The following is a 56,754-nucleotide window of genomic DNA, read 5'->3' on the forward strand; positions in this document are numbered from 1 at the left end:
CATGGGTCTTCCTCCTTCGTCCATTCAAAGGTGGAAAATTCCAGTTCGCAATGGCCCGGATACCGGGGGGAAGGTCAATGGCGATCATCACCCGCTGGCGCATGCCACCAGAAAGCTGGTGCGGGTAGTTGTCGAGCAGCCGCTTGGCATTGGGCAGACGGACCACGTCGAGAAACTCGAGCGCCTTGCGCCGCGCCGCCCCCCGAGACAGATCCTGGTGCAGGGCCAGCGTTTCGCCCATCTGCGACCCGATGGTATAGACCGGGTTGAGCGAGGTCATCGGCTCCTGAAAGATCATCGCGATCTCGTTGCCGCGCACCTTGCGCAACTCGCGCTCGGACAGATTGCCCAGATTGACCTGCCGCCCGAGAACGTCGCTCTGAAACAGCAACTCGCCCCCGGCAACGCGACCGCCCAGATGTTTCAGCAACCCGAGTATCGCCAACGAGGTGATGGACTTGCCGGACCCGGACTCGCCGACAATGGCAAGCGTGCGGTTGTGATCGAGATCGAAGGACACGCCGTCGACCACGCGGGTGGCCGAGGATACGTCGCCGAACTCGACACTCAGGTCGCGGACGGACAGCAGCGGCGCTTGTGTTGGGGTGGTCTCGGGCATGTCGGTCTCCTGCTCAAACGGTCTCGGTTTGTCGGGCTGTCAGTGCGGTCGCGAGCGTGTCGATGCAGATCGCGATGGCATCGGTTGTCATGGCAAGGCTCATGGAGGCTGTCTGCCGTTTGCGCCCCCCCATCTCGGCGACATTGCCGGGGGTCTGCGGCACATGGATGAACCCGGTGAGCGTCGGCAGGCCGCGCTTCTGGATCGCGTGAGCGGTGGTGTAGAGCATCTGGTTGCACAGATGCGTTCCGGCGTGGAACGACACCGCCGCCGGGATGCCCGCGGCGGTGACGGCAGCCATCATCTCGGCATGCGGCAGGGTGGCGCCATAGGCCACCGGCCCGCCGGGCACGATCGGCGACAGGTCGACCTGCGCACCGGAGCTATCAGGTACGTCGAAGTGCCGCCAGTTGATGCCGACCATTTCGGTCTGGATGATCGCCGCTTCCGACACGCCCATGCCGACCCAGGCATCCGGGCGGTGCGCGTCGAGCAGCGCGTCGATGCTCGCCGGAAGATCGTTGCTGTTGACCGGCATCACATGGCCGATCACTTCGCATCCGGTCCAGCTGCGCTTGCCCAGCTCTTCCACAACTTGTGCTGCCGGGTTGTTTTCCGCCTTCGCCCATGCGCCGTAACCGGCGACAAGAATCCTTGGTTGATGCACCCTGCGTCCTTCCTTGACGTAACATTGGGCACGTTTCTTGGTCACGGAACTGTTGCAGTAAAGTCATTTTGCGGCATAGCTCTATGCATAAACCTTATAGATCAGAGGTCAGGACATGAAGCACCGGCAGGTCGAGGCCTTTCGATACGTGATGCAGGCCGGGACCACTGCGCAGGCGGCAAAACTCATGTCCGTAACCCAGCCCGCCGTCAGCCGATTGATCACGGATCTGGAATATCATTTGGGTTTCAAGCTGTTCGAGCGGAGCAAGGGGCGGCTGCATCCGACGCCCGAGGCGACGCAATTCTATTCGGCGGTTGACAGGTTCTTTATCGGAATCGACGAGCTGGAGCATTCCGCCCAGCAACTTCGCGATCGTTCGCCGACCTCGCTGAAGGTCTATGCGACGCCCGCATTGTCGACGAGTATCGTACCAAAGGCGATTTCCCGCTTTCGCAAACTGCACGCAAATGTCGCATTTCAACTTGAATCTGCCTCATATACCCAGATCGCGCTCAGGTTGCAGACGCATCAGGCCAGCCTGGGAATCACCCACGCCTTCCCCGACCTGCCAGGGCTGACGCAAGAGACTTTCCTGCGGGTGCCTCATGTTTGCTCCATGCATGCCTCGCATCCTCTGTCGGGAAAGGACGTGATCGTGCCGCAGGACCTCGAGGGCGAAAATGTCCTGCGCATCCTGCCCGAGGGAGAGGTGGATTGGGATGCCACAACCGCGGTGCTGGAGAACTCGGGCGTCCGGTTCAGCAGCGATATCGCCACGCAGAGCTCGCACACCGGCTATGCGCTCATCGCGGAAAACCTTGCGGTCGGTTTGATAGAGCCCTTCGCCGCGCATCCTTGGCGCCAGAACGGCGTGGTGACCCGGCCCTTCGAGCCGCGACTGGATCATACCTACGTGGTCGCCCAGCCCGATATTCAGGCGGTCTCCAGCATGATCACCGCATTCATCGACATCCTGCGCGAAACCGCCGCGACATTTGACGCGAACTTGGGCGCGGCGGCGCCTTAAGATGGCTCATCCGCCCCCGTGTTCAAACCGGCGTGCGCTGAAATTGGGCCAGGGCGACGCCGCAATTCTGCAGTGCGCGGCCAACCCCGGCGAGCTTTGTAAGCATCAGACCGCAACTTGCGCTCGCGCCATGTGAGGCGCAGAACGAGGTCTGGGCCAAGAACCTTTGTTCTTCCGACTGGAAGGGTCTAAAGCAGCCAAGTGGTGCGCTTGGGCAACGCCCGTCCGGCTCCGGTTGTTCTGCCGAAGAATTTCAGGCCGCTTGGTATTGCCAGTTCTATTTGCAACGGCAGCGAGTGACCGAAATCCACCCACCTTCGATTAGAGCCCGAAACTTGCTGGCTGCTGGCCGAATGTCGGCTTCTACCTGGGGCACTTGGCGGGTTTGCTCTTGCCGCGAATGACCGGATTCCGCCCTCAGGGTCGATCATGGCAGCGCCGGCCGTGAAGGTCTGGCGGAGTGTCTGCTTCCGCGGTGGGTCAAGGGCGCGTTTCCGCCCACGGCGAACCTCAGCATTCCGCCCAGTCCTCAGTGTCGGTCGGAGACGCGGGGAATCGCGGCGATCTGGCTCCTAGGGTGTCACCTACCGTTTTATCGATACACCAAGCTGTTGTTAGGCACGCTCTATCTCGGAGTAGTGGCTCCCCAATCCTCTAGAACCTGCGCAATGATCAAGACGTCCGAGGGTGTTAAATCGTGGATGGCAACATTGGGTCCACGGAGATCCAATGACGGATTTATTCGGACCTGTAGGGCCTTCGAAATCTTGCGAAGCGATAAGTTTAGACCGTGCAGCGTCAAGTGCAAAGGCATGTTCCCGCCAACGCCCTGGCGCGTTTCGGACGCCACGGGCATCAATGCAGCACCGGTCTCTGCGCGAGTAGTTCAGCGCTCTCTAACATGCGGCTGACAGTCCGTAAGCTCGGCTTGCGACCGCCCGAAACCGTCAGTTGGATAGCGTCTGAAACAGCATCGATTGCCACTCGCGACAGACCCCGTTTCCCGCCCTGTGTTTCGACAAAGCCCCGCAACTGCCATGTTGTCAGCTCTGGCAGATCGAGCACGACGCAGCGACTGAGCAATGGTGCAGGCAATCCCTGGCGCCTGTTGGCCGTCATGACCCAGTTGACCCAAGACATGTCAAACCGGACTTGAAAGTAGGGACACTCCCAGGTTGCGGCCGTCATTCGCTCCAGGAGCGGCAGCAATGCATCGGTCAGAGTATGGCGCGATCCCTGAGCTGACTGAACATTTCCGGCCTTCTCCAGTTCATCAATGATCACGATTGGCCCGGCGTGCTGTTCCCGCAGCGCAGTCTGCATCAGCTTTCCCGGGTTCGCGGTGCTCCAGCCACGCTGCGACCCGACCAGGGAGAACGCCGCAGGCTCTCCGGTGGCATCGATGGACGTGGTAGGTACGTCGAGATGATGCGCGAGACGTCGTGCCCAGAAGCTCTTGCCAATACCGGGCGGCCCGACCAATACGAGCGGGTGAAACCTCAGGCCCGGCAAACCATCGCGGGCAGACGCCTTCAGGCCGTTCCAGACGACTTCCGTCGCTGGAGCCATCCAAGGCATCTCTTCGTGGAGTGCCGCCGCAATTTCGTCCGCTCCATGTTCGGTCATGATCCGTGCGACGGGCAATCCGTCTCGCAGCGGGGGAAGCATCACCTCATCACGTTGCGGCAGATGCCCCGCTCCGCTCTGACTGCGCAAACGCTCGCGATACCGCACAGCGCGACGCTTGATCTTTGCGGTATCGGCGGCAGTGATCACGGTACGAAAGTTCTCGGCGTTCAGCCCTTCTGATTTGCGGTGGTTCAGCTCCATACGGATTTCGCGCAGCTTCTGTGTAAACCGGTTCTGGAGTTCAGACAGAAGCAGGATGTCGTCGAGCGGCCGAGCTGCGCAGAAGGGGATCTTGGTTGTGGCACCGGTCATGGTGGAGTCCTTTCAAGACGCAGCGCTGGTGCTGCGGCAGTGCTTTCGGCCTGGTCAGGCCTGAAAGACGTGAGTTGAAAGGTTCCGGAACCATGGGAACATACAGCGAACAAAAATCGGTCAAGATCAAGTAGTCCATGGGTGCGAACCATCTCCAGGCCGCACCCAATCAACCAAGCTGAAGACGGAACGCAAGCCGTTGATTAAAAAGGAAATCTCCACAAACAGCGCGTCCGCTGGACATTTGATCTGCGTCGAGAGGTCAAAAAAACAGCGCGAATGGACATTATTTCATGTGTCCGACAACATGACTATAGACCACGCCCGTTACCCACTACACTTCGAGTGGCCGCAGCTGCCGCAGGTCATGCAGCCTTCGACCATCCTCAGGTCGAATTGACCGCAGGAAGGGCAGGCTTTGCCGCGGGGCAGGTCCAGGCCGACCACCTGGGCCTTGGGGTCGGATTTCAGCCCCATGCCTTCGCCTTCCAGAAACCCGGTGGCGATCATGTGTTGTTCGATCACGCCGCCGATGGCCGCGAGGATCGACGGAATGTACTTGCCCTTGACCCAGGCACCGCCGCGCGGGTCGAAGACGGCCTTCAACTCCTCGACCACAAAGGACACATCGCCGCCGCGGCGGAACACTGCCGAGATCATCCGGGTCAGCGCCACGGTCCAGGCAAAGTGCTCCATGTTCTTGGAGTTGATGAAGACCTCGAAGGGCCGCCTGCGGCCGCCGACGATGATGTCGTTGATCGTGAGGTAGATCGCATGTTCGCTGTCGGGCCAGCGCAGCTTGTAGGTGTTGCCCTCGAGCTGCTGCGGCCGGTCCAGCGGCTCGGACATGTAGATCACGTCGCCGTGGGGGGTCTGGGGTTCGGCGTCGGAGGTGGCGACGACTTCCGGGGCGTCGGATCCGCGAAGCATCCCTTCAACGTCAGTTCCGAAAACCTTGGCTAATGCAAGCGCGTTCTCGGCGCTCGTGGAACTTCCGTCTCGCGCCAGCAACTTATTGATGACATCGCGCGATACCCCAGATTGACTGGAAATTTCGGCGACTTTCATCCCGGTAGAGGCGATTCTTGCCCGAAGCGCCTCACCAAACGTCGAATGCTGCTTCCCCTTCGTTTCCTCCGACACCGACAACACCGACCCCGTCACGTCATTCGGCCGATAGGTGGTGCAGCCCTTGCATCCGGAATCCCAGGCCGAAAGATAGACCTCCTTGAAATCCTCGAACGAGATGTCCTCGGGGCAGTTGATCGTCTTGGAGATCGAGGAATCGACCCATTTCTGCGCGGCCGCCTGCATCCGCACATGATCCAGCGGCGCCAGCGTCTGGGCGTTCACAAAATACTCCGGCAGTTCCCGGTCGCCGAATTTTTCGCGCCACATCCGGACGGCGTAGTCGACAACCTCCTCCTCGGTCCGGGTGCCGTCCTTCTGCAGCACCTTGCGGGTGTAGGCATAGGCGAACACCGGCTCGATCCCCGAGGACACGTTGCCGGCGTAGAGCGAGATTGTGCCGGTGGGGGCGATCGAGGTCAGCAACGCGTTGCGGATGCCGTGGGTGCGGATGGCGTCGCGCACATCCGCGTCCATCGCCCGCATGGTGCCGGACTGAAGGTACTTGTCGGCGTCGAACAGCGGGAAGGCGCCCTTCTCCTTTGCCAATTGCACCGACGCGAGGTACGCGGCGCGGGCGATCCGGTGCAACCAGTCCTCGGTCCGGCGCGCCGCCTCCTCGGAGCCATAGCGCAGACCGACCATCAACAGCGCATCGGCAAGACCGGTGACGCCCAGGCCAATCCGGCGCTTGGCGGCGGCCTCGGCGGCCTGCTGCGGCAGCGGGAATTTCGACGCATCCACCACGTTGTCCATCATCCGCACCGCCAGAGCGACCAGATCGTCCAGCGCGGCCTCGTCAAGACCAGCCGCCTCGCCGAACGGGTCGGTCACGAGACGGGCCATGTTGATCGACCCCAGCAGGCAGGCGCCGTAGGGCGGCAGGGGCTGCTCGCCGCAGGGGTTGGTGGCGGCGATCTGTTCGACGTACGAGAGATTGTTGGCCTGATTGATCCGGTCAATGAAGATCACGCCGGGCTCGGCATAGTCATAGGTCGCGCGCATGATGCGGTTCCACAGGTCGCGCGCCTGCACGGTGCGGAACACCACGCCGTCGAACACCAGATCCCAGGCGCCGTCGGCCTTGACCGCCTCCATGAAGGGATCGGTGACCAGCACGCTGAGGTTGAACATGCGCAACCGGGCGCTGTCAGCCTTGGCGGCGATGAAATCCAGCACATCCGGGTGGTCGCAGCGCATCGTCGCCATCATCGCCCCCCGGCGCGACCCGGCGGACATGATCGTGCGGCACATGGCGTCCCAGACATCCATGAAGGACAGCGGGCCGGAGGCATCCGCCGCCACGCCCTTGACCCCTGCCCCCTTGGGCCGGATCGTGGAGAAGTCATAACCGATGCCACCCCCCTGCTGCATGGTCAGCGCCGCCTCACGCAGCATCTCGAAAATACCGCCCATGCTGTCGGGGATCGTGCCCATCACAAAGCAGTTGAACAGCGTCACCGCCCGCTCGGTCCCGGCGCCGGCAATGATCCGGCCGGCGGGCAGATATTTGAAGTCCTCCAGCGCGGTATAGAACTTTTCCTCCCAGACCGCGGGCTCGGCCTCGACGCGCGACAGCGCGCGGGCGATCCGGCGCCAGGTGTCTTCGACCGAGGCATCAATGGGGGTGTCGTCGGCCTCTTTCAGGCGGTATTTCATGTCCCAGATCTGTTCGGCGATGGGGGCGGCAAAGCGGGTCATGAGGCGATTCCCTAAAGGCTGATGTGGTTTGGCAGGCGGCTTAGATAGCGCAGAACGTTTCCGCTACACAACGGGGATAGGCGCAAAAATGCACAACAGCTTGAAGCTGCGGACCAGCAGTCTACAATATCTGCGTGGATCGGGAAAGAATCTGTGGAAAACGTAACACATATTTTGAAGCTCAGCGTCGGCACCGAGTCGGTCGAAGATCTGATGGCCTGGCAATCCTCTGCCCGGGCGCAGGGTCCGGACGGTCTGCCCAGGCATGTCACACGGATGTGGCCCAAGCGCGCCGCCGAGATTCTCAACGGCGGCTCGATCTACTGGGTGGTCAAGGGCCTCGTCCAGTGTCGCCAGCGCATCCTGCGGCTGGAGGACCATGCCGGCGCCGACGGCGTGCGCCGCTGTGCCATCGTGCTGGACCCGACTCTGATCCGCACCAGCCCGGCGCAGAAACGCCCGTTTCAGGGCTGGCGCTACCTTGCTCCCGAAGATGCGCCGGCGGACCTGTCGGGCCGCCGCGAATCCGAAGATGCCCTGCCGCCCGAACTGGCGGGGGCGCTCGCCGATATCGGCGTGCTCTGACGCCCGGGCTGTGCAGTGTCGCACACCGGTTGTGCACACCCTGGATACGTCGGGCAACCACACGGGACCGGTCGGCAGATACCGCCGCCGCAAACGCCCGCAAAAGCGCAGCGTTCCGCCGGATTTCAACGTGAATACAGGCTGTTCCCCGATTCTCCCCAAAGCCCGCCAACCCTCGGTCGCCGGGGTCGAGGCAGGGGCGGCGAGCAGGCCGGGCCGACCGCCGCCTCTGGCAATCCGGTCTCAAGCGCTTAACTGTAGGACCAGACATATTCCGCACTGATAGGACCAGCCGATGACCGACAGCTACACCCCACCGAAAGTCTGGACCCACGACGCCGAGTCGGGGGGCACCTTCGCCAACATCAACCGCCCGGTCTCCGGTCCGACCCATGACAAGGACATGCCGATCGGGCAGCATCCCTTCCAGCTGTATTCCATGGCCACGCCCAACGGCGTCAAGGTCACCGTGATGTTCGAGGAATTGCTGGCTGCCGGCCATACCGCCGCCGAATACGACGCCTGGCTGATCCGGATCGGCGACGGTGACCAGTTCGCGAGCGGTTTTGTGAGCGTCAATCCGAATTCCAAGATCCCTGCCTTGCTGGACCGCAGCGGCGACACGCCGGTCCGAATCTTTGAATCCGGTGCGATCCTGCTGCACCTCGCCGAAAAATTCGGGGCCTTCCTCGGCAAGCCGGAAAATCGCGCCGAAATGCTGTCCTGGCTGTTCTGGCAGATGGGCGGTGCCCCCTATCTCGGCGGCGGCTTCGGCCATTTCTACGCCTATGCGCCCGAGAAATGGGAATACCCGATCAACCGTTTCGCGATGGAGGCGAAGCGTCAGCTCGACGTGCTCGACAAACGCCTTGCCGAAGCGCCCTTCGTTGCGGGCGACGACTACACCATCGCCGACATGGCGATCTGGTCCTGGTACGGCCAGCTGGTGCTGGGCCGCCTCTATTCGGCAGCGGAATTTCTGGACGTGGAAAGCTATGGCAATGTCATGGCCTGGGCGAAAAAGATCGACGCCCGCCCGGCTGTGCAGCGCGGCCGCATGGTGAACCGCACTTTTGGCGAACCGGAAACCCAGCTGCACGAACGCCACGCCGCGTCTGACTTCGACAGCAGAACCCAGGACAAGATTGCGGCTGAATAACCCCGGATCGACTGTTGCGGGCCTGGACGGACGGCCGTCCGGGTCCGCCGTTTTTCCGGGATGCCACGCCGGTTCAGCAACGTGACAGGTTCGGTGGCTGGCGACGCCAGCGCAGCCAGCGTCTTCCGGTGTCGGATCCTGCGATACATGGCGTGTCTGGCACCGCTGCCAAGGCGCATTCAGAAGGGAGGCCCCGCCGCTGCACCGGGGCGCAAAATCTTCGCCAGAAGATTTTCCCCGACAATTTTCGCACGAAAATTGTCGGGCTACACGCTAAGCCTGTCGACAATACTTTGCGCTGTCACCACGCCTATGCGCTGACCCAGACTTTCCACCGAAAGGCGCGGCTGCTCGCGCAGACGAAGCATCACGTCGCGCACCGGCATCTCGGCATGGACGCCGCCGCCCTCGCCTTCCCCCGGCACCATAACGTCACGGGCGGTCAGCACTCCGAGCGGGTTCATGTTGGCAACAAAATCGGCAACGTAATCCGAGGCCGGGTTGCTGAAAATCTCGCGCGGCGTCCCACATTGCACGATCCGCCCGCCCTCCATGATCGCGATCCGCCCTCCCAGTTTGAAGGCCTCGTCCAGATCGTGACTGACAAAGATGATTGTGCGCTTCAGACGTGCCTGAAGCTCCAGCAACTCATCCTGAAGCCGGGTACGGATCAGCGGGTCGAGCGCCGAGAACGGCTCGTCCATCAGCAGGATCGGCGCCTCTGTGGCAAAGGCCCGCGCAAGCCCGACCCGCTGTTGCATCCCGCCCGACAGTTCCGCCACCTTGGCGTCCGCGCGTTCCGACAGGCCGACCAGCGCCAGCTGCGCCTCTACCCGGGTGGTGCGCTCTCCCTCGGGCACCCCGGCCAGTTCCAGGCCAAAGCCGACATTTTCCGCCACCGTGCGCCAGGGAAGCAGGCCGAATTGCTGGAAGACCATCGCCACGCGGCTTTGCCGGATATGACGCAGCGTCTTGGCGTTGCACTGGGCGACGTCCACCATTTCGCCACCGTCATTCACAGAAACCGAGCCCCGGACCACCGGGTTGAGCCCGTTCACCGACCGCAGAAGCGTCGACTTTCCCGACCCCGACAGCCCCATGAGGACAAGGATCTCGCCCTCGTCGACATCAAGCGAGCAGTTGTGCACGCCCAGCACCTGGTCGGTCTCGGCCTGGATTTCCGAGCGTGACTTGCCCTGATCCGCCAGCGGCAGCGCCTTTTGCGGCGCGCTGCCGAACATGATGCAGACCTTGTCGAAAATGACTGCCTTTTTCATTTGTCACCCACCCGCAGCATCCGGTCCAGCATGATGGCCACCACAACGATCACAAAGCCGCTTTCAAAGCCGAGCCCGGTATCCACCCGGTTCAGCGCCCGCACGACCGGCACCCCCAACCCGTCAGCGCCCACCAGCGCCGCGATCACCACCATCGACAGCGACAGCATGATGGTCTGGTTCAGACCCGCCATGATCTGCGGCAGTGCATAGGGCAGCTCGATCTGCCACAGCGTCTGGCTCGGCGTGGCGCCGAACGACTCTGCCGCCTCGAGCAGCGCAGTCGGCGTGCCCGAGATCCCGAGATGGGTCAGCCGGATCGGCGCCGGCACCACAAAGATCACCGTGGCGATCAGGCCCGGCACCATACCGATGCCGAAAAACACAATCGCCGGGATCAGATAAACAAAGGTCGGCAACGTCTGCATCAGATCCAGGACCGGCCGCATCCAGGCGTAGAGCCGCGGACGGTGCGCCGCCGCGATACCGATCGGGACCCCGATGCCCATGCAGACCACACAGGCGGACAACACCAGCGTCAGGCTCTCTGTGGTCTCTTCCCAATAGCCCTGATTGACGATGAACAGGAAACCCAGCCCGATGAACAGCGGCAACTTCCAGCCACGCTGGATCACCCAGGTCAGCGCCACGAAAGCGGCGATCACCAGCGATTCCGGCGGGGTCTGCAGGCACCAGAGAATGGCCTCGATCAGCGTCTCCATCGCCACGGCCATGCCGTCAAAGAACCAGCCGCCGTTGGTCTGAAGCCAGCCAAAGGCAGCTTCGGCCCAGTCCCCGATGGGGATCTTGTTGTCGCTCAGCCAAATCATGCCCGCGTCCTACCTTTCCTCTGTGTCCAGATCATTCAGAAACCGAGTCTCATCCCGTGCCCGCCCCGGGCAAACACGGCCGGGGCGCGGTTCCGTCCTGCAGGCGTGTGCGCGCCAATCCGGCCCGGAGCCGAGATACGCGACGACTGCCACAAAAGCCTCGCGCCAGCGATGCACTGGCGAAACCGATTGCACCGGCATCGCCGCCACCGGACGGCGAAAGCGCCGCGCTTCTGCCACCGCCGCCGCGCAGCGCTGAAACAGCGGGTCGCGCAGTGCTGAGTCAGCGGGTCGCACAGCGCCCCCTGGCGGCGGACGGCTCACGCCCGGCCAGCCGCAAAAGGGGTCGGGCCGGTCGCACAGGTTGTCCGCCGCATCCGCCAGCCACGTACCGACGGATGGAGCGAAAGGCTCGTACACCTTCGCCTCGACCGCCATTGCCGTGCCGGATCCGCCCGCCCGGTGCGTCCTTCAAATGTGCCTGGTATTGGTCGCAGGATCCGGGCCAAAGGCAGCGCTCCCTGAAGGGAAAGGGGCGGCACCGGTGCCGCCCCCGACGTCAAAGATCAGCTGCCGAACGCTTCCTGCGCGGCCGCCATCGCATCACCGCCATCCATGGTGGTGACACCATCCAGCCAGACCGGAATCACCGCGTCATAGTTGGCCTTGATCCAGGTCGTCGCCGCCACGTCGGGGTCGATCCCGTCATCAAGGATCGCGCCCATGATCTCGTTCTCCATCGCGAGCGTGAACGCCAGGTTGTTGAGCAGCGTCCCCACGTTGGGGCATTCGGTGGCATAGCCCGCGCGGGTGTTGGTGAACACCGTCGCGCCCCCAAGGTCGGGACCGAAATAATCATCGCCGCCGGTGAGATAGGTCAGGTCATAATTGGCATTCATCGGATGCGGTTCCCAGGCCAGGAACACGATCGGCTCGTCCTTGCCCGAAAGCCGCGATACCTGCGCCAGCATCCCCTGTTCAGAGCTTTCCTTGACGTCGAAACCCTTCAGCCCGAAGGCGTCGGCGTCGATCATGTCGAGAATCAGCCGGTTTCCGTCATTGCCGGGCTCGATCCCGTAGATGTCCCCGCCCAGCGCATCCTTGAATTCGGCGATCTTGGCGAAATCAGTGATGCCCAGCGCAGCACCTGCCGCGTTGGTCGCAAGCGTGTACTTGGCCCCCTCGAGATTGGCGCGCACGGTGTCCACGGTTCCCGCTTCGCGGTAGGGAGCGATGTCGGCCTCCATCGTCGGCATCCAGTTGCCGAGGAAGACATCAATATCGCCCGCCGCCATCGACGTGTAGGTGACAGGCACCGACAACAGTTTGGTATCGGTGGTGTAACCCAGAGCTTGCAGCAAAACCGACGTGGCCGCCGTGGTGGCGGTGATGTCGGTCCAGCCGACATCCGAAAACCGCACCTCTTCACAATTTGCGAAAGCCGCGCCTGCGGTCAGAGAAAGCGCGAGTGCACCTGTGACTGTTTTCATCATCATCATCTCCCAGTTCGTCTATTATGTTTCTGACCTGAATAGGCGCAGAATTCCACTGTATTGCAACCGTTGCCGCAGGGGCAGGACGGCATTCCCGGCCTTTCCGAAGCAGTTTCCGGGTGCCCCGACCGCGCGTTGCGGCCAACGAAAAACCTGCTAGGACCCAGGCCACGGCTGCGGGACGGGGCAGAGCAAAGGTAGCCAGCGCAGGTCCGTGACCGCCCCCGCCTTGAACACCGCGCGACCGACAGGGGCGCTATGCTTCGGCAACCCGATTGCGCACATCCAGCCCCAAAGCGTCGTAGAGGGCACTCATGATGCGCTGAGTTTCGGCATCCCGCGCGGCGGCCCGGCTGCGGAACAGCGTTGCCTGACTGCGCAGCACCGGTGCTTCGCTCAGGATCTTCAGGTGATTGGCACGCAGGGTTTCGCCACTTGATGTGATGTCGGCAATCGCCTCGGCGGTCAGGTTCTTCACGGTGCCCTCGGTTGCGCCCTGACTGTCCACAAGCTGATAATCCGCCACACCGCCAAAGCGCAGATAATCCCGGGTCAGCCGGTGGTATTTGGTCGCGATCCGCAGTCGAAAACCGTGTTCGGCCCGAAACGCCGCAGCCGCCGCGTCCAGATCGTCGAGTGTATCGACATCGACCCAGGCCTGCGGCACCGCGACGATCAGATCGGCATAGCCAAACCCCAGCGTCCGCACTTCCTCGACCTTCTGCTCCCATTGCACCAGCTTTTCGCGGACCAGATCCGTGCCGGTCACGCCCAGATGGATGCGGCCTGCCGCCAGTTCACGCGGGATCTCTCCGGCAGAGAGCAGCACGAGGTCGATGCCCTCGATCCCGGTCACGGCCCCGGCGTATTCGCGCTCGGAACCGGTGCGGCTCAGCGTGATGCCGTGCTGAGCGAACCACTCGAACGTCTTTTCCATCAGCCGCCCCTTGGACGGCACGCCCAGCTTGATGCTCATTGCTCTGTCTCCAGCGCCACCAGGATGTCGGGGCGGATCACACCCCCCACCGCCGGGATCGACGCACCACTGCCCAGCTGCCGGGTCAGGGCGTCATACCGCCCCCCGGTCGCCACGGCAGGAAGGTCCGGGCGCGCCTCGGGATAAAATCCAAAGACGAAACCGTCATAATATTCCATCGACGTGCGCCCGTAGGCCGCCTCGAAATCAAGGTTCGCGACATCGACCCCGCGCTGATACATCGCCTCGCAACGCTGCGCGAACTGTTCGACGGCGGCGCCGATGGTCGGCAGGTCCACGGCGATATCGCGCAGATGTTCCAGCGCAAAGACGCAGGTTTCGCGCACCGCCAGGATCGCATCAATCAGCGCGACCTGCGCCTCACTCAGCGGCGGCTCGGCGGCATCGGCGCGCAGCGCTTCGATGCGCGCCGCGATCTCGTCCTGACTGCGCAGTCCGATCATCGGCCCCGCCTCTGCCATCGGGTCGGCACTGGCCAGAAGCGCGGACCGTGTCGGCGGCACCGCCGCACGGCCAGAGAACCGGTCGATCAGGGCGCGAAACCGTTTGGGCCGCCAGATGTGCCGCAACAGCGCCGCGCGCCGCCGTTCGGATGTCTCAAGCCCCTGTACCGCCGCCAGAAGGATGCCCATGTCGCCGGTGGCGGCGCGCAGGCCGTAGGGGCGCAGCACCTCCGAGAACAATGCAAAGACCTCGGCATCCGCGGCCGCGGGATCGCTGCCGTCAAACACTTCGTAGCCAACCTGAAGGTACTCCGAGGCCCGCTCGGGGTGGTCTTCCTGACGTCGGAACACTTCGCCTGAATAGGTGTAACGGGCGGTGTCGGCGCCGTTGCGCATATGCATCTGCACCACCGGCAGGGTAAAGTCCGGGCGCAGCATCTGTTCGCCCCGGCCGGGGTCCTGGGTGACATAGGCACGGGCACGGATGTCCTCGCCGTAGAGGTCCAGAAAGACGCCGGCCGGCTGAAGAATGGAACATTCCACCGGCTGCCCGCCCGCCGCCTCGAATGCCGCGCGCAACCGCCCGGCCTCGGCACGCTGCTGCGCCACGTTCATGACGACACCAGCGTCGGCCGTGACACGGGACAAGGGTGCCCCGGGTCGATTGCGCACCTGCGATCTGCGCCACGACGGGCCGCCTGCTGGGGTGTCATCATGATCCGTTCCAATCCGGCATTGCTGCGCCGCCCATGTAACGGCTGCAACTGCAATGGGCAAGCCGACCCCGGCGCGCGGACCCGCTGCTGGCATTGCGGCCCGCAAGCGGACAGACTATGCCCGCAACAGCCCCGGAGAACCCCATGCCAGACACCCCCGACACCACCGCCCTGGAAGAACGCCTCGCGCATCTCATCCGCGCCGTTGACGATCTCAGCGACACTGTCGCCCGGCAGGACAGCGAGATAGCCCGCCTGACCCGTCAGGTGGCGATGCTGATGCAGCGCGAAGCGGGCCGCGAGGCGGAAATGACCGGCGGCATCATTCTTGGCGACGAAAAGCCGCCGCATTACTGACGGCGCCTTGCCTCGGCGACCGGAAACGCCCGGTGTCAGAATTCCTCGACCGCGAGGATACCGCCCAGTGACTTGATCGCGCCCTTGATCTCGGGGGTGACCGGGAAGTCCTGGTTGAGATCGATCTCGACTTCGCCGGGCAGGCCGGCATCCGACAGGCACAGCCGCACCGGCCCTCGCCCCGCCTTCGGCAATTGTTCGGCCGCGCGGTTCAGCACCGTCGCGATGCTGGCAAAGGCCGAAATGCTGTCGACATGGATCAGCATACCGGCCGAGCCGGCATCCGCCACCGCCACGTCGATTGGCGCCACGGACCTTCCCAGAAGCTTGAGTTGATCACTTTCCAGCGTGGCCTCGACCGTGACCACCACCTTGGCCCCGGTCTCGAGGAAGTCGCGCGTCTTCTCCAGCGTTTCGGAAAACAGCGTCACCTCGTAGGCGCCGGTGGTGTCGCTGAGCTGAGCAAAGGCAAAGCGGTTGCCGCGCGCCGACTTTCGCTCCTGCCGCCCGGCGACAACACCGGCCAGTTTGGCAATACAGGCACCGCCCTGAACCTTGTCCAGCAACTGGTCCAGCGTCAGCACACCCTTGCGTTTCAGCGGCGCCATGTAATCGTCCAGCGGATGCCCCGAGAGATAAAAGCCGATCGCCTTGAACTCTTCGGACAGCCGCTCGGCGGGCATCCAGTCATTCACCGGGCTCAGGCGCGGCTCGGGCAGGTCATCGCCGGCTTCGCCGAACAACGATACCTGGTTCGAGTTCTTCTGGTCGTGGATCGCCGCCGAATAGCCCACCAGTGCTTCGAGTGAATCGAAGACACGGCGCCGGTTCGGATCAAGCTGATCGAAGGCCCCGGCACGCGCCAGCATTTCCAGCGGTCGTTTGCCGACGCGTTTCAGATCGACCCGCCGCGCCACGTCGAACAGCGTCACAAACGGCTTGTCACCGCGCCCCTCGACCACCAGCCGCATCGCATCGGTCCCGACATTCTTCAGCGCGCCGAGCGCATAGACCAGGGCCCCGTCGGCGACGTCAAAGGTCGCCTGGCTCCGGTTCACGCAGGGCGGCACATAGGCCAGGCCCAGTCCCTTTTTCACCTCTTCGAAATACACCGCCAGCTTATCGGTCAGGTGTATGTCGCAGTTCATCACCCCGGCCATGAATTCGACCGGGTGGTTGGCCTTGAGCCAGGCAGTCTGATAGCTGACCACCGCATAGGCGGCCGCGTGCGACTTGTTGAAACCGTAGTTGGCGAACTTCTCAAGAAGGTCAAAGACTTCGCGCGCCTTTTTCGGCTCCACGCCGTTGGCCTTGGCGCCCGTTTCGAACTTGGGGCGTTCGGCGTCCATCGCCTCCTTGATCTTCTTGCCCATCGCACGGCGCAACAGGTCGGCGCCGCCAAGGCTGTAGCCCGCCATTTCCTGGGCGATCTGCATCACCTGTTCCTGGTAGACGATGATGCCCTGGGTTTCGGCCAGGATATGGTCGATCAGCGGATGGACCGATTCCAGTTCCCTGAGACCGTTCTTGACCTCGCAATAGGTCGGAATGTTTTCCATCGGGCCGGGGCGGTACAGCGCCACAAGGGCAACGATATCCTCGATGCAGGTCGGTTTCATCCGCTTCAGGGCATCCATCATGCCGCTGGATTCCACCTGGAACACCGCCACGGTCCTGGCTGCGGCGTAAAGTTTGTAGGACGCCTCATCGTCCAGCGGGATCGCACCGATATCATCCACCGCCAGCTCGGGTGGCTGATACAACTCGGTGCCATCCGCGGCGATGTGCAGGTGCCGCCCGGACTTCTTGATCAGGTCCACGGCGTTCTGGATCACTGTCAGGGTCTTGAGACCCAGAAAGTCGAACTTCACCAACCCGGCCTGTTCGACCCACTTCATGTTGAACTGGGTCGCAGGCATGTCGCTGCGCGGATCCTGGTACAGCGGCACCAGCGCATCCAGCGGCCGGTCGCCGATCACCACCCCGGCGGCGTGGGTCGAGGCATTGCGCAGCAGCCCCTCGACTTGCTGGCCATATTCCAGCAGACGGGCGACCACCTCTTCGGCGCGGGCCTCTTCGCGCAGCCGCGGCTCGTCTGCCAGCGCCTTTTCGATGCTGACCGGCTTGACGCCCTCAACCGGGATCATCTTCGACAGGCGGTCCACCTGGCCATAGGGCATCTGCAACACGCGCCCGATGTCACGCACCGCGGCCTTGGACAGCAGGGCCCCGAAGGTGATGATCTGACCCACCTTGTCGCGGCCATAACGGTCCTGCACGTAGCGGATCACCTCTTCGCGGCGGTCCATGCAAAAGTCGATGTCGAAATCCGGCATGCTGACACGCTCGGGATTGAGAAACCGCTCGAACAGCAGCGAATAGCGCAGGGGATCGAGATCGGTGATGGTCAACGCATAGGCCACGAGGCTGCCCGCGCCCGACCCCCTGCCCGGGCCGACCGGAATGTCATGGTCCTTGGCCCATTTGATGAAGTCGGCGACGATCAGGAAGTAGCCGGGAAACCCCATGCCCTCGATGATTCCAAGCTCGAATTCCAGCCGCTTGTCATAGTCTTCGACCGGCGCGGCGTGCGGGATCACCTTGAGCCGCTCGACCAGCCCCGCCTTGGCCTGACGCCGCAACTCGACCACCTCGTCGTCGGCGAATTTCGGCAGGATCGGGTCGCGCCGGTAGGCCATGAAGGCGCAGCGCCGCGCGATCTCGACCGTGTTTTCCAGCGCCTCGGGCAGATCGGCAAACAGCGTCGCCATTTCCTGCGGCGACTTGAAATAATGCTGCGGCGTCAGTCGGCGACGCGCCTCTTGCTGATCGACATAGGCGCCCTCGGCGATACAGATCAGCGCATCATGCGCCTCGTACATGGCCGATTTCGGAAAGTAGACGTCGTTGGTTGCCACCAGGGGCAGACCGATCGCATAGGCCATCTCGACAAAGCCGCGCTCCGAGGCACGCTCGCTCTCGGGCAGGCCATTCTCGCCCGGATGGCGTTGCAATTCGACATACAGCCGATCGCCGAAGATCCCGTGCAGTTGCCGCATCAGCGCTTCGGCCGCTCCGCGCTGGCCCTGTTGCAGCAGCTGTCCCACCGGCCCCTCTGGCCCGCCGCTGAGGCAGATCAGCCCCTCGCCATGGGTGTCGAGATCGCCCGGCGTCACATGTGCCACCTGCCCGTCACCGCGCAGATAGAGACACGAGTTCAGCTTCATCAGGTTCTCGTAGCCCCGTTCGTTCTGCGCCAGCAGAACCAGCCCGGCGGGATCGCGCGGCCGTTCGCCCGGGGCGGGCGTGACGTATTGCAGATCGACCTGGCAGCCGATGATCGGCTGCACCCCCGCACCGGCAGCCGTGACCGAAAATTCCAGCGCGGCAAACAGGTTGTTGGTGTCGGTGACCGCCACTGCCGGCATGCCCATCGACTCGCACAGGGCGGGCAGCTTTTTCAGCCGCACCGCCCCTTCCAGCAAGGAATATTCGGTATGGGTGCGCAGGTGGATGAATCGGGGAGTTTTGTTCATTCCGCCACTTTATGTGCCGTCGCGCAGAGGGGGAAGGGCGAAGATGCGGCACGGCTGGCAACCGGAACCCCGGACGCCGGTGGCGGGCCTCACCGCTTCCCACCGCGCGCAGAGCGGCGTCATCCGCCGGTTTCCATGCCCCCTGAAGGGCCTGTCGCGGCGGTGCCGCAGGGCAGTGACGAGGCGCTTGGCGCGGCGCATCACATCGCAGCGCGCTGGGGCCGGCGACATCCCGGCGCACTGGAAAACTCCGGCACCGCCTACCGCGCCCTGGTGCTGCACGCCTCGGCTGAAGCCAGAAAACAGCATGAAGACATGGGCTTCCATGAAGGATGGGGCACTGTCGCGGATCAGTTGGACACCCTTGCCCGCACCCTCTGAGCCCAGCCCGAAAATCGGGCGCCCGCCAGACCCCCGGCGGGGCGGACTGCACTTTTTCCTTGCCAAACAGGTTTTTCCCCGCCTAGCCTGATCCTCGTAACAACACGGACCCGCGCATCTTCTACGCCGCATCGGGGGCGCGCAGTCAGGGGTCAATTCAGGTAAGGCGGCAGGTTTTTCAAAATGGATATCACCTTTCTTCTGAACGGAGAGAGCGTGGAGTTGCGGGACGTCGCACCGACGGTCACCCTGCTCGACTGGCTGCGCGAAAGCCGTGGCCTCACCGGCACCAAGGAAGGCTGCAACGAAGGCGACTGCGGCGCCTGCACGGTGATGGTCACCGATGCGACCGGCGCGCGCGCGCTCAACGCCTGTATCCTATTGCTGCCGCAACTGCATGGCCGCGCCATCCGCACGGTCGAAGGCATTGCCGCACCGGATGGCAGCCTGCACCCCGTACAGCAGGCGATGATCGACCTGCATGGATCACAGTGCGGGTTCTGCACCCCGGGCTTTGTGGTCTCGATGGCCACCGCCCATGCCAACGGCGATACCGGTCACGACGACGCGCTGGCGGGCAATCTCTGCCGCTGCACCGGCTACGCGCCGATCATCCGCGCGGCCCGCGCCGCCGAAAGCGCGCCGGTGCCGGAATGGATCCGCGCCGACATGTTGGTGCCGACAGTCACCGCCTCTGCGGCGGATCCTGCCGACCCCTGCCAGGCGCCCGAGTCCGCTGACGCGCTGGCCGCGCTTTACGCCGCATCGCCGGATGCCACCCTTGTCGCCGGCGCCACGGATGTGGGGCTCTGGGTGACCAAAGGGCTGCGGGACCTGCCGAAAACAATCTTCCTGAATCGCTGCAGGGACCTGCAGCAGATGAGCGAAACCGATTCGGGACTGCGCATCGGTGCGGGGGTCACGATGGACCGGGTGCTGGCGGAAATGCGCCAGCGCCACCCGTCCTACGCCGAAATGATCCGGCGCTACGGTTCGGCCCAGGTCCGCGCCGCAGCCACCCTTGGCGGCAACATCGCCAACGGCTCGCCCATCGGCGACAATCCCCCGGCGCTGATCGCCCTGGGTGCAACCCTGCATCTGCGCCACGGCGACCAGTCCCGTGCCATGCCGATCGAAGCGTTTTTCCTGTCCTACGGCAAACAGGACCGCGCCCCGGGCGAATTCGTCGAGGCGGTGACGATCCCGCACCAGCCCGACCGCCTGCGGGTCTACAAGCTTTCCAAACGCTTCGATCAGGACATTTCCGCCGTCTGCGGCGCCTTCAGCCTGACGGTGGACGACGGCATCGTCACCGCCGCCCGCATCGCCTTTGGCGGCATGGCCGCGACGCCGAAGCGCGCGGCACATGTCGAGGCCGCCCTCACCGGACAACCCTGGAGCGATGACACCATCGCCGCCGCCTGGGATAGCTGGGAGCAGGACTTTCAGCCGCTGTCGGATATGCGTGCCAGTGCCGATTACCGGCTCACCGCCGCGCGCAACATGCTGACCCGCTACATGATCGAAGATCTTGGCGGCCAGGTCTCTGTGCTGGAGGTGGCGCCATGAGCCCTGAGAGACAGACCCCGGTGCCCCGCCCGCTGCCGCAGAGGCGGTTGCGAAATGTGCGCGGGCGGTTCCTCACGTCGCACCGTCTGCCACCGCTGCGCGCGGAGGCGGGGCTATGACCGTCGCCAAGCCGCTTGCCCACGATGCCGCCCGGCTGCACGTCACCGGCGCCGCACGATATGTCGACGACATCCCCACCCCGACGGGCACCCTGCACCTGGCCTTTGGCACGGCGGCCATCGCTGCGGGCCGCATCACCGAACTCGACCTTGCAGCGGTGCGGTCCGCCCCCGGGGTGGTGGCGGTGCTCGAAGCCCGCGACCTGCCCTTTGCCAACGATGTCTCCCCTTCGGTGCATGACGAACCGTTGCTGTCGGGCAGCACGATCCACTATCTCGGACAGCCCGTGTTTCTGGTCATCGCCACCAGCCATCTCGCGGCGCGCAAGGCGGCAAAGCTGGCGAAGATCACCTATCGGAAGCGCGACGCGATCCTCAGCTATCAGGACGCGATGGAGGCCGACAGCCGGTTCGAGGAGGCTCCGCGCATCTGGCAGAAGGGCGATGCCGGCGAGGCAATTGATGCCGCGCCGCATATGCTCGAAGGCACCATCGAAATGGGAGGGCAGGAGCATTTCTACCTCGAAGGCCAGGCCGCACTGGTCCTGCCGAGCGAGGATGGCGACATGCTGGTGCACAGCTCGACCCAGCATCCGACCGAGATCCAGCACAAGGTGGCCGAGGCGCTTGGCCTGCCGATGCATGGGGTGCGGGTGGAAACCCGGCGCATGGGTGGCGGATTTGGCGGCAAGGAAAGCCAGGGCAACGCACTGGCGGTGGCCTGCGCAGTGGCCGCCCGGCTGACCGGCAAACCCTGCAAGATGCGATATGACCGGGATGACGACATGATCATCACCGGAAAGCGCCATGATTTCCGCATCGACTATCGTGTGGGCTTTGACGACTCCGGGCGGCTGGCGGGGGTCGAGTTCGTGCAGATGACCCGCTGCGGTTGGGCGCAGGATCTGTCGATCCCGGTTGCCGACCGCGCCATGCTGCATGCCGACAACGCCTATCATCTGGAACACGCGCGGATCGAAAGCCACCGGCTGCGCACCAATACCCAGAGCGCCACCGCCTTTCGCGGCTTTGGCGGACCACAGGGCATGCTGGGGATCGAGCGGGTGATGGACCACGTCGCCCATCGGCTCGGGCTGGACCCGCTGGCGGTGCGGCGGGCGAATTATTATGCCGCCGCCGCCGCAGGGGGGCCGTCTGCCCCCCGCGCGGCAGAGCCGCGCCCCGCCCGCGAAGATATTGCGGCCCCGCAGACGCAGGCGGCCGGGACCGATCTCACCTCGCGCGGTGCGGTGGGGGCCACCCCCGAGGGTCGGCCCGTGCCTGCACCCTCCGGCGTGCAAACCACGCCCTATGGACAGCCGGTCGAGGATTTCATCCTGCACGAGATGACCGCCGCCCTCGAGGAGTCCTGCGATTACGCGGCCCGCCGCGCGGCGCTGGCAGAGTGGAATGCCGCCAACCCCGTGCTCAAGCGGGGTCTGGCGCTGACGCCGGTGAAATTCGGCATATCCTTCACCCTGACCCATCTCAATCAGGCCGGCGCGCTGGTGCATGTTTATCAGGACGGGTCGATCCAGATGAACCACGGCGGCACCGAGATGGGACAGGGCCTGTTCCAGAAGGTCGCCCAGGTTGCCGCCGCCCGGTTTGGCGTCGACATGCAGGCGGTGAAGATCACCGCCACCGACACCGCCAAGGTGCCCAACACCTCGGCCACCGCCGCCTCGTCCGGATCCGATCTCAACGGCATGGCGGTGCAGGCCGCCTGTGACACCATCCGCGACCGCATGGCCGCGCATCTGGCGCACCTGCATCAGGACGAGCCCCGGGACGTGCGGTTTGCCGATGGCTGCGTGCATGTCGGCGGCAATCGCATCCCCTTTGCCGAGGCCGCAAAGCTTTGTTACGAGGGACGGGTCAGCCTGTCGGCCACCGGGTTCTACAAGACACCCAAGCTCGAGTGGGACCGGATCCGCGGCCAGGGGCGGCCGTTTTTCTATTTTGCTTATGGCGCCGCCTGCTCGGAGGTGGTTGTCGACACCCTGACCGGCGAGTATCGCATCCTGCGCACGGACATCCTGCATGATGCGGGCACGTCTCTGAATCCGGCGCTGGACATCGGTCAGGTCGAGGGCGGTTTCGTCCAGGGCGCCGGCTGGCTGACAACCGAAGAGCTGGTCTGGGACGAGGATGGCGCCCTGCGCACACATGCGCCATCGACCTACAAGATTCCCGCCTGTTCAGACCGCCCCGTGGTGTTCAATGTCGCCCTTTGGGACGGGCGCAACCGGGAAGACACGGTGTATCGCTCAAAAGCCGTCGGCGAGCCGCCGTTCATGCTGGGCATTTCCGTGCTGATGGCGCTGTCGAACGCAATTGCAAGCTGTGGCAGCAGCTATCCGGCACTCGACGCCCCGGCGACGCCCGAACGGGTGCTGGCGGCCATTCAGGGGGTTCGCAATGGTGAGTGAGAGCCAACAACGGATTGCGATGTGGTCCACTCGGGCAGCCCAGGGTGGTCGCCATGAGCTTTGACCTCGCCGCCCTTCAACGCGCCGTGGCGCAGCATGGTCGCGTCGCGCGGGTGGTCATCGCGGCGGTCGCCGGTTCGTCCCCCCGCGAGGTCGGCGCCGCGATGCTGGTCTGGGAGGGGGGCCAGTCCGGCACCATTGGTGGCGGCGCGCTGGAATACCGTGCGGCAGCAGAGGCCCTGATCCGACCCGGGCTGAGCAAACATGCCCTCGGTCCGGATCTGGGGCAATGTTGCGGCGGCTCAGTCACCTTGCTGACCGAGCATTTTGACAGCGACAGCGTGGCTGCGCTCGGTGGCCAGCCGGTGATCGCGCGCGGCCCGGGCCTGCGGCCGTTGGCCGTGCAGCGCCTGCTGGACCGTGCCCGGGCACGGGGCGATGTCCCGCGCCCGCAACTGCTGCAGAACTGGATGATCGAGCCGCTGACGACCCGGGACCAGCCGCTCTGGATCTGGGGCGCCGGGCATGTGGGCCGTGCGCTGGTCGATGTGCTCTCTCCGCTGCCCGATCTGTCCATCACCTGGGTCGATACCGCCCCCGAGCGATTTCCGGAGGCGCCGCCCGAAAATGTCCGCATCCTGCCCACCGCGGACCCCGCCCGGGCCGTCGCAATTGCGCCGCGCGAGGCCCGGCACCTGATACTGACCTACAGCCATGAGATCGACCTGAGCCTGTGCCATGCGCTTCTCGGGCACGGCTTCGGGTTTGCCGGGCTCATCGGATCGGATACCAAATGGGCAAGGTTCCGGACCCGGCTGCGCAGCCTCGGCCATTCGGACGCCGAAATCGCGCGCATATGCTGTCCGATCGGGCGCAAATCGCTTGGCAAACATCCACACGCCATTGCCGTCGGCGTGGCGGCCCAGATACTCAGCCTTGAAACAGACAGGATTGGTGCAACGTGGCAGACACACTCCTCAGCCTCCGGGGCCTGACCAAGGCCTATCCGGGTGTCGTCGCCAATGACGACGTGTCCTTTGACATCCGGGTGGGCGAGATCCATGCGCTTCTGGGCGAAAACGGCGCCGGGAAATCGACGCTGGTCAAGATGATCTATGGCCTGGTCAAACCGGATCGCGGCGCGATGACACTGGCGGGCGCGCCCTATGATCCGGCGGAACCCAAGGCGGCACGGGCGTCCGGCGTGTCGATGGTGTTCCAGCATTTCTCGCTGTTCGAGGCGCTGTCGGTGGCCGAGAATGTCGCGCTCGGCATGGAAAACCCGCCGAAAACCCGCGATCTGGCGCAGCAGATCCGTGACGTGTCCGAAGCCTACGGCTTGCCGCTCGACCCGTTCCGCGTGGTCGGCACCTTGTCGGCGGGCGAACGCCAGAGGGTCGAGATCATCCGTTGCCTGCTGCAGAAGCCCCGGCTGTTCATCATGGACGAGCCGACCTCGGTGCTGACGCCGCAGGAGGTCGAGATCCTGTTTGCCACCCTGCGCAAACTGACGTCCGAAGGCACGGCAATCCTCTATATTTCCCACAAACTGGAAGAGATCCGGGCGCTGTGTGACCATGCGACGATCCTGCGGCTGGGCAAAAAGGTGGCAACCTGCACCCCGGCCGAATCCACCGCCAGGGAACTCGGAGAGCTCATGGTCGGCACATCCTTTGCCGCCCCCGTGCCGCGCGCGCACAGCGTCGGCGCCGTCCTGCTGGATGTGAATGATCTTTCGCTGCCCGCTCCGGGCGCTTTTGGCACACCGCTGCGGGGCATTTCGTTCAGCGTCAAGGCCGGCGAGATTCTGGGACTTGGCGGGGTGGCGGGCAACGGTCAGGACGAACTGCTGGCGGCGCTTTCGGGCGAACGTCTTTCGGCACCCGGGTCCGTTGTCCTGAAAGACGAGGACGTCAGCCGAAGCGGCCCGATGGCGCGCCGCGATGCAGGCCTGCTCTCAGCGCCCGAGGAACGGTTGGGCCATGCTGCAGCGCCGGCGATGAGCCTGATCGAGAACGGGGTTCTGACAGCAGCCCGGCGCGAAGATCTGGTGACCGGAGGGTTTGTGAACTGGGGCAAGGCCCGCAGCTTTGCCGAGACCGTGATCTCGCGGTTCGACGTGCGCACACCGTCGCCGGGAACCGCAGCAGGTGCGCTGTCAGGCGGCAACCTGCAGAAATTCGTCATCGGACGCGAGATCCTCCAGCGCCCCGATGTGCTCGTGGTGAACCAGCCGACCTGGGGAGTCGATGCCGCCGCGGCCGCAGCAATCCGCCAGGCGCTGCTGGATCTGGCCGCGCAAGGCGCAGCAATCATCGTGATCAGCCAGGACCTGGACGAACTGATGGAAGTTTCGGAACGGTTCGGCGCGCTGAACGAGGGGCGCCTGTCGCCGATCCGGCCGGTGGGAGAACTGGACATCGAGCAGATCGGGCTGATGTTGGGTGGAGCACATGACATGGAGGTGGCACATGTCGCCTGACACATTGCCGGGCCGCCGGCAGCCAAGGGCGCAAGAATTTTCAGAAAATTCTTGGAAAAACTTTTTCGAAAAGTTTTTGGCGCAGGGCCCGGAGGGTGGCGCATGATCCGTATGGAACGCCGAGCGCAACCGTCGCGGGTCTGGACCGCCCTGACCCCGGTACTCGCCGTGATGCTGACGATGGTTGTTGGCGGCATCATGTTCGCGTTATTGGGCAAGCCGCCACTCGACGCCATCCGCACCATCTTCTGGGATCCGTTGTTCCATCCGCAATTCGCCGCCTATTCCCGCCCGCAGTTGCTGGTGAAGGCCGGCCCGCTGATCCTTATCGCCATCGGGTTATCCCTCGGGTTCCGTGCTGGTATCTGGAACATCGGAGCCGAAGGCCAGTACATCGTCGGGGCGATCTGCGGCGCCGGCATGGGGCTTGCCGTCTATCCGACAACCTCGCCGCTGATCTTTCCGGCCATGGTCCTTGCCGGTGCCTTCGGCGGGTGGCTCTGGGCGATGATACCGGCGTTCCTGAAGGTCCGTTTCGGAACCAACGAAATCCTGGTGTCGCTGATGCTGGTCTACGTCGCCGAGGCCCTTCTGGCCTCTGCCTCGCAAAAGCTTCTGCGCAACCCCGATGGCATGGGGTTTCCCGGCTCGCGCAATTTCCAGCAATATCCGGCGGCGCACAACGGCGAAATCCTTGCCAACAGCGGTCTGCACTGGGGGGTGCTTGCCGCATTCGTAGCCGTGATCTTTGCCTATGTGCTGCTGACCCGGCATATCCAGGGGTTCAACATCCGACTGACCGGAGAAGCGCCGCGCGCGGCGCGTTTCTCGGGTGTGTCACCTGCGCGGATCATCTTTCTGTGTCTCGGCTTCGGCGGCGCGCTGGCCGGAGCGGCCGGCTTGTTCGAAGTCTCCGGACCGGCCGGGCAGATCAGCATCGACTTCAACTCGGGATACGGTTTTACCGCAATCATCGTCGCCTTTCTTGGCCGCCTGCACCCGGTCGGAATCCTGCTGGCGGGTCTGCTCATGGCACTGACCTACATTGGCGGTGAACTGGCGCAGCTGATGCTGGGCGTGCCAGGCGCCTCGATCCAGCTTTTCCAGGGGATGCTGCTGTTCTTTCTGCTGGCGACAGATGTTTTCACCAACTTCCGCGTGCGTTTTGGCAAGACGGAGATCGCCTGATGGACCTTACTTCGATCAACCCGATCCTGCTGGTCGCCTCGATCATGATCTCGGCCACGCCGATCCTGCTGGCCGCCATCGGCGAGATGGTGGTGGAAAAGGCCGGTGTGCTGAACCTCGGTGTCGAGGGCATGATGATCACCGGCGCCGTGGTCGGTTTTGCCACCGCGGTCAGCACCGGCAGCCCGGCGCTGGGCTTTGCGGCGGCCGCGCTGGCGTCGGCGGTGCTGTCGCTCAGTTTCGGCGTGCTCACGCAGATCCTGATGTCGAACCAGGTGGCGACAGGGTTGGGCCTGACGCTCGTGGGGCTGGGTCTTTCGGCCCTGATCGGCAAGCCCTACGAGGGAATGAAATCCCCCACATTGCCAAAGCTGGACATTCCGGTCCTGGGCGACATCCCGCTGCTGGGGCGGATGCTGTTCAGCCATGACGCCATGGTCTACCTGTCGCTGCTGCTGGTCCTCGCCGTCTGGGCCACTCTGAAATACACCCGCGCCGGACTGATCCTGCGTGCCGTCGGGGAATCCCACGACGCGGCCCATGCGCTGGGCTACAAGGTCATCCGCATCCGCATGACGGCAATCTTCTTTGGCGGCGCCTGTGCCGGACTTGGCGGCGCGTACCTGTCGCTGGTGCGTGTGCCGCAATGGACCGAGGGCATGACGGCCGGCGCGGGCTGGATTGCGCTTGCCATTGTGGTCTTTGCGTCCTGGCGCGCCGAGCGGGTGCTGATCGGCGCCTATCTGTTCGGTGGAGTCACCGTTCTGCAGCTGAACTTGCAGGCGGCGGGTGCCAAAGTCCCGGTCGAGATCTTGTCGATGTCGCCCTATCTGATAACCATTCTTGTGCTGGTTGTCATATCGGCCCGAGGCGCCCATGGCGCTCCGGCCTCATTGGGCCGCCCGTTCCACGCCTCGAGCTGAGGCCAAAACCAAACACCATGAAAACACTCAGGGAGATACCATGAACCGCAGAACCCTTCTCAGCACAGCCGCCGCGACCCTTGTCGGCACAACCCTGGCCACCGGAGCCTTTGCCGCCGCCCATGGCGACAAGGTCAAGGTCGGCTTTATCTTTGTCGGCCCGATCGGCGACGGTGGCTGGACATATGAACACAACAAGGGCCGACTCGCCGTCGAAGAGGCATTCGGGGACAAGGTCGAAACCGTCTATCAGGAATCCGTGCCCGAGGGTGCAGACGCCGAACGGGCGATCACCCAGATGGCGCTGTCGGGCGCGAATCTGATCTTCACCACCTCGTTCGGCTACATGGACCCGACCATCAATGTCGCGGCCAAGTTTCCGGACGTGAAATTCGAACATGCCACCGGTTTCAAGCGCTCCGACAACGTCGGCGTCTATTCGGCCCGCTTCTACGAAGGCCGCGCCATTCAGGGCCACATCGCCGGCAAGATGACCAAGTCCAACAAGATCGGCTATATCGCCTCTTTCCCGATCCCAGAGGTCATCCGTGGCATCAACTCGGCCTATATCCACGCTAAGAAGGCAAATCCCGATGTCGAATTCTCGGTGATCTGGGCCTACACCTGGTTTGATCCGGCCAAGGAATCCGACGCCGCCCGCGCGCTGATCGAAAACGGTGCCGACGTCATCCTGCAGCACACCGATTCCACCGCTCCGCAGGCAGCAGCGCAGGAAAAGGGCAATGTCATCACGTTCGGTCAGGCCTCGGACATGGCGGAATATGCGCCGATGCCGCGGGTGTCGTCGATCATCGACAACTGGTCACCCTATTACATCGAACGGGTGCAGGCGGTGATGGATGGCACCTGGGAATCCGATGACACCTGGGACGGCATCGGGTCCGGCATGGTCGGTATCGGCGAAATTTCCGACGCCGTCCCGGCGGATGTGAAGGCCGAGGCGCTGGAATTGAAGGACAGGATCGCGGCTGGCGACTATCACCCCTTCACCGGTCCGCTGAACAAGCAGGACGGTTCGGTCTGGCTGGCCGAGGGCGAGACCGCTCCGGACGGCGATTTGCTGGGCATGAATTTCTACGTCGAAGGACTGACGGGAGATATCCCGAACTGATCTCGCAGCCCGGCAGTTCCCTGTGTCCTGCCTGGCACCTGTCGCAAGTCCGCCGATGGGTTCCATCGGCCTCCCCTGTCGCGCTTGGCGCGGCAGGGTATTTTTTCGACCGGGTACAACCGCAAGCGCGGGCGGCACGCCGTGCCCTGGCAGTCTTGCCCCACAGGGGCAGCCGCTTTCCAAGCCGATCCGGCGCGACCGCATCCGCCTGGGCCAGGACAGCGGTCTCCTGCGGCACTCCTGTGTCAGCGCGATGAGTATACCGGCCCGATCAGTTCCCGCCTGAGCTTGCGCACCATCGCGGCCTCAAAGTCCCGATATCCCAGCGCCATCTCGACAAAGGCATCCGGGCCCGAGATCACATAGGCCCGAAAATACGCGCCAAGATCCCCCGCCCCGGCGTCGGACTGTCCGGCGGGCGGCGGCGCGCCAACCACCAGCCCATTCACCGTGACCGCACCAACCCGGCCGCGGACATCGCGGGGATGCGGCCCGGTGTTGGATTCGCCATCCCCGACAGATCCAGTGTCCGCTTCCAGCAGGTGCCTTGCTCTTGCAGCAACGCCGCGCCGAACTGCATTGCCGCGCCTATGGCTGTTGACGGATCGCCGGCGCTCCGCGGACTGGCCGGCAACTGCGCGATGATCCTGTCCAGCACATCCGCGCCGGTGATTTCGGTCCAGCCGAGCAGCAGCCGCTGGTCACGGGGTCCGCTCCAGTCATATACGGCAAGCCGCACCGGAGCATCGGGCAGTGCCAGCAACGCCGCACGCACCTCGGGATGCGCGAGCGCGGCGGCCAGCCCGTCCAGCTGCAACCGGTATTCCACCGCATCCACGGAACCGGACACATCCAGCCCCAGCGCCAGCGCCTGACGGCATGCGGCCTGCGCCGGGCCGCCCATCAGGCCCATCAGGCCCAGCGCAATGCCCAGCGCGGTGGCGCGCAGCCTGACAGCTCTCATCCGCGGCGTTCCGGATGCGGCAGCGACCGCGTGCCGATCACCATGTCGCTGATCTCGCGGAACAGCTTGCGCGTCATGGCGCGGCGGAAGCCGTCGTAGCCATCCGAGACCTCGACAAAGGCCCCGGAACCATGCCGCACCACATCCTCGTAATAGTCCTGCACCTGCGGATCGGCCCCCAGCACGGCAAGCCCGTTGACCGTCACCCCTTCGAACGGAAAATGCCGATAGGCCAGTTCCGGGCCGAACCCGTCGTTGGTGATGCCGTCGCCGGACAGGTCAATCACACGACGGGTGCAGACCGGGGCCCGTTCCATCAGCGTCGCGCCATACCCCAGCGCAAAGCCCATGGCCGTGGGAAACCGCGTCTCGCTTCGGCGCGCAAGGCGCAGTGTTTTGACCGCCGCGTCGACGGCGGCTTCGCTGTCCAGCACCGACCAGTCCAGAACGAGCGCCGACTGTTGCCGCCCGCTCCATTCATAGATCGCCAGCGCCACGGTGCCGGGGGCGCCGCGCAGGATCGCCTGGCGGATATCGGGATCGTCAAGGGCCGCCGCCAGACCCTGCTGCTGCAATGCGTGTTCGCGGGCGTCCACCGAGGAGGAGACGTCTAGCGCCAGGATCAGCGCCAGCCGACATCCGCCGCCCGCCTGGGCCAGAACCGGCCCCGACCAGAGCAGGAGCAACAGGCAGAGCGGGCGCAACATCCTGTGCCTACCAGTGACCGGTGTTTTCCATGCTCGCCCAGGGCTCTGCCGGCGGCAGCGACTCGCCCTGCTGCAGCAGTTCGATCGAGATATTGTCGGGCGATCGGACAAAGGCCATATGCCCGTCGCGGGGCGGACGGTTGATGGTGATGCCGTGGTGTTGCAGGGTCTGGCACATCTCGTAGATGTTTTCGACCGTATAGGCGAGGTGACCAAAGTGACGGCTGTCCGACGGCAGGCCGTCATCCCCGTCCCAGTTGTATGTCAGCTCTACATCGGCGGTGCCGTCATCCTGATCGGGCGGGCACAGAAACACCAGTGTAAAGCGGCCACCTGCACTTTCCTTTCGGGCCCGCTCCTTGAGGCCGAGCAGTTTGAAGAAGGCAATCGTCGCGTCGAGGTCTTTGACACGGACCATTGTGTGCAGGTAGCGGATGGGCATGGGGGTGCTCCTTGATCTGAGAATTTCGCTTTGAGGACAGACTAGAGTCTGGCTGCGAAAAGTCGAGCGATCAGAAGCGGGACCGGATCCCGGCCTGAAGGCCGAATTCCTCGGAATCGTAGATGCCGACGTTTGAATCGGTTCGCCGGGCGCGCAGCGTCAGACTGGGCACGAAGCCGTAATAATCCAGCTTGTTGAACACCAGCGTCACGTCCCCCTGGACCGTATCGTCATTGCGCTCGCCGCCAGTGACCGCATTGCGGGCATGATGTTTGTGCCCGGCGGTCAGCCCCAGTTCAATGGCGGTGCTGAGGACTGGTTTGGCCAGTTCCAGCCGCAGGTCGATTTCGTGGTCGGCGTAATCCAGGTAGTCCGCCGAAGACGATCCTTCGGCATAGTTGAACGAGGTGCTCAGCCGGTGGCCCTGAGGCAAAACGGTCGTCAGCCCGACCGACCCGCGCCAGGCATGGGCGTCCGGGCGGGTGCCATAACCTTTCTGCGCCTCGCGGGCGGCCCGGAACTGGCCCAGCAGTCCTGGGGTGAAGGCATAGCGCAGCGAGCCGCCCAGGTTGAGGTTGGCATAGAGCGGATCGCCGCTGTAAAACACCTTGCCCAGTGTCGCCTCGGCGCCCAGGACAAGCCGGCCATTCTGGCGGATCCAGCTCTGGTCGAGGCCGGTGGTAAGACTGGTCAGAGCAAAGTCGCTGCCCTTTGCTCCGGGTGCCTTGCGCTTGGCCTCGTCCGAGAGGATGAAATCGCGGTGATAGACCGAAAGTCGCAGCGACGTGCGCCGGGTCTTGCTTTCGGCCAGCTTGTACGTGGTCGAGATGCCGCCGGAAATCTCGGTTCCGGACAGCGCCTGCGCCGCGCCCTGCAACTGAAAGACAAACGGCAGGCCGGGCAGCGTGGTTGTTTCGCTCGACGAGCCGTTGTTGATGTTGGAACTGGGGGCGATGTTGAACGACAGCTGCGTCGACCACGGGTTCTGGCTGCGCACATAGGCATAATCCCGCGCCGCCATCCCCTTGTGAAAATCGCTGGGCGCTGTCTGCACCGCACGCCGCAACCACAGCTGCGCCGATGTACGCTTGCCCATCGACGACAGCACCTGGGCGTTGGCAACGGCAGCCGCATATCGCTGCTCATCCCCCGAGGCCACGTTCCACGCCTGTTGTGCCGAGGCGCGCGCGGCATCGAACTGCCCCAGATCCCGCGCCGCGCGGGCATGCACCATCAGGGCGTCGAAATCGTTCGGATCCCGGTCCAGAAGCGCGCCCGAGAGCGCCAGCGCCTCGGATGCGTATCCCTTGTTGACTGCCTGCGCCGCAAGCCCGCGCATCTGCGCGGGCGTGAGTTGCATGTCGGGGGTCTGGGCGGCGGCCGCCGAAGCCAGTGACAGGCAGAGGACAATGGTCTTCCACAGCATGACGGTCGTCCTGTTCGCCACTCTCGGGCGGTTTTTAGCGTGTAACGATGAAGCCGCCGGTCTCGCGGACCGTGACACTGTCCTTGGTCGGGTCGTCGCCTTCGACAATGATCACGCCGACAATTTCGCCGCCGGTACCGCTGGTGTGATTGCCCGACATCACCGCATAGTAATTGCCGGAGTCCAGGGTTTCGCCCGCAACGCTCGAAAACGCCTCGCCCACCAGTTCGCCGTTCACGTCAGAAACGCCCGGTCCCACCTTGAAGCGAATGATCGGCAGTTCGGTCAGCGTGGTCGAATACTCGGTTTCAAGCGCATCGATATAGGTTTGCGTCAGGTCCGTGCCGTCGCTGGAGTAGATGCGCCGGTCGATCACGTAGCCGCGCACCGCGTCGGCACAGGAGATGCCGGTACAGTTGCCGCTGAAGCCGTTGAAGTCGATATCGACCCGCATGCTGCCCGACGCATACTGCAGCCCGCCGTCACCGTCAAAATCCCGGATCGCGCCATAGTCGCCGGAATAGGTCGCCTGACCCTGGGTCGGAATCGTCACACCGTTGTTGCGCTGATAGACAAAGCCGCCAAAGCCGTAGGGGATGTAGTTTCCGGTCCGCACGATGGCAAACTCGGTGTTGCCGGTCGCGCTCACGCCGTACAGCGCGCGGTGCTGGAACTGCCCGATCGGTGTTGCCGTCAGGAAATCAGGATGTGTGACCGGTGCTTCGTACAGCGCAAAGGTGCCCTGCGCCCCCAGCGATCCGGGGCTGGAGCGGCTGAACGCCACGCCGTCCGGCTGGCTGCCGTCAAAGGCCAGACCATCGACAAAAAAGGTGTCCGTTGCAGAGTTCCGCGTGATCGAATGCGCAAAACCGTTGCCATCCTCGGTAAACACCTCGGTTCGGAAAATACCCCGGTTCGGCGTCGGGGTGGCGGTGCCCGGCGGCAGCGTGCGATCGCTTTCGATCGGCGTGCCGGTATCGGTTCCGGTATCGGGTTCTTCTTCTGGTTCCTGAAGCGGGTTGCTGCCGCTGCCCCCGCCGTTGCAGGCAGAAACCAGCGATAAGGCCAGTATGAGTGTGACAATGCGTTTCATGGTACTGCTGCCCCGGATTTTTTTAGGTTTTGCAGGAAAGTCCGGCAGGCCCGGTTGAAAGTCAATTCAAGTTTGCCGGGCAGGGACTTGAAATTCCGCGACTGAGGCGCTTTTGCCCACACCTGATGTGGTACAATTCCGTCGCTTACTGTCATGATATAGCCAGTATAGACTCATCTTGTGGGCAAGCCACCGCGCGGCGCAGCCCTGCCGGCGCGCTCGGCGGGGCAATGCAGGCCCTGGACCGCCTCGCCTGCAGCAGCGGGATCAACCCCGTCTGAGGTATTCGCGCAGCTGACATTCCGGGCTTGCGGAGCGCAGGGGTATGGCAATGTGAGCGGCCCAGTCCGTCAGATCGACATTCGGGAAAAACGTGTCCGCATCTGGAACTTCGAGGTCCACCTCGGTGATCAGCAGCCTGTGCGCCAGGGGAAGCATCTCTTTGTAGATGCCCGCGCCGCCGATGCCGTAGATGCGTGTGTACCCCCGCTCCAGCGCCATTTCCACGGCTGCCTTTACCGAAGGCACGACATTTTCGCTCGCATCCGGGTTGGAGGAAACCACGATATTCAGGCGTTTCGACAGCGGCTTGACGGGAAGGCTCTCCCAGGTGTTCCGTCCCATGATCAAGGCTCCTCCCAGCGTCTCACGCTGAAAGAACTTCAGATCCTCGGGCACATGCCAGGGGATCGTGCCATCCCGGCCAATGGCGCCGTTTCTGGCGCGTGCGACAATCAGCGAGATCATCTCTCAGACCGCCACGGGCGCGCGGATCGCCGGATCGGGGTCATACCCGGTGATTTCGAAATCCTCATAGCGGAAGTCGAAGATGGAAGTCACATCACGCGTTATTCGCAGCGCGGGAAGCGGCTTGGGCGTGCGGGACAACTGCAATTTCACCTGTTCCATGTGGTTGGAGTAGATATGGGCATCGCCAAGTGAGTGTATGAAATCGCCGGGCTCGTGGCCAGTGACATGCGCGAGCATCACCTGCAGCAATGCGTAGGAGGCAATGTTGAAGGGCACCCCCAGGAACATGTCCGCAGAACGCTGGTACAGCTGAAGATGCAACCGGCCATTGAGAACCCGCACCTGCCAAAGCGCGTGACAGGGCGGCAACGCCATGCGCGACAGCTCGCCCGGATTCCAGGCCGAAACCATCAGGCGGCGGCTTTCGGGGCTGGTTCTGATCGTGTCGATCAACTGTGTGATCTGGTCCACACCCCTTTTGCGGTAAAGCGGTGCGCCGTCCCGGGTTTCGCCCGTCGGGTCGAGCGCCGGAAACGCACGCCACTGCTGGCCGTACACCGGGCCGAGATCGCCGTTCTCGTCAGCCCATTCGTCCCAGATGGTCACGCCGTTGTCCTGCAGGTAGCGAATGTTCGTGTCACCGGACAGGAACCACAGGAGTTCGTGGATGATCGAACGCAGGTGCAGTCTTTTTGTGGTCACCAGCGGAAAACCATCCGTCAGGCGATATCGCGACTGCAGCCCGAAATACGAAGTCGTTCCGGTGCCGGTGCGATCGCTGGATTCCTCACCAAGCTCGAGTACGGTGCGGAGCGCATCATGATACTGCTGCAATCTGGCCTCCCAGGGGTCTCTGTATGCTCGAAGCCAACCTTGTCGAGGCTTCAGGCGCTCTTAATCGCAAGGGCCGCGATGATGTCAAAGAAGCCCGCAGGCATTCCGGATCAGGCAGAAACGCCGTCAACCAGAGGCAGTCTGTCTCTGGCCGAATAGCGCGCTTTGCCGCGCCGTTCAACATGCACTGTGACATGGTCGCAGCGTATTTGTGTCGACCTTTGTGCAGACGCCAGGGCGGAAACCGGCGCCGCCTGCTGCGTCGACGCGCAGGATTGAGGCGGGTCGGCGCTCTGCGGCTCGAGCTCGGGCGGCTGCCTGTCAGAAACCACTGGATTTTCGTGGGGCACATGGGCGCTCTTTTCCGATGATCAAAGTCGCTGTGCGCGATGTTCTTGACCACCTTCCCGGCGGCTGCATTGAATGTTTGTGGCTTCTTCGTCATCTCGGTTCCCAATCGACATGATGAACCAGAAATCCTCCGTTATTCAAATCTGTCCCAAAGGCGCTGACGTCAGACGGTGGCCTTAATTTCGCTCTCTCATTCTAGCCGCAACGAGTTTCGAGCCACCGTCCGCGGCTCGGGCGGCCCAGGGGACGCGGGGGCGGCTACGTCCCGCCCCGATCCTGCTGGCGTTTTTCTGCGCTGGATCCCGTCAGTCGCAGCGTCCGGCTTTCTCGCGCGCCGTCATCCCGGCGACTGGCAGCGGCGCCAATGTGGTCCGATGCCGGTGCGACCGCAGCGGTGCAGGTTGCGCCCATGCCCGTTCCGTGTGGACGTCCCGTCGGCCCGCGGGGTATGCGCCAGCCCACTGACTGCGGGTCGTGTTTGTGCTACCCGGCCAGACAAGGATTCGCGGCATCGCCGCTGCTTTGACGTCCCCGCGGCTTCGGTTGGTTCGCTCTGCAATCCCGCTGTGACATTGCTGGACGGCCGCCTTGCAGTTCGAGCGTAGCGCGCATGAACTGGTGCCCGATCACTCGCATCCAACGCCCACGGAAGCGCACATGGCGGAGACGCGGGAGCGGCAGACAGCCCGGCGCCAAAGCGCCGTCAGGAAAGCCGGTTGGAACCCAGCCCGCGACCGACCGCCGGAAGGTCCGGTCTGATCAATAGATATAACGAATCTGGTCGGTCCAGTACCGTTCCATCCGCCGCAGGGAAGAGGTAATTTCCTCGACCCCCTCGGGCCCCAAAACGCCCTTGGTCTCCAGGCCGACAGCGTGACGGGCGAAAAGACCTGAGACGACATCGCGAATTTCGCGCCCCCTCGCAGTCAGTCGGACCCTGACCGAGCGGCGGTCAATCTCGCACCGCTGGTGGTGCATGAACCCGGTCTCGACCAGTTTCTTGAGATTGTAGCTGACATTGCTGCCCTGATAATAGCCGCGTGTCTTCAGCTCGCCGGCCGTCACCTCGTTGTCGCCGATGTTGAACAGGAGCAGCGCCTGCACGGCGTTGATTTCAAGCACTCCGACCCGTTCGAATTCGTCCTTTATCACGTCGAGCAGCAGACGGTGCAACCGTTCCACCAGTGCCAGCGCCTCAAGGTAGCTGACCATGAAACCATGGTCGGCGCCTTTTCCCAGTGAGGAATGTATGCTCATCGTCTTCTCCGCCTGATCCGCTCTGACGGAGATTTGGCGAAAAATGACAAAATAGCGTAAAGATCCGCGGCATCCGCTAAAAAGCGACCTATCCCGTCGCGATCAACCGGATATCTGCCATCAGCGGGCCAAACCGCTCCGGAGGCATCGCCTGCCCCGTGACCCACTGGTAGAGATCCTGATCGTTTTCCGACAGCAGACCATCGTAGAGTTCCAGCATCCCGGCATCCATCGCCGCAAGCCGGGCTTCGGCATACCGCGTCAGGATCAGGTCCATTTCCTTGATGCCCCGCCGCATGGACCGCATGTGCAGCCGCTTCACCATCGTCTCACGCGGCTCGGCTTCCGGCTTGATCATAGCGTGCCTTTCAGGTTGAGGCGCAGCGCCTTTTCCAGGCGGGCAAGTCGTTCGGCCTGTTCCCTCATGTGGGTCTGAATATCTCTGATCTCGAGCAGGATATGCTGCACATCTGCCGAGACCTGCGTCTCGTCCGGTGCTCCCAGCCCCTCGCCCTCGCCGGTCAGCAGCCAGACCATCGAGACATTCAGCAGCCCGGCCAGCATCGACAGACGGTTGGCGCGCGGTTCCGCCGCATCAGCTTCCCAGTGCTGGAGGGTCTTCAGCTTGACGCCAAGCCGTTTTGCCAGTTGATCCTGCGTCATGCCGCTTGCATCCCGCGCCGCAGCCACCCTGTCGCCAAAGGTTGCCGCGTCCGGGCCGTACCAGTTGTCGTCGTCCATCACCCTCTCCCTTTCGGCCGAAGCCGCTTGATCGCTCTTTGGGCGCACCCTATGACGAGTCACGCCCCATATCAAACCGGTGACCGCTGATGACTTTCCTGTCCACGACCCTTGCCCGCGTGAAACCGTCGCCCACCGTGGCGATCACCCAACTGGCGCGGGAACTGACCGATGCCGGGCGCGACGTGATTGCGCTGGCCGCCGGCGAGCCCGATTTTGACACGCCGGACAACATCAAGGCGGCGGCGGTTGCGGCCATTGCCGCGGGCAAGACGAAATACACCGCCCCGGATGGCATTGCCGAACTGAAGGCGGCGATCTGTGCCAAGTTCGCCCGCGAAAACGGACTGAGCTATCAGCCAACGCAGGTCTCGGTGTCCACCGGCGGCAAACAGGTGCTTTACAACGCGCTCATCGCCACCTTGAACCCCGGTGACGAGGTGGTGATCCCGGCGCCCTACTGGGTCAGTTACCCGGACATGGTGCTGATGGGCGGCGGCACACCGGTGATCGTGGAGACCTCGGTGGACACCGGTTTCAAGATCACCGCCGAGGCGCTCGAAGCGGCGATCACGCCGCAGACCAAGTGGTTCCTGTTCAACTCGCCCTCCAATCCGACCGGGGCGGGCTATGACCGGGACGAGCTCAGGGCGCTGACCGATGTGCTTTTGCGCCATCCGCATGTCTGGGTGATGACCGACGACATGTACGAACACCTCGCCTATGACGGGTTCAGGTTCTGCACACCGGCGCAGGTCGAGCCCCGCCTCTATGACCGCACGCTGACCTGCAACGGCGTGTCCAAGGCCTATGCGATGACGGGCTGGCGGATCGGCTATGCTGCCGGACCCGAGCATCTGATCGCTGCGATGCGCAAGGTGCAGACACAGTCGACCACCAACCCCTGCTCGATCAGTCAGTGGGCCGCCGTCGAGGCCCTGAACGGACCACAGGATTTCCTGGCGAGTCGCGGCGAGGCCTTTCGCATCCGCCGCAACCTGGTGGTCACGATGCTGAATGCCGCCGACGGCATCACCTGCCCGATGCCCGAGGGGGCATTTTATGTCTATCCGTCGATCAAGGGCTGTCTTGGCAAGACCAGCGCCGCGGGCACGCTGATCACGGACGACGAGACTTTTGTGAAAGCACTTCTCGAAGAGTCGGGTGTGGCCGTCGTGCATGGTGCCGCCTTCGGCCTGTCTCCGCATTTCCGGGTCAGCTATGCCACATCCGAGGCCGTGCTCAGCGACGCCTGCGCCCGGATCCAAACCTTTTGCGCCGGCTTGCGGTGACGATGTCGGGAGAGATGTGAATGTCGGGCGATCTGCCAGAGTACTACTTCCGTGTACGCGAAAATGGCGCGCTGGTGTTTCGCATCGACACCGAAAACCGCCAGCGCAGGATCGAGATGATCCAGATCGCCATGGTCAACATCCGCAATGGCGAGATCAAGCCGCAGGGTGACCGGGAGCTGACCGAGGCCGACAGGGCCGCCATCGGCGACTGGATGCACGACCGCAGCGCCCTGCTGGCCCTGCGCGACATGGATGACATCCATCGCAGCATCGACCACCTCAACCTCACGGCGCAATGGGTGCAGTCCAAGGCCACAGATGCGCAACTCGACGAGGTGACCGACAAACTGCTGCTGGCCATGCACGATCTGCGCACTGTTCTGGTCCGCAAGAAGGCCGATCGCATCACCAGGGACTGACCCGCCTGTCAATCGCCACATGGCTGCGCGCCCGTCCCCCGCCGCTGCAGAGGCGAACAGGGACTTCCACCACCCCGCCCCCTCTGCCATACTGCCGCGCAACCAAGACCAACAAAAGAGCAGCACAATGGCCGAAGACCTTCTCTCCGGACAGCCGTCCAGCGAATATGATGCCTCCTCGATCCAGGTTCTCGAGGATATGGAGCATGTCCGCCTGCGCCCCGGCATGTACATCGGTGGCAAGGACGACCGCGCGCTGCACCACATGGTTGCCGAAATCATCGACAACTCGATGGACGAAGCGGTTGCCGGCCATGCCTCCTGGATCGAGGTCGAACTGCACGAGAACGGTCACGTCAGCGTGCGCGACAACGGCCGCGGCATTCCCACCGGCCCGCACCCCAAGGATCCGTCGAAATCGGCGCTGGAAATCATCTTCTGCACCCTGAACGCCGGCGGCAAGTTTTCGGGTGACAGCTACGAAACCTCCGGCGGCCTGCACGGCGTCGGCTCTTCGGTGGTCAATGCGCTCTCCGATCACCTGCGCGTCGAGGTCGCCCGCAACAAGGAACTCTATGCGATGGAGTTCTCGCGCGGCCTGCCGCAGGGCAAGCTGGAAAGGATCGGCGCCGCCCCGAACCGGCGTGGCACCGCCGTCACCTTTCACCCCGACCCGCAGATCTTCGGCGCGCTGAAACTGAAACCCGCGCGCCTGTTCGCGATGGCCCGCTCCAAGGCCTACCTGTTCTCGGGCGTCAAGATCCGCTGGAAGACCTCCCTCCCCGACGGCGACACACCGATGGAGGCGGAATTCCATTTTCCCGGCGGCCTCTCGGATTACCTCGGCGACACCATGAACGGCGCCACCACCTATGCCGACAAGCCATTCGCCGGCCGCGTCGAGTTTCGGGAAAAGTTCGGCCAGCCGGGCAAGGTCGAGTGGGCGATCAACTGGACGCCCTCGCGCGACGGCTTTATCCAGTCCTACTGCAACACCGTCCCCACCCCCGAGGGTGGCACCCACGAGGCCGGCTTCTGGGCCGCGATCCTCAAGGGCATCCGCGCCTACGGCGAGCTGGTGAGCAACCGCAAGGCCAGCAACATCACCCGTGAGGACCTGATGACAGGCGCCGGCGCACTCGTGTCCTGTTTCATCCGTGAACCGGAATTTGTCGGCCAGACCAAGGACCGCCTGGCCACGACCGAAGCCGCGCGGATGGTCGAATCGGCGGTGCGGGACCATTTCGACAACTGGCTGGCGGCGGACACCAAATCCGCCGGGGCGATTCTCGACTTCCTCGTCCTGCGGGCCGAGGAACGCCTGCGCCGCCGTCAGGAAAAGGAAACCGCCCGCAAATCCGCCACCAAGAAGCTGCGCCTGCCGGGCAAGCTGACCGATTGCACCGCCAAGAACCGGGAAGGCACCGAACTGTTCATCGTCGAGGGCGATTCGGCCGGCGGTTCAGCCAAGGGCGCGCGCTCGCGGGAAAATCAGGCGCTGCTGCCGCTCAAGGGCAAGATCCTGAACGTGCTTGGCGCGGCCTCATCCAAGCTGGGCACCAACGCCGAAATCTCGGACCTCTGCGAGGCGCTGGGCGTCGGCATGGGCAGCAAATTCAACCTCGATGACCTGCGTTATGACAAGATCATCATCATGACCGACGCCGACGTCGACGGCGCGCATATCGCATCGCTGCTGATGACCTTTTTCTTCACCCAGATGCGCCCGCTGATCGACACCGGGCACCTGTATCTGGCCTGCCCGCCCCTCTATCGTCTCACGCAGGGGGCCAAACGGCTCTATGTGGCAGATGACGCCGAAAAGGATCACTGGATGCACAAGGGGTTGGGCGGCAAGGGCAAGATTGATGTCCAGCGCTTCAAGGGTCTGGGCGAGATGGACGCGAAGGACCTCAAAGAGACGACAATGGACCCCAAGTCCCGCAAGCTGATCCGGGTGACCATCGACGAGGACGAACCCGGCGAAACCGGTGATCTGGTCGAACGCCTGATGGGCAAGAAACCCGAGCTGCGCTATCAGTACATCCAGGAAAACGCGCGGTTTGTTGAAGAACTCGATGTCTGATCCCGCGGGTTGACGGCAGATCGCGGTGGCCGGGCAGCCGACCCGCTGCAACCGGGAAGCGCCAGATCATTCGGCCAGATAAATCGGTCCGCACAATTCGGGCCTGTGCAACGATGACATCCCTCGGCGGACTTTACGCCGGGCAGACGCTTCCCCGCAGAGGGTCAGATAAAGCCGGCGCCGCGGGCAATCATCGCGGCGTCCGTGCGGTTGCGGGCATCCAGTTTGCGGCACAACGTCTTGACGTGCAATTTGATCGTGACCTCCTGTAACTCAAGGTCGCGGGCGATCTCCTTGTTGGATTTTGCCCCCATCAGGCCCCTGAGTACCTGCCTCTCCCGCTCAGAGAGGTCCTTTTCGAAATCGGTTTCCTCCGGATCGTCCTTGCCCGACATGAAATTGACCGGAGCGTAGATTTCCCCCGCAGCCATGAACCGGACGGCGTTGACCAGTGACTTGGCCGGCAGAGTCTTGGGCAGAAATCCGATCGCCCCCATGCTCAATGCCTGTTCCGCGATAAGCCGCGTCGCCGTGCCCGATATCAGGCCGACCGGTTTTCCGTCATTGGCATCCAGCACTGTCTTCAATCCGTCCAGCCCCTTCATTCCGGGCATCGTATAGTCGAGAAGCACCAGATCGAACGGCCCGCCAGATGCGATTTTCGCCAAAGCTTCCTGCAGATTGCATGCTGCGACGGTTTCGGTCTCACCATCCGCGTCCAGAAACATAGCGATGGTTTCTCGCACCATGTCGTGATCGTCCGCTATCAAAATTCGCAAGGTCATCAAGAGTCCTTTCCTGCCACCGTTTACCAATGTGGCATTACAGGTAGCGCGGACTCCCTTTTTTGAACACCGTATATTGCCCGCACACGGCCCGCGTATGCGGCATTTCCCGCTCCTATCCCTTGGTATAGGTGTCCTAACCTTATCCTCACTCGTTCGGTGACAGGCTGTGCCTTATGGATAGTTTGTGGGTGAAGGAAAAGGAAACGCCAATATGTTCAAACAACAGATGTTCAAAATGCTTTCTGCGCTGATCTGCGGCGCAACGTTCGCCACCGCCGCACTTGCTCAGGACACTGTCCTCGAGGTGTCAGTGGGGGACACCCGCCATGAATACAGTCTTGAGCAGCTAAAGGCGCTGCCGGTCACATCGTTCGAAACCACAACGATCTGGACAACCGGCTCACAAACCTTCGAGGGCGTTTCGTTGCTGGCCTTGATGAACGCAATCGAAGTGGCCGAAGGCACGATCCAAGCGACCGCGATCAACGACTATTCGGTCACGATCCCGATGTCCGACGCCACCGCCGACGGGCCGATCATCGCCTATCTGACCAATGGCGAAACGATGTCGCGCCGGGACAAGGGCCCGCTCTGGATTGTCTATCCATATGACAGCGATATTAAGTACCAGAATGAAATCATCTATAGCCGGTCCATCTGGCAACTGGACAGGATATCGATTGAATAAGCTCCGCATTCAGGATCATCCATGACATATCCCGCGCTTTCAGCCCGGCGGACCAAATGGGGCAGGCACATGCTTGTTCTGGCGCTGTTCGCCGGAATCCTCGTTGGAAGCTACATTGCCTTTACCGTCTGGAACAGGATCGGCTCGCTTGACAGTTCGCAGCAGGACCACGCGGAATGGGCGTATTCTCAGCTTGAGATCGAATTCCTCAAACTCGACCGCGCTCTTGAACAGGCGCGGTCGGGAAACAGTGCAGAGCTCGAGAATCTGCGCAAGCGGTTCGACATCTTCTACAGCCGGATCGACATCGTGGACCGGCTTCAGGAAGCCGGAGATTTCATCCCTGAAGTCAGCAAATTGCGCAGCGTTGTCGATACCCAGATTCCGCTGATCGACAGTGACGACACCACGCTGTTCAACGGTTTGGATGGCCTGCAACGCGCCCTGGATGATATCAAGGGATCCCCCCGAGAGATCGCCCTTGCGTCGATCGCGATTTCCGCCAACTCCGCACAGTCGGAGCGTCATCAGATCGTCCATCTGATGGAAAACCTGTTTGTGATTGTCCTTCTGGTCACGGCTGCTTTGATTGGCGCGACGATCCGGCTGTCGCGTCAAGCCATCACTTTGAACCGGGCGACCCGAGAGGCCGAAGAAAACCACCTGCGACTCGAGACCACGCTGCGTGCCTCGCTGGATGCCGTGGTTGTCATCGACGACAGGGGCGCGATACGCGACTTCAACGGGTCGGCCGAAACCATATTTGCCATTCCGCGCGATGCGGCGCTGGGCCAGGACTTCATCACGCTCTTGCTGCCCGAACACCTGCGGGAAAAATATAACGGCATGCTTGCCAAGTTCCGGTCAACCGGCATCACGCAGGTGGCGGACGCAGGGCGACAGGAACTTGAAATGGTCGATCACAACGGCCGCATCTTTCCCGTCGAGCTTTCGGTTTCGCTGGCCCGCTCTGAGGAAGGTCCGATTTTTGTCACGTATATCCGCGACATCACGGACAAGCGCCAGAAAGAACAGGAAATTGTTCAGGCGCGTGACGCCGCCCTGGCCGCCTACGGTGAAAAATCCCGTTTCTTCGCGATGATGAGCCACGAAATGCGCACACCGCTGAACGGCGTGTTGTCCGCCATCCACCTGCTGGATGACGGTCGCCTTGATGCAGAGCAGCAACAATACCTGGGCGCGGCGCTGACGTCCGGGGATATTCTTCTGAGCCACATCAACGATGTCCTTGCCATCGAGCGCAGCGAGGCGGGAATGGACAGCCAGCAGTTGCAACCCTGTGATGTCGCTTCCCTGACCTCCGGGCTGATTGACACGATGGAACCCCTCGCGAAGTCGGCCAGCGTCCGGCTGCAACTGGACCAGGGCGGGCTGCACGATCGCCCGATCCTGACCGATCCGCGCGCGATACAACAAATTCTGGTGAACTTGCTGAGCAATGCCATCAAGTTCAGTCCGGATGGCGAGGTCACCCTGCGCACCTATTACCAGCAGTCAAAGGGCAAGACAGCTGTCCTGCACCTGGAGGTCATCGACGACGGCCCCGGCATTTTCGAAGAGGATATCGACCGTATCTTCGAGGATTTTGTGTCGCTTGACAGCCGGTATGAGCGTCGCACCGGGGGGACCGGGCTGGGGCTCGGCATCGTCCGGCGTGTGGTTCAGAGCCTGAGCGGCGAAATCCGCTGCGAGTCCGTGCCAGGAGAGGGCGCGCGTTTCACGGTCTCCCTGCCGGTCACTCTGGCGACCCCGAGCAACATGCCTGCCCGGACATCCACCCGTACCGCGTACCCCAACCAGACTCCGCTGCGGCTTCTGGTTGTGGATGACAATGAAATCAACCGCGACCTGCTCAAGGCAATGCTTCGGCGGCTGGGCCACGACGTCACGCTTGCAGCCGGTGGGCAAGAGGCGGTCGATCTCGCAATGGAGACATCCTTCGATGCCATTCTCATGGACATCTCCATGCCCGGGATGAACGGGATTCAGGCGACTCAGGCGATTCTTGCTGGCGCCGGGCCGAACAGTTCCACGCCGGTCATCGCAGTCACCGCTCATGCGCTGCCCGACGAGCAGGCAGAATTCAAAGCCGTGGGCATGTCGGGATTCCTGCAGAAACCACTGGATTCAAAAGCCCTTGGTGCGACGCTCGCAGGCTTTGCCCCGCGGCTCCACGCGGCGACGCAACCATCGGCCGATGTTCTGGCGATCGACGACACATATCGGCAAAGCATCCTGAACGAAGCCCAGGTTGCGGAACTGCTGGACCTGTTGGGCCGCGACAAGATTGCCGAGCGGATCGCGACTTTGTCGCTGCGGGTCGAACAGGATCTTCCCGCGCTTGTCGCCGCACAAACGGCACAGGATCTGCAATCCCGCTCGCACGAGCTGGCGGGGATGTGCGGCATGTTCGGTGCGCACCGCCTGCACGTGTTGCTCAAGGACATCGAAACGGCCTGCAAAGAAGACGATGTGAAGACGGCGCATGACCTCGCCAAACGGGTTCCTGCAGCCTGGCACTCAACGCACGCCGCCCTCTCCAGACGCGTCCTGCAATAACCCCTGTCATGGCTGGGGCAGGACGGTGGTTCCGACCGGCGCGTGGCTGGTCAGGGAAAAACATGCCGCGGTATTCTTCGGAACAAGTCCGCCATACATCTGCGCCCGCGCCGACCCCGTAAATTTGGTTTAGTGTGCAACACAGTTCGTGAAATCGAATGTCAGACCCGGCAGTTGCGGAACGGTCCACAAAGGGACGCTGGTATAACAGCGGCGGACGGCCGAAAAACAGTCGCCCGTTTCTCCATCACTCACGGCCAACTGCGTTCTGACGTGCCGCCCCCCACTTCCACCACGGGGGGCGGCTGCATGTCCGGGGCGGTCCGACGCGGTGACCGGCTGCCTGGTCTCGACGTCTATTTGCCGTCTCCCGGTCAGAGGCCGCATGTCGCACTCCGGTCCCGGGCACTCTTGATCGTGCCGGGCCCTGCGCGCAGTCCGGGGAACGCCACTTCATCTAAAAATCGCGTGACCGGGGTCGATTGCGTTTGAACAATTCTCGGGTTTGGCGGTTCTATGAACACGAGGCCACGCTTCGGGCTCTGCCAAGGGGCAGTTCCGGACACGGGCCGGTAAATTCGAAAGGGATCGCATGTTCACAAGACGGCACATGATGGCTGCTCTCACCGCGCTGGCCGCGCCGGCGTTTGTCCGGCCCGCCTTTGCTGCCCCCAACGACTGGGACACCTGGGATGCGCAGGTCACTCCTGCGCAGTTTGATCTGGGAACCAGCAATCCATGGGGGTTGCATCCGCGTTTTCTGCCGGTGCGGGTGAGCGCCAATTCAGACCTGACACCAGGCGATGTTCATGTGGATGCGGTCGCGCGCTACCTCTATCACATCCAGGACGACGGATCGGCCATGCGCTACGGCGTGGCAATCGGGCGTGACGGGCTGTACGAACCCGGCGTCTACACGATCAAGCGCAAGACAAAGTGGCCGCGATGGACCCCCACAGATGCAATGATCGAGCGGGAACCCGGGAAATACGCCCGATGGGAAGAGGGCATGCCCCCCGGTCCGGAGAATGCACTGGGATCGCGGGCTCTGTATCTGTACGTCGGCAACCGCGACACCTATCTTCGCATCCACGGCACGCCCGCCCCGCGCTCTATCGGGACGCGGGCCAGTTCGGGATGTGTGCGCATGGTGATGCCGCATATCAACGCGCTGTACGATCAGGTCGACACCGGCGTCACCGCTTACCTGTATCCGCCCGATGGCGGAACGCTGTAACGCCGTCTTCGCTCAGCTGGCCGGCGCGGTGCAGATCGGGCTACCGTTGTCGGTGCGCAGCGGCAGTTCGGTGGTCTCGACCGGCCCGCGATGGGTGTACCAGTAACAGCCGTCTTCGGCCCGGACCCGCGCCGTGGAGAGATCCTGATAGGGCGCGGCGATGGACGAGACCGACTCTGGCACAGAGGAGAGGCGCACAGACAGCGGGGCGGGTCGAGCAGGCGCTTGGTCGGGGCCGGCTGGCGATGGGGTGGGGCTGAGAGGAGTTGCTCCACCCGTGGCAGGCAGTGGTTCACATCCGGCAAGCACCAGGAGGAGCAGCGGCGCTGCGAGTAAAGCCTTGGGTCTGATCATATCGCGCGTACTCCGGTTTTTCGTTATTTGTGACACGGTTGCATTCCACGGCCACCGCCGCAAGTCGGCATGCGCGGTTGGATGCCAGACGGAGGTGCAACCGCCGTATGGCCTGATCGGTTCCCCGGCAACACCCTGCTCGGGTCTTGCAGGGCCAAGTTCGGTCCCCCGCCACAGCACCTGCACCCTGGCAGAACTTTGCGCACGCGGACCCGCCTGTCCCGGCGACCTCATGGTTTTGTGACTGCCACCGCAGGCGAAGCCAATCGACAGAAGCGTGTGTTTGACCTATCTGCGATGGATGCTCGGGTTTTTTCGCCTTGTCTCGGTCTGCTGCGCGCTTGCTCTTCTGGGCGGCATACTGCTGCATGATCTGGCGGCTGCGAAAATGTCCGCAGAGATGGCGGAGGCACGGCTTTCGATTGCCTCTGGCGACAGTGATGCATGTCCTGCCTGCGCACCGGACGGGCCCGAGGTGGTCTGCGACATCGACTGCACCGCGCCGGTTCTCTCGACGGCAGTGGCCGCAGAAATCGTCGCGGCCGTCACCCTGCGCAGCCTGCGTCTGACCCTTCCGGGAGATATGGGGCGAACGGGACTCGATCCCGGCTCGGAGCCGCACCCGCCGCGAGGCACGGTCCTGATCTGACCGGCCGCACCGAAAGGTGACGGCCCGGTCCCGCAGTATCTGCCACCCGGTGGCCGGACTGCGTTCAACGGACCCCGTCACCTTAGGAAAACTCATAGATGTCACACCACCCTCCGCGCAATCTCTCGCGCCGGCGCCTTCTGACCAGCGCATCCGCTGCGCTTGGAACCGCGCTGGTCCTTCCCCATGCCTCGGTCGCCGCATCTGCCGTGGACCGTATCCTCGCCCTCACCTTTGACAGCGACGCGATTGTCGTCTCGACACAGGATGCGCTCTGGCACATCTCCGCAACCGGCGCCGAGCGGCAGCCACAGACCGAAGCCATCACCGCGCTTGCCAGTCACCCGGCACGTCCCGGCACGCTGCATGCCGCCCTGCAACGCGGCGGCCTGCGCCGCAGCCTCGATGGCGGCCAAAGCTGGGAGGACGCCGGTGACGGCCATGGGTCCGCCCGGATCCTCGCGCTGAGCGTTGCGGCGGGGAACCCCGACACGCTCTATGCCGCCGCCGCAGGCGACGGCCTCTACCGCAGCGAGGACGCAGGAAAAAGCTGGGCGTTCGTCATGGACCGGCCCTATCTCGACGGTGCCGAACACGATGTGCTGAGCATGGTCTCGGTTGCGACCCCCAGCGGTATGGGCGGCATATGGCTCTATGCCGGCACGGCCGCGGGGCTGACCCGGGTGCCCGATTGCTTCTGCCGCTGGCAGGATGTCACCGCGGGGGACGCCATGGAGGCGCTCGCCTCCGGGCAGGTGCCCGCGCCCGCCAACGGCTTGCCGAAAGGGCAGGCGATCACCGCGCTGGCCCTGGCGCCAGAGGCACCGGACCAGCTTTATGCCGGACTCGCCAGCGGCCTTTGGGTCTCATCCGATGCGGGCGTCAACTGGTCGCGCGCCTCCGGGGGCGCCGCCGAACCTCTCGCCGTCGATCCCGCCGATCCCCGGCACCTCGTTGCCGCCCGAGCGGACGGTCTGTCCGTCAGCCGCGATGGTGGCGCGACCTGGACCATTCCGAACTTTTTCAAGGAGACATGACATGACCAAGACACTGACCTTCCGGTCGATGACCGCTCTCGCCGCGGCGGGCCTGATCGGCTTTGCCACCCTCGGCATGGCCGCCGGCGAACCCGACGCGCCAGTCGGCGACGCGGTCTTTCCCGCTGACCGCCAGATGACCATCTGGCGTGATCCATCCTGCGGCTGCTGCGACGCCTATGCCGAGTACATGGAAAAAGAAGGCTACCATGTCACCCGAATAGACGACCGCGACTTCGACAAGCGCTCCATTGAAGTGGGCGTTCCGGAGCAAGGGCTTGGCTGCCATCTCGCCGAAATCGACGGCTACTATGTCAGCGGCCTCGTGCCGGCGGACATCATCCAGCGCCTGACCACCGAGCGGCCAAAGATCACCGGCATCACCCTGCCCGGTATGCCGCAAAACGCGCCGGGCATGGCGGGCAAGAGCGGCACGCTCAAAACCTATGCCTTCGGGGAGGACGGGATTTCCGTTTATGCCGATGAGTGACTGTCCGATGATGGAGATGATGGGCGGGCCGATGATGGCCGGGATGATGGGTCTCGGCGGCTTGCTGCTGCTCCTGGTCCTCTCGGTACTGGTTCTGAGCGCGCTGTCTTTGGTCAAGTATCTGCGGAGGCCGGCATGAGGACGGTATTGCCTGCAACCCTCGTCGCCGCCGTGACGGTCACGGCATTGACGGCCTGGGCCGCCGGTGGCAACGCGCAGTCTGCGGAGATCACATTCCTCGGCGCCCCGGTCGACGTCGAGACGATCGCGCGGGGCAACGCACTTTACGCGGAAAGCTGTGCCTCCTGCCACGGCATCGAGCTCGAGGGCCAACCCGACTGGCGGCGACGGCTGGACAATGGCCGCATGCCGGCTCCGCCCCATGACGCAGACGGGCACACCTGGCACCACGCCGACCGTCAGCTCTTTACCATCACCAAGCATGGGCTGGGCGCGATCCTGCCCGGCTATGACAGCGACATGCCCGCTTTCGGTGAACTGCTCTCGGACGAAGAGATCGCCGCGGTGCTTGCGTATATCAAGAGCACCTGGCCAGAGCGCGAGCGCGGCTTTCAGGCCGAGGTGACGGCGGGCGACACGGGCGGCACATAGGCGGCCCGGATCCCCCTGCCCTGTCCTGACGCATATGGTGCGGGTCCGGTATCGGACAGGGCTGTTTCTGGCGGGGCCGGATCATACCGTGATTCGGGCGCGACGGTCGTCAGCCGGTTGCGCCCAACACGACCGGCCGCCGGGCTCAGCGGTTCCACGGTCTGCCCTCTCGCGGGCACAGCTGCGCCTGAGGCTATTGGCCGGGGCCGCAGAACCGGAGGCGATTGCAGCCGGACGCTGTCACATCCGCGATTTTCCAGGGCCCCCGAAACGGTGTCGGACAGGCTGCCAGTCCCGCCGCACACCAGACACCACTTGGTGAAAGACGGGATACCGGCCTGCCCGAAACTCCGCTAAGGTGCAGAGATGCAAACTGAATTGACCCAAATCTTTGTTCTACTGGGCGCGGTGTTTGCGCTGCTTGTCTGGGGTCGGATCCGCTATGACCTTGTCGCTTTCGGCGCTTTGATCATTGCGGCCACGCTTGGCCTGGTGCCGACCGAGAAGGTCTTTTCCGGGTTCGGACACTCTGCCGTCGCCATCATTGCGCTGGTCCTGATCGTCAGCCGGGGGCTGTCTTCCTCCGGTGCGGTCGAGCTTATTGCCGCCCGGTTGATTGACCCGAACCGACCTCTGCCCCTGCATATCGCCGTTGTCGCAGCTTTGGCGGCCGGCCTGTCCGCGATCATCAATAACGTCGCCGCCCTGGCGCTTTTGATGCCGCTTGACCTCGAGGCCGCGAAAAAGGCCAGCCGCGGGGCCGGACAGACTCTGATGCCGCTGTCCTTTGCGACAATTCTTGGCGGCATGATCACGCTGATCGGAACACCGCCCAACATCGTGATCTCGGAATACCGCCAGGACGTGCTGGGCGCACCCTTCGGGATGTTCGACTTTGCGCCCGTCGGCATTGCCGTTGCCGTCGCGGGGATAGCCTTTGTTTCGCTTCTGGGCTGGCGATTGCTGCCGTCCCGGGCCTCGCTGCTGGAAACGGAAAAACAGGTCATCCAGGGCCGATATGTGGCCGAACTCCGCATCGGCGAGCAGACTCTGCAAGAGGGAATGGTGGTTGCGGACCTGTATCCCGGCGCGAATGATGTCGATGTCCACATCCTGGGCCTGATCCGCCGGGGCAAGCGCATCCGCGGTCTGGCGCCCCGGGAAGAGTTGCGCGCCGGCGACTTTCTCGTCGTCGAAGGAGAACCGAAATCCATCGAATCCTTCATGGGGCTGACAGGTCTCGATTTCGCGGGCTCGGAAAAACACGAAGGCGGCGTCGTCGCACCGGGCCTGACCCTGTCAGAGGCCATCGTGCCGGAGGGCGCGCGCATAGAGGGGCGGACCGCCCGCAGCCTGAACCTCTTGCAACGCCATTCGGTAACGCTCTTGGGAGTCGCGCGCGGGGGCAGGAGCTTTCAGGACCGTGTGCGCCTGCTCCCGGTCCGGGCCGGTGATGTCCTGCTGCTTCTTGGCACGCCGGACCGCGTCGCTGCGGCCACCGAGTGGCTGGGTGTGCTGCCGATCGAGGGACGGCAGACCGAAGTTGTCCAGCGCAGCAAAGCCGGCCTGTCCATAGCGGTGTTCATGCTTGCGGTCACCCTGGCCGTGTTTGGGCTGGTTGCCCTGTCCGTGGCGCTCGGCGCTGCCGTTATCGCCTATGTCGTGCTGGGCCTGGTCAGCGCACGCGAGGTCTATGCTTCGGTGGAATGGAAGGTCATTGTCCTGCTGGCCAGTCTGATCCCGCTGGCAGAGGCGTTCGAGCATTTTGGCGGCGCGGACCTCATCGCCAACCAGATCGTCAACCTGAGCGACGGTTACCCGGCATGGGTCTCGCTGGTCGCGTTGATGATCGTCACGATGACGCTGTCGGATTTCCTGAACAATGTCGCGACGACGTTGATCGCGGCGCCGATCTCCATGTCAATCGCCACCGCGACCGGAACGAACCCGGACACCTACCTGATGACGGTGGCGGTGGCCGCCTCTTGCGCCTTTCTCACGCCTATCGGACACAAGAACAACACCCTGATTCTGGGGCCCGGCGGATACAGGTTTGGCGACTACTGGCGTATGGGTTTGCCGCTCGAGATCCTTGTCGTCTGCGTTGCCGTTCCGACAATCCTCCTGGTCTGGCCGCTGTGACCCCCTGACACCGGCACTGTCGTCGGGGGCCATGGCTTCGGCGAAAGGGCAGCAGACACCACTGGCAGTCCCCTGCCCCCTGCGCATGGGTTGCCGGTGCGCCGCTGCGCTGTCCTGATACCGCACAGCCCTGTCGGAACAGCAGGCTGGATGGCGTGCTTCCCGGGGCTTGAGATGCCTGCAACGCCGGCCGGTATTCCCGGTCCGCTTCCCGACTGCGCGCGCGGGCAGCAGGTGCGGACGGCGGCAGCCCGGTGCCGGGCATGCTCGCGATCCGCCTGCAGCCGCGCGACATGTGGGAAGGATCAGGCCGAGAAAAGCCCGTCGAAATCCTTGAAGCCCTTGATCTCGATCGGGTTGTCCGAGGGATCAAAGAAGAACATCGTGCGCTGCTCGCCCGGTTCTCCGGCAAAGCGGATCACCGGCGGGATATCGAATGCGATGCCCTTCGCGGCAAGCCGGTCTGCCAGCGCCAGCCAGTCGTCCAGCCGCAGCACCGCGCCCATGTGCGGCATCATCACCATGTGATCCCCGACCCTGCCTGTGCGTGTAGTCTTGAACGGCTCGCCCAGATGCAACGAGAGCTGATGGCCGAAAAAGTCGAAATCGACCCAGGTATCGCTCGACCGGCCTTCCTCGCAGCCCAGAACAGTGCCGTAGAAGGCGCGCGCCGCGTCGAGGTCGGTGACGTTGATTGCGAGGTGAAAGAGAGAATTCATGGCAGAGTCCCGGCAGGTTGGAGAACACGATAGCGCGGCTGACAGGTCCGGTCGGCACGCGGTTGCTCTGAAATTGCTCATTCGATGGGCAGCGTAAAGGGGGGAGGGGCACAGATCGCCGCCCCCTGCCTTTGCCCTGCGGCCTGCCCTGGCGGCGGTCCCCGAAATGACGCGACGTGAAAATATATTCTTTGAAATCAATTTCTTGCGCGAAAAAGCCGCAGGCTCTCCGCGCCGTGCGCGACGGCGATCCACGACAACACTATAACCTTTGTTTATAATTATAGTTCAATTATAATTATAATTTGTATTGTTCCTTGCCGGGCCCGACGGCTTTTAAGAAGGCACGTCTCGCATCTTGCCGATGCCAAGAAACAAACCCACCAACACGGAGCCCGCCATGACATCCAAAGGCCTTTTTCTCTCCGCAGCGCTCGCCGCGCTTGCCGTCCCCGCCACCAGCCCTGCACAGGCAGAGGGCTACAAGGTAGCGCTGGACGGCACCTTTGCGCCCCACGCCATGCCCAGCCTGTCGGGCGGGGTCGAAGGCTTCAACGTCGATCTCGCCGCCGCCATCGGCGAAAAGCTCGGCACCCCGATGGAGGTGATCGCCGCACAGTTTTCGGGTCTGATCCCGGCATTGCAGGCGGGCACTTACGACTTCCTTGTCGCGCCCACCACCGTCACCGAGGAGCGCGCCGCGAACCTGCTGTTCACCGAAGGTTTCATGGATACCAACTTTGCCTTCACCATCCCCGCCGGGAGCGACGCGATGGAAGGACTTGACGCCTTCAAGGGCAAAACCATCGCGGTCAACAAGGGCTCGGTCTACGAAAGCTTCCTGACCGAAAAGGCCGGGGAATACGGCTGGGAGATCGTGGCCTATGGCACCAACACCGACGCGGTCGAGGCGGTGACGACCGGTCGCGCCGACGCCAACCTCGCCGGTGCCACCGTGTCGGCATGGGCCGCCAAGCAGAACCCGCGCATCGACCTTGGCTACGAGTACCCCACCGGCCTGGTCTGGGCCTTTCCGTTCCGCAAGGACGACGTCGAGACGCGTGACAAGATCGACGCCGTGCTGGAGTGCCTGAAGAGCGACGGCACCATGGCGGGGCTGTCCGAGAAATGGTTCGGCGTGTCCCCGGTCGAGGGCGCCACCATCGTCACCCCGACCCCCGGCTTTGGCACCCCCGGCTTTGACGGCTACGACGAAACCGCGCACGAGGTTTCCTGCGACTTCTGATCCCTCGCACTGCCGGACGGGGCGCGTGCTGCCCCGTCCTCTCATCCGAAAGACAGTTCATGCCCGCAGCCCCGTCTCCTACCGCCACTCTGTGCCAGCCCAAGGTGCACCCAAGACCGATGATCGAGATCAACAAGCTCGAGAAATGTTTTGGCGACACGCAGGTGCTGACCTCCATCGACCTCCGCGTGAACCGGGGCGAGCTTGTCTTTGTCATCGGCCCCTCGGGCTCGGGCAAGTCGACCATGCTGCGCTGCTGCAACCGGCTCGAAGAGCCAACCTCGGGCAGCATCCTTCTGGACGGTGAGCACGTGACCGATTGCCGGGGCCGCGCGCTCGACCGGATGCGGCTGAAGATCGGCATGGTGTTCCAGGGCTTCCACCTTTACCCGCACAAATCGGTGCTGGCGAATGTCATGCTGGCGCAGGTCAAGGCGCTGAAACGCTCCAGGTCCGAGGCCGAGGCCCGTGCCATGGAGATGCTCGACCACGTCGGCCTCGCCCACAAGGCATCTGCCATGCCCAGCGAACTTTCGGGCGGCCAGCAGCAGCGTGTGGCCATTGCCCGCGCACTGGCGCTCGACCCCAAGGTCATGCTCTTTGACGAGCCGACCTCGGCGCTCGATCCCGAGCTTGTCGGTTCGGTACTCAAGGTGATGAAGCAGCTGCGCGACGAAGGCATGACAATGGTCGTGGTCAGCCACGAGATGAATTTTGCCCGCGAGGCCGCAGACCGCGTGGTTTTCATGGATGGCGGTGTGGTTGTCGAGGTCGGCACCCCGGAAGAGATCTTCGGAAACCCGAAGTCCGAGCGCCTGCGCGCCTTCCTCTCGCGCCTGCAGCCGAGCGGCGCATGAGGTTCCTCGATACATTTTTCGACGGCGTGGTGATGGCGAAATACCTGCCGGATCTGCTTTTGGCCATCGTCACCACGCTCTGGCTCAGCGCGATCATCGTGATCGGCGGGCTTGCCCTTGGCCTGGCACTGGCCTGCCTGCGCACCCTGGGACGCTGGTACCTGACCCTGCCGATCGTCGCCTTTGCCGACATCGGCCGCGCCATGCCGCCACTTGTCGTCATCCTGATCTTCTACTTCGGTCTGCCTGGCCTCGGCATCAGCCTGTCGGGTCCGATGGTGTTGATCCTCGTGCTGGGCGGCGTCCTTGCCGCCTTTGCCGAAGAGATCTTCTGGGCCGGACTGACCGCCGTCCCTAAGGGGCAATGGGAAGCGGGCCGCGCCACCGGCCTGAGTTTTGCGCAGACGCTGTTCGATGTTGCCCTGCCGCAAGCAATCCGTCTTGGCATCCCGCCGCTGGTCAACCGCGCGCTGGCGATCACCAAGATGACCGCGCTCGGCTCGGTGATCGGGGTCAAGGAGATCCTCGCCGTGTCGTCGTCGGCGCAGAGCTTTTCCGGTTCGGCGACGCCGCTGACGATGGCCGCGCTCGCCTATCTCGCGATTTTCCTGCCGGTCGTCATCCTGTCGCGCCTGGCCGAACGGCGTTACGCCTGGTCCGTGTGAAGGAGCGCGACATGAGCAATTTCATCGACCTGTTCTTCAATCTCGACATCATGGGTCAGGCCTGGCCTCTTCTGTTCAAGGGGCTGATCATCACGCTGAAACTTTGCGCGGTGGTCATCGGACTTGGCGTCGTCGGCGGGCTGCTGCTGGCGCTCGGGGCGCTGTCGCCGCGCAGATGGCTGAAATGGCCGGCGGTCGGTTTCATCGACCTGTTCCGCGCGCTGCCGCCGCTGGTGCTGCTGATCTTCGTCTACTCGGGCCTGCCCTTCGCCGGGCTGGATCTGAGCCCCTTCATGGCCGTGGTCATCGCCTTCTTCCTCAACAACTCGGCCTATTTCGCCGAGGTCTTTCGCGCGGGCATCCAGTCCGTGCCGAAAGGCCAGACAGAGGCGGCCCGCGCCACCGGACTGGGTGCGGCACAGACGCTGATCCAGGTGGTCCTGCCGCAGGCGGTGCGCAACGTGCTGCCCGACCTGCTGTCGAACACCGTCGAGGTTGTGAAGCTGACCTCGCTCGCCTCGGTCGTCTCGCTTTCCGAGCTGCTCTATTCGGCCAACATGGCCCGCTCGGTCACCTACAACTCCTCGCCGCTTGTCCTCGCGGCGCTGATCTACCTCGCGATCCTCTGGCCGCTTGTGCGCCTGATCTCGCGGTATCAGCGTGGCATTGCGGTGCATTGAGCATCCCTGAAAGGAAAGACCCATGACCAAACTCATTATCGGCGGTGCCCAGATCGGGGGCATCCAGAAGGACGAGAGCCGCGCCCAGGTGATCGCCCGGATGATCGCCCTGATGGAGCGCGCGCATGAAAAGGGCGTGTCGTTCCTCGTCTATCCCGAGATGACGCTGACCACCTTTTTCCCGCGCTTTTACGCCGAGGACCGCGCCGAGTTCGACCATTGGTTCGAGACGCAGATGCCGAACCCCGCCGTGCAGCCGCTGTTCGACAAGGCGCGCGAATACGGCATGGGGTTCACCTTCGGCTATTGCGAGCTGACGCCCGAGGGCGCGCATTTCAACACCTCGATCATCGTTTCGCCCGAGGGCGAGATCGTGCTGAAATACCGCAAGACCCACCTGCCCGGCCATGCCGAGCACGAGCCCGAGCGCACCCACCAGCACCTTGAAAAGCGGTATTTCCTGCCCGGAGACACCGGCTTTGGCGTGGTCAGGAACCAGGGGGTGATCATGGGCATGGCGATCTGCAACGACCGCCGCTGGCCCGAAAGCTGGCGCATGCTGGGCCTGCAAGGGGTGCAGCTTGTGGCGATCGGCTACAACACCCCGAGCCAGAACAACCTCTCGGCAGAAGAAGGCCCGGAGCGCCGGATGTATCACCACGAATTGTCGGTCTGCGCCGGGGCCTACCAGAATGCGACCTATGCCGTTGCCGTCGCCAAATGCGGCCTGGAGGACGGCAACCACATGTTCGCAGGCTCGATCATCGTCGATCCGGACGGGTTCGTTGTGGCAAAGGCGGAAGGCGAGGGCGACGAGCTGATCGTGCACGAGGCGGATTTCGCCAAATGCGACTTTGGCAAATCCACGGTTTTCAACTTTGCCGCGCACCGGCGGATCGAACATTATGGCCTGATCGCCAGCCAGACCGGCGTGAAGTTG

The 56,754-nt window shown here is 63.5% G+C and carries 53 protein-coding genes and 1 pseudogene (1 of these 54 only partly in view); 29 read left to right on the top strand and 25 right to left on the bottom strand.

The genetic code is table 11. The annotated features are described in order from the left end of the window. Both FOY53_RS04325 and FOY53_RS04330 read right to left on the bottom strand, forming a co-directional pair. Positions 1-619, bottom strand: a 619-nt coding sequence (locus tag FOY53_RS04325) for an ATP-binding cassette domain-containing protein (protein ID WP_146586112.1), incomplete at its 3' end; no start/stop codon positions are given. A gap of 13 nt (positions 620-632) precedes the next feature. Continuing rightward, positions 633-1,331 (bottom strand): pyroglutamyl-peptidase I, encoded by a 699-nt coding sequence (locus tag FOY53_RS04330; RefSeq protein ID WP_146586114.1) that lies wholly within the window; start codon positions 1,329-1,331, stop codon positions 633-635. 70 nt (positions 1,332-1,401) lie between these two features. On the opposite strand from FOY53_RS04330, the gene FOY53_RS04335 reads away from it, so the two are divergent. Then, on the top strand, positions 1,402-2,316 hold the full coding sequence (locus tag FOY53_RS04335) for a LysR family transcriptional regulator (protein ID WP_146586115.1): 915 nt from the start codon (positions 1,402-1,404) through the stop codon (positions 2,314-2,316). Positions 2,317-3,171: 855 nt separating this feature from the next. Here the strand turns inward: FOY53_RS04335 and FOY53_RS04340 are convergent. Both FOY53_RS04340 and FOY53_RS04345 read right to left on the bottom strand, forming a co-directional pair. Continuing rightward, entirely contained in the window at positions 3,172-4,257 is a 1,086-nt protein-coding gene (locus FOY53_RS04340) for an AAA family ATPase (RefSeq protein ID WP_146586117.1), read from the bottom strand. Positions 4,258-4,584: 327 nt separating this feature from the next. After that, positions 4,585-7,086: an adenosylcobalamin-dependent ribonucleoside-diphosphate reductase gene (locus FOY53_RS04345; protein WP_146586119.1), complete on the bottom strand. Its 2,502-nt coding sequence runs from the start codon at positions 7,084-7,086 to the stop codon at positions 4,585-4,587. A 153-nt stretch (positions 7,087-7,239) separates the two neighbouring features. Between FOY53_RS04345 and FOY53_RS04350 the strand changes: the two genes are divergently transcribed. Further along, positions 7,240-7,671, top strand: coding sequence for a DUF1489 family protein (locus tag FOY53_RS04350; RefSeq protein WP_146586121.1), 432 nt, complete (start codon positions 7,240-7,242; stop codon positions 7,669-7,671). A 295-nt stretch (positions 7,672-7,966) separates the two neighbouring features. Continuing rightward, the gene (yghU, locus tag FOY53_RS04355) at positions 7,967-8,830 is read left to right on the top strand and encodes a glutathione-dependent disulfide-bond oxidoreductase (RefSeq protein WP_146586123.1); all 864 of its coding nucleotides are present in this window, start codon (positions 7,967-7,969) and stop codon (positions 8,828-8,830) included. Positions 8,831-9,096: 266 nt separating this feature from the next. On the opposite strand, the gene choV is transcribed toward yghU, so the two are convergent. The 6 genes and pseudogenes from choV to FOY53_RS04380 form a co-directional block, all read right to left on the bottom strand. Next, positions 9,097-10,107 (bottom strand): choline ABC transporter ATP-binding protein, encoded by a 1,011-nt coding sequence (choV, locus tag FOY53_RS04360; protein WP_146586125.1) that lies wholly within the window; start codon positions 10,105-10,107, stop codon positions 9,097-9,099. Then, entirely contained in the window at positions 10,104-10,937 is an 834-nt protein-coding gene (choW, locus tag FOY53_RS04365; protein WP_146586127.1) for a choline ABC transporter permease subunit, read from the bottom strand. Before choW ends, choV begins: the two co-directional genes overlap by 4 nt. Before the next feature lie 9 nt (positions 10,938-10,946). Next, positions 10,947-11,384, bottom strand: a pseudogene (locus FOY53_RS24180) (DUF6946 family protein); the annotation flags it as partial. A 119-nt stretch (positions 11,385-11,503) separates the two neighbouring features. Next, on the bottom strand, positions 11,504-12,433 hold the full coding sequence (gene choX, locus FOY53_RS04370) for a choline ABC transporter substrate-binding protein (protein WP_146586129.1): 930 nt from the start codon (positions 12,431-12,433) through the stop codon (positions 11,504-11,506). Positions 12,434-12,686: 253 nt separating this feature from the next. Continuing rightward, the gene (gene hisG / locus FOY53_RS04375; protein ID WP_146586132.1) at positions 12,687-13,406 is read right to left on the bottom strand and encodes an ATP phosphoribosyltransferase; all 720 of its coding nucleotides are present in this window, start codon (positions 13,404-13,406) and stop codon (positions 12,687-12,689) included. Then, the gene (locus tag FOY53_RS04380) at positions 13,403-14,485 is read right to left on the bottom strand and encodes an ATP phosphoribosyltransferase regulatory subunit (RefSeq protein WP_146586642.1); all 1,083 of its coding nucleotides are present in this window, start codon (positions 14,483-14,485) and stop codon (positions 13,403-13,405) included. Before FOY53_RS04380 ends, hisG begins: the two co-directional genes overlap by 4 nt. 245 nt (positions 14,486-14,730) lie before the next feature. Between FOY53_RS04380 and FOY53_RS04385 the strand changes: the two genes are divergently transcribed. Next, positions 14,731-14,943, top strand: coding sequence for a SlyX family protein (locus tag FOY53_RS04385; protein ID WP_146586134.1), 213 nt, complete (start codon positions 14,731-14,733; stop codon positions 14,941-14,943). Between the two features lie 35 nt (positions 14,944-14,978). Here FOY53_RS04385 and dnaE read toward each other — a convergent pair whose 3' ends face one another. Beyond that, the gene (gene dnaE, locus FOY53_RS04390) at positions 14,979-18,479 is read right to left on the bottom strand and encodes a DNA polymerase III subunit alpha (protein ID WP_146586136.1); all 3,501 of its coding nucleotides are present in this window, start codon (positions 18,477-18,479) and stop codon (positions 14,979-14,981) included. Between the two features lie 135 nt (positions 18,480-18,614). On the opposite strand from dnaE, the gene FOY53_RS24040 reads away from it, so the two are divergent. The 8 genes from FOY53_RS24040 to FOY53_RS04430 all read left to right on the top strand — a co-directional run bounded on the left by FOY53_RS24040 (position 18,615) and on the right by FOY53_RS04430 (position 28,705). Next, complete coding sequence (locus FOY53_RS24040; RefSeq protein WP_186766504.1) at positions 18,615-18,860, top strand: SRPBCC family protein; 246 nt, start codon at positions 18,615-18,617, stop codon at positions 18,858-18,860. Positions 18,861-19,043: 183 nt separating this feature from the next. Continuing rightward, on the top strand, positions 19,044-20,429 hold the full coding sequence (gene xdhA / locus FOY53_RS04400; RefSeq protein WP_146586138.1) for a xanthine dehydrogenase small subunit: 1,386 nt from the start codon (positions 19,044-19,046) through the stop codon (positions 20,427-20,429). A gap of 115 nt (positions 20,430-20,544) precedes the next feature. Beyond that, positions 20,545-22,980, top strand: coding sequence for a xanthine dehydrogenase molybdopterin binding subunit (xdhB, locus tag FOY53_RS04405; protein WP_146586140.1), 2,436 nt, complete (start codon positions 20,545-20,547; stop codon positions 22,978-22,980). Between the two features lie 53 nt (positions 22,981-23,033). Then, the gene (gene xdhC / locus FOY53_RS04410) at positions 23,034-23,975 is read left to right on the top strand and encodes a xanthine dehydrogenase accessory protein XdhC (protein ID WP_146586142.1); all 942 of its coding nucleotides are present in this window, start codon (positions 23,034-23,036) and stop codon (positions 23,973-23,975) included. Continuing rightward, complete coding sequence (locus tag FOY53_RS04415; protein WP_146586144.1) at positions 23,942-25,462, top strand: ABC transporter ATP-binding protein; 1,521 nt, start codon at positions 23,942-23,944, stop codon at positions 25,460-25,462. The genes xdhC and FOY53_RS04415 overlap by 34 nt, the downstream gene beginning before the upstream one ends. Positions 25,463-25,564: 102 nt before the next feature. Continuing rightward, positions 25,565-26,650, top strand: a complete 1,086-nt coding sequence (locus tag FOY53_RS04420) for an ABC transporter permease (RefSeq protein WP_146586146.1) — start codon at positions 25,565-25,567, stop codon at positions 26,648-26,650. Then, positions 26,650-27,573 (top strand): ABC transporter permease, encoded by a 924-nt coding sequence (locus FOY53_RS04425; RefSeq protein ID WP_186766505.1) that lies wholly within the window; start codon positions 26,650-26,652, stop codon positions 27,571-27,573. Before FOY53_RS04420 ends, FOY53_RS04425 begins: the two co-directional genes overlap by 1 nt. A gap of 40 nt (positions 27,574-27,613) precedes the next feature. Further along, positions 27,614-28,705, top strand: a complete 1,092-nt coding sequence (locus FOY53_RS04430; protein ID WP_146586147.1) for a BMP family ABC transporter substrate-binding protein — start codon at positions 27,614-27,616, stop codon at positions 28,703-28,705. 245 nt (positions 28,706-28,950) lie between these two features. Here FOY53_RS04430 and FOY53_RS23600 read toward each other — a convergent pair whose 3' ends face one another. From FOY53_RS23600 to FOY53_RS04480, 11 genes are all read right to left on the bottom strand, one after another. After that, positions 28,951-29,154: a DUF1194 domain-containing protein gene (locus tag FOY53_RS23600; protein WP_369333832.1), complete on the bottom strand. Its 204-nt coding sequence runs from the start codon at positions 29,152-29,154 to the stop codon at positions 28,951-28,953. Further along, positions 29,151-29,669: a DUF1194 domain-containing protein gene (locus FOY53_RS23605; RefSeq protein ID WP_246107282.1), complete on the bottom strand. Its 519-nt coding sequence runs from the start codon at positions 29,667-29,669 to the stop codon at positions 29,151-29,153. Before FOY53_RS23605 ends, FOY53_RS23600 begins: the two co-directional genes overlap by 4 nt. Further along, positions 29,666-30,376, bottom strand: coding sequence for a DUF1194 domain-containing protein (locus FOY53_RS04440; RefSeq protein WP_146586149.1), 711 nt, complete (start codon positions 30,374-30,376; stop codon positions 29,666-29,668). Before FOY53_RS04440 ends, FOY53_RS23605 begins: the two co-directional genes overlap by 4 nt. A 7-nt stretch (positions 30,377-30,383) precedes the next feature. Then, on the bottom strand, positions 30,384-30,818 hold the full coding sequence (locus FOY53_RS04445) for a VOC family protein (protein WP_146586151.1): 435 nt from the start codon (positions 30,816-30,818) through the stop codon (positions 30,384-30,386). A gap of 70 nt (positions 30,819-30,888) precedes the next feature. Further along, positions 30,889-32,244 carry a tetratricopeptide repeat protein gene (locus tag FOY53_RS04450; RefSeq protein ID WP_146586153.1) on the bottom strand — a complete coding sequence of 452 codons (1,356 nt, stop codon included), beginning with the start codon at positions 32,242-32,244 and terminating at the stop codon, positions 30,889-30,891. A 34-nt stretch (positions 32,245-32,278) separates the two neighbouring features. Further along, positions 32,279-33,337, bottom strand: a complete 1,059-nt coding sequence (locus FOY53_RS04455) for a hypothetical protein (protein WP_146586155.1) — start codon at positions 33,335-33,337, stop codon at positions 32,279-32,281. Between the two features lie 267 nt (positions 33,338-33,604). Continuing rightward, the gene (locus FOY53_RS04460) at positions 33,605-34,084 is read right to left on the bottom strand and encodes a dihydrofolate reductase (protein ID WP_146586157.1); all 480 of its coding nucleotides are present in this window, start codon (positions 34,082-34,084) and stop codon (positions 33,605-33,607) included. A gap of 3 nt (positions 34,085-34,087) precedes the next feature. Further along, positions 34,088-34,921 carry a thymidylate synthase gene (locus FOY53_RS04465; protein WP_146586160.1) on the bottom strand — a complete coding sequence of 278 codons (834 nt, stop codon included), beginning with the start codon at positions 34,919-34,921 and terminating at the stop codon, positions 34,088-34,090. A 1,110-nt stretch (positions 34,922-36,031) separates the two neighbouring features. After that, entirely contained in the window at positions 36,032-36,529 is a 498-nt protein-coding gene (locus tag FOY53_RS04470) for a MarR family winged helix-turn-helix transcriptional regulator (protein ID WP_146586162.1), read from the bottom strand. Positions 36,530-36,617: 88 nt separating this feature from the next. Further along, positions 36,618-36,887 carry a succinate dehydrogenase assembly factor 2 gene (locus FOY53_RS04475; protein WP_186766506.1) on the bottom strand — a complete coding sequence of 90 codons (270 nt, stop codon included), beginning with the start codon at positions 36,885-36,887 and terminating at the stop codon, positions 36,618-36,620. Further along, positions 36,884-37,270, bottom strand: coding sequence for a helix-turn-helix domain-containing protein (locus tag FOY53_RS04480; RefSeq protein ID WP_146586164.1), 387 nt, complete (start codon positions 37,268-37,270; stop codon positions 36,884-36,886). The genes FOY53_RS04475 and FOY53_RS04480 overlap by 4 nt, the downstream gene beginning before the upstream one ends. A gap of 89 nt (positions 37,271-37,359) precedes the next feature. Between FOY53_RS04480 and FOY53_RS04485 the strand changes: the two genes are divergently transcribed. The 3 genes from FOY53_RS04485 to parE all read left to right on the top strand — a co-directional run bounded on the left by FOY53_RS04485 (position 37,360) and on the right by parE (position 41,070). Next, the gene (locus tag FOY53_RS04485; protein ID WP_146586166.1) at positions 37,360-38,562 is read left to right on the top strand and encodes a pyridoxal phosphate-dependent aminotransferase; all 1,203 of its coding nucleotides are present in this window, start codon (positions 37,360-37,362) and stop codon (positions 38,560-38,562) included. A 20-nt stretch (positions 38,563-38,582) separates the two neighbouring features. Continuing rightward, a complete protein-coding gene (locus FOY53_RS04490; RefSeq protein ID WP_146586168.1) occupies positions 38,583-38,984 on the top strand; it encodes a hypothetical protein in 402 nt (133 codons plus the stop codon). 127 nt (positions 38,985-39,111) lie between these two features. Continuing rightward, positions 39,112-41,070: a DNA topoisomerase IV subunit B gene (gene parE, locus FOY53_RS04495; protein ID WP_146586170.1), complete on the top strand. Its 1,959-nt coding sequence runs from the start codon at positions 39,112-39,114 to the stop codon at positions 41,068-41,070. 164 nt (positions 41,071-41,234) lie between these two features. Here the strand turns inward: parE and FOY53_RS04500 are convergent, their stop codons facing one another. Beyond that, on the bottom strand, positions 41,235-41,855 hold the full coding sequence (locus FOY53_RS04500) for a response regulator transcription factor (protein WP_146586172.1): 621 nt from the start codon (positions 41,853-41,855) through the stop codon (positions 41,235-41,237). Positions 41,856-42,084: 229 nt separating this feature from the next. Between FOY53_RS04500 and FOY53_RS04505 the strand changes: the two genes are divergently transcribed. The 3 genes from FOY53_RS04505 to FOY53_RS04515 all read left to right on the top strand — a co-directional run bounded on the left by FOY53_RS04505 (position 42,085) and on the right by FOY53_RS04515 (position 46,363). Then, positions 42,085-42,546, top strand: a complete 462-nt coding sequence (locus FOY53_RS04505; RefSeq protein ID WP_146586648.1) for a putative pterin-binding protein — start codon at positions 42,085-42,087, stop codon at positions 42,544-42,546. Between the two features lie 21 nt (positions 42,547-42,567). Then, a complete protein-coding gene (locus tag FOY53_RS04510; RefSeq protein WP_146586174.1) occupies positions 42,568-45,126 on the top strand; it encodes a hybrid sensor histidine kinase/response regulator in 2,559 nt (852 codons plus the stop codon). Positions 45,127-45,718: 592 nt separating this feature from the next. Then, positions 45,719-46,363: a L,D-transpeptidase gene (locus FOY53_RS04515; RefSeq protein ID WP_146586176.1), complete on the top strand. Its 645-nt coding sequence runs from the start codon at positions 45,719-45,721 to the stop codon at positions 46,361-46,363. A 12-nt stretch (positions 46,364-46,375) separates the two neighbouring features. Here the strand turns inward: FOY53_RS04515 and FOY53_RS24185 are convergent, their stop codons facing one another. After that, on the bottom strand, positions 46,376-46,717 hold the full coding sequence (locus FOY53_RS24185; RefSeq protein WP_439332536.1) for a hypothetical protein: 342 nt from the start codon (positions 46,715-46,717) through the stop codon (positions 46,376-46,378). Between the two features lie 301 nt (positions 46,718-47,018). Between FOY53_RS24185 and FOY53_RS04525 the strand changes: the two genes are divergently transcribed. From FOY53_RS04525 to FOY53_RS04545, 6 genes are all read left to right on the top strand, one after another. Next, positions 47,019-47,366, top strand: coding sequence for a hypothetical protein (locus FOY53_RS04525; protein ID WP_146586180.1), 348 nt, complete (start codon positions 47,019-47,021; stop codon positions 47,364-47,366). A gap of 98 nt (positions 47,367-47,464) precedes the next feature. After that, positions 47,465-48,403: a WD40/YVTN/BNR-like repeat-containing protein gene (locus FOY53_RS04530; RefSeq protein WP_186766509.1), complete on the top strand. Its 939-nt coding sequence runs from the start codon at positions 47,465-47,467 to the stop codon at positions 48,401-48,403. A 1-nt stretch (position 48,404) separates the two neighbouring features. Next, entirely contained in the window at positions 48,405-48,893 is a 489-nt protein-coding gene (locus tag FOY53_RS04535; RefSeq protein ID WP_146586182.1) for a DUF411 domain-containing protein, read from the top strand. Further along, on the top strand, positions 48,886-49,032 hold the full coding sequence (locus tag FOY53_RS23400; protein ID WP_222435221.1) for a hypothetical protein: 147 nt from the start codon (positions 48,886-48,888) through the stop codon (positions 49,030-49,032). Before FOY53_RS04535 ends, FOY53_RS23400 begins: the two co-directional genes overlap by 8 nt. Continuing rightward, complete coding sequence (locus FOY53_RS04540) at positions 49,029-49,505, top strand: c-type cytochrome (RefSeq protein ID WP_146586184.1); 477 nt, start codon at positions 49,029-49,031, stop codon at positions 49,503-49,505. Before FOY53_RS23400 ends, FOY53_RS04540 begins: the two co-directional genes overlap by 4 nt. A gap of 366 nt (positions 49,506-49,871) precedes the next feature. Further along, on the top strand, positions 49,872-51,647 hold the full coding sequence (locus tag FOY53_RS04545; protein WP_146586186.1) for an SLC13 family permease: 1,776 nt from the start codon (positions 49,872-49,874) through the stop codon (positions 51,645-51,647). A gap of 305 nt (positions 51,648-51,952) precedes the next feature. On the opposite strand, the gene FOY53_RS04550 is transcribed toward FOY53_RS04545, so the two are convergent. After that, positions 51,953-52,366: a VOC family protein gene (locus FOY53_RS04550; protein WP_146586188.1), complete on the bottom strand. Its 414-nt coding sequence runs from the start codon at positions 52,364-52,366 to the stop codon at positions 51,953-51,955. A gap of 400 nt (positions 52,367-52,766) precedes the next feature. On the opposite strand from FOY53_RS04550, the gene FOY53_RS04555 reads away from it, so the two are divergent. From FOY53_RS04555 to FOY53_RS04575, 5 genes are all read left to right on the top strand, one after another. Further along, positions 52,767-53,612, top strand: coding sequence for a transporter substrate-binding domain-containing protein (locus tag FOY53_RS04555; RefSeq protein WP_146586191.1), 846 nt, complete (start codon positions 52,767-52,769; stop codon positions 53,610-53,612). A 119-nt stretch (positions 53,613-53,731) separates the two neighbouring features. Then, a complete protein-coding gene (locus tag FOY53_RS04560; protein ID WP_146586652.1) occupies positions 53,732-54,469 on the top strand; it encodes an amino acid ABC transporter ATP-binding protein in 738 nt (245 codons plus the stop codon). Beyond that, on the top strand, positions 54,466-55,134 hold the full coding sequence (locus FOY53_RS04565) for an amino acid ABC transporter permease (protein ID WP_146586193.1): 669 nt from the start codon (positions 54,466-54,468) through the stop codon (positions 55,132-55,134). The genes FOY53_RS04560 and FOY53_RS04565 overlap by 4 nt, the downstream gene beginning before the upstream one ends. Positions 55,135-55,145: 11 nt before the next feature. Beyond that, positions 55,146-55,814, top strand: coding sequence for an amino acid ABC transporter permease (locus FOY53_RS04570; RefSeq protein WP_146586195.1), 669 nt, complete (start codon positions 55,146-55,148; stop codon positions 55,812-55,814). A 22-nt stretch (positions 55,815-55,836) separates the two neighbouring features. After that, a protein-coding gene (locus FOY53_RS04575) for an N-carbamoyl-D-amino-acid hydrolase (RefSeq protein ID WP_146586197.1) crosses the window boundary here: on the top strand, positions 55,837-56,754 show its 5' portion. 9 nt of this gene lie beyond the right edge of the window; 918 of the gene's 927 nt are visible here — the first part of the coding sequence; the start codon lies at positions 55,837-55,839; the stop codon falls past the right edge of the window.

Origin of the sequence: Puniceibacterium confluentis, from assembly GCF_007923445.1 — a bacterium.
In the GTDB taxonomy this organism is placed as follows: Bacteria; Pseudomonadota; Alphaproteobacteria; order Rhodobacterales; family Rhodobacteraceae; genus Puniceibacterium; species Puniceibacterium confluentis.

Coding starts and splice junctions, on each gene's coding strand:
- FOY53_RS04475 (WP_186766506.1), bottom strand. CDS start 36,887: ATGATCAAGCCGGAAGCCGAGCCGCGTGAGACGATGGTGAAGCGGCTG.
- FOY53_RS04555 (WP_146586191.1), top strand. CDS start 52,767: ATGACATCCAAAGGCCTTTTTCTCTCCGCAGCGCTCGCCGCGCTTGCC.
- dnaE (WP_146586136.1), bottom strand. CDS start 18,479: ATGAACAAAACTCCCCGATTCATCCACCTGCGCACCCATACCGAATAT.
- FOY53_RS04440 (WP_146586149.1), bottom strand. CDS start 30,376: ATGTTGCGCCCGCTCTGCCTGTTGCTCCTGCTCTGGTCGGGGCCGGTT.
- FOY53_RS04480 (WP_146586164.1), bottom strand. CDS start 37,270: ATGGACGACGACAACTGGTACGGCCCGGACGCGGCAACCTTTGGCGAC.
- FOY53_RS04565 (WP_146586193.1), top strand. CDS start 54,466: ATGAGGTTCCTCGATACATTTTTCGACGGCGTGGTGATGGCGAAATAC.
- xdhC (WP_146586142.1), top strand. CDS start 23,034: ATGAGCTTTGACCTCGCCGCCCTTCAACGCGCCGTGGCGCAGCATGGT.
- FOY53_RS04510 (WP_146586174.1), top strand. CDS start 42,568: ATGACATATCCCGCGCTTTCAGCCCGGCGGACCAAATGGGGCAGGCAC.
- FOY53_RS24185 (WP_439332536.1), bottom strand. CDS start 46,717: ATGATCAGACCCAAGGCTTTACTCGCAGCGCCGCTGCTCCTCCTGGTG.
- FOY53_RS04460 (WP_146586157.1), bottom strand. CDS start 34,084: ATGATCTCGCTGATTGTCGCACGCGCCAGAAACGGCGCCATTGGCCGG.
- FOY53_RS04420 (WP_146586146.1), top strand. CDS start 25,565: ATGATCCGTATGGAACGCCGAGCGCAACCGTCGCGGGTCTGGACCGCC.
- FOY53_RS04425 (WP_186766505.1), top strand. CDS start 26,650: ATGGACCTTACTTCGATCAACCCGATCCTGCTGGTCGCCTCGATCATG.
- FOY53_RS04550 (WP_146586188.1), bottom strand. CDS start 52,366: ATGAATTCTCTCTTTCACCTCGCAATCAACGTCACCGACCTCGACGCG.
- FOY53_RS04545 (WP_146586186.1), top strand. CDS start 49,872: ATGCAAACTGAATTGACCCAAATCTTTGTTCTACTGGGCGCGGTGTTT.
- FOY53_RS04340 (WP_146586117.1), bottom strand. CDS start 4,257: ATGACCGGTGCCACAACCAAGATCCCCTTCTGCGCAGCTCGGCCGCTC.
- FOY53_RS04540 (WP_146586184.1), top strand. CDS start 49,029: ATGAGGACGGTATTGCCTGCAACCCTCGTCGCCGCCGTGACGGTCACG.
- FOY53_RS04560 (WP_146586652.1), top strand. CDS start 53,732: ATGATCGAGATCAACAAGCTCGAGAAATGTTTTGGCGACACGCAGGTG.
- FOY53_RS04505 (WP_146586648.1), top strand. CDS start 42,085: ATGTTCAAAATGCTTTCTGCGCTGATCTGCGGCGCAACGTTCGCCACC.
- FOY53_RS04490 (WP_146586168.1), top strand. CDS start 38,583: ATGTCGGGCGATCTGCCAGAGTACTACTTCCGTGTACGCGAAAATGGC.
- xdhA (WP_146586138.1), top strand. CDS start 19,044: ATGGATATCACCTTTCTTCTGAACGGAGAGAGCGTGGAGTTGCGGGAC.
- FOY53_RS04570 (WP_146586195.1), top strand. CDS start 55,146: ATGAGCAATTTCATCGACCTGTTCTTCAATCTCGACATCATGGGTCAG.
- choV (WP_146586125.1), bottom strand. CDS start 10,107: ATGAAAAAGGCAGTCATTTTCGACAAGGTCTGCATCATGTTCGGCAGC.
- FOY53_RS04500 (WP_146586172.1), bottom strand. CDS start 41,855: ATGACCTTGCGAATTTTGATAGCGGACGATCACGACATGGTGCGAGAA.
- FOY53_RS04535 (WP_146586182.1), top strand. CDS start 48,405: ATGACCAAGACACTGACCTTCCGGTCGATGACCGCTCTCGCCGCGGCG.
- xdhB (WP_146586140.1), top strand. CDS start 20,545: ATGACCGTCGCCAAGCCGCTTGCCCACGATGCCGCCCGGCTGCACGTC.
- FOY53_RS04525 (WP_146586180.1), top strand. CDS start 47,019: ATGCTCGGGTTTTTTCGCCTTGTCTCGGTCTGCTGCGCGCTTGCTCTT.
- hisG (WP_146586132.1), bottom strand. CDS start 13,406: ATGAGCATCAAGCTGGGCGTGCCGTCCAAGGGGCGGCTGATGGAAAAG.
- FOY53_RS04455 (WP_146586155.1), bottom strand. CDS start 33,337: ATGAAACGCATTGTCACACTCATACTGGCCTTATCGCTGGTTTCTGCC.
- FOY53_RS04345 (WP_146586119.1), bottom strand. CDS start 7,086: ATGACCCGCTTTGCCGCCCCCATCGCCGAACAGATCTGGGACATGAAA.
- FOY53_RS23605 (WP_246107282.1), bottom strand. CDS start 29,669: ATGAGAGCTGTCAGGCTGCGCGCCACCGCGCTGGGCATTGCGCTGGGC.
- choX (WP_146586129.1), bottom strand. CDS start 12,433: ATGATGATGAAAACAGTCACAGGTGCACTCGCGCTTTCTCTGACCGCA.
- FOY53_RS04485 (WP_146586166.1), top strand. CDS start 37,360: ATGACTTTCCTGTCCACGACCCTTGCCCGCGTGAAACCGTCGCCCACC.
- parE (WP_146586170.1), top strand. CDS start 39,112: ATGGCCGAAGACCTTCTCTCCGGACAGCCGTCCAGCGAATATGATGCC.
- FOY53_RS24040 (WP_186766504.1), top strand. CDS start 18,615: ATGCCCCCTGAAGGGCCTGTCGCGGCGGTGCCGCAGGGCAGTGACGAG.
- FOY53_RS04515 (WP_146586176.1), top strand. CDS start 45,719: ATGTTCACAAGACGGCACATGATGGCTGCTCTCACCGCGCTGGCCGCG.
- FOY53_RS04335 (WP_146586115.1), top strand. CDS start 1,402: ATGAAGCACCGGCAGGTCGAGGCCTTTCGATACGTGATGCAGGCCGGG.
- FOY53_RS04380 (WP_146586642.1), bottom strand. CDS start 14,485: ATGAACGTGGCGCAGCAGCGTGCCGAGGCCGGGCGGTTGCGCGCGGCA.
- FOY53_RS04430 (WP_146586147.1), top strand. CDS start 27,614: ATGAACCGCAGAACCCTTCTCAGCACAGCCGCCGCGACCCTTGTCGGC.
- FOY53_RS23400 (WP_222435221.1), top strand. CDS start 48,886: ATGAGTGACTGTCCGATGATGGAGATGATGGGCGGGCCGATGATGGCC.
- choW (WP_146586127.1), bottom strand. CDS start 10,937: ATGATTTGGCTGAGCGACAACAAGATCCCCATCGGGGACTGGGCCGAA.
- FOY53_RS04470 (WP_146586162.1), bottom strand. CDS start 36,529: ATGAGCATACATTCCTCACTGGGAAAAGGCGCCGACCATGGTTTCATG.
- FOY53_RS04445 (WP_146586151.1), bottom strand. CDS start 30,818: ATGCCCATCCGCTACCTGCACACAATGGTCCGTGTCAAAGACCTCGAC.
- FOY53_RS04450 (WP_146586153.1), bottom strand. CDS start 32,244: ATGCTGTGGAAGACCATTGTCCTCTGCCTGTCACTGGCTTCGGCGGCC.
- FOY53_RS04530 (WP_186766509.1), top strand. CDS start 47,465: ATGTCACACCACCCTCCGCGCAATCTCTCGCGCCGGCGCCTTCTGACC.
- FOY53_RS04385 (WP_146586134.1), top strand. CDS start 14,731: ATGCCAGACACCCCCGACACCACCGCCCTGGAAGAACGCCTCGCGCAT.
- yghU (WP_146586123.1), top strand. CDS start 7,967: ATGACCGACAGCTACACCCCACCGAAAGTCTGGACCCACGACGCCGAG.